The following is a 45,345-nucleotide window of genomic DNA, read 5'->3' on the forward strand; positions in this document are numbered from 1 at the left end:
CTTAATACACGTAATACAATAGGCAAAAAAACGGCAGATCGGGTTGCGCCCGAATCTGCCGTTCTTTATAGGGATGCGATTGTAAAGCTTCTGCAACGTTTAGAGCCAGAATGGGCTTACGGAATCCTTCAGATTGCGCACGAAGTCCCGAAGCTGCTCCTCGCCGGACGGGCCGGACCAGCAGCCGGCCGCCGCGGCAGCTCGATAGCCGAACACGAACGGACAGCCGGCCGGTAGGCGCGCTTCAATTCGTTCCGGCCGCGTTCCCATCTTCCGGCCAAGGGCCGGAGTAGACCGATTGCGGCCGGTAGATTCGGTTGTTCGCCGACTGCTCCAGCGCATGGGCGGTCCAGCCGACGATCCGCGCCGCCGAGAAGGTGGGCGTGAACAGCTCCGGCGGCATTCGCACGGCCCGCAGCACGGCGGCCGCGTAAAATTCCACGTTCGTGTAAAGCTTCCGGCCCGGCTTATATTGCTCCAGCAGCCGAATCGCCGTCCGCTCCGCGTGCTGCGCCAGATCGAGCCAGGGATCGTCTCCGGCCAGCCCGGCTGTCACCTCGCGGAGCGCGTCGGCTCTCGGGTCGCGCGTTTTGTATACGCGGTGGCCGAAGCCCATCAGCCGCTCGCCGCGTTCCAGCAAACCCCGCATAACCTCTTCCGCCCGTTCCTTGCTTCCGATGTCCTCCAGCAGCCGGATGACGCCGGACGGCGCCCCGCCGTGCAGCGGCCCTTTCATCGCGCCGATGGCGGCGGCCACGGCCGAACACAAGTCCGATTCGGTCGAAGCGACGACGCGGGCGGCGAACGTCGACGCGTTCAGCCCGTGCTCCATCGTCAGAATCATGTACGCGCTCATCGCCCGGACGTGGGCCGGTTCCGGAGGACGGCCGAACAAAAGATGAAGGTAATGGGCGACGTGGTCCCGTTCGTCCGCTTCCTCCGGCCAAGGCAGGCCGTTCGCCCGGCGGTGCCGATAGGCGATGACGACCGGCAGCAGGCCGGTCAGCCGGATCGCCTGATCGATTGTCGGCGGCCAGGCCGGATCGTCCTTCGCAATGGCCGCCACCGCGGCCGCCATTGCGTTCATCGGCGGCGTCCCCGCCGGAATCGCATCGAGCAGCCGCCGCAATTCCGGCGTCAACGTGCGCGCGGCCGCAAGCTTGCGGCTGAACGTCTCCAGCTGCCGAGCGTCCGGAAGCGATCCGTGCCACAGCAGATAGGCCGCTTCCTCGAACGACCGGCTCACGGCCAAGTCCCTCGCCCAATGTCCTCGATAAACGAGCTTGCCCTTTTCTCCGTCCACATGCCCGATGGCCGTCTCGGCCGCCACAATGCCTTCCAATCCGGTTGCTTTTGCCATTTTCCCTCGCCTGCCTCGCTTTATGGAAATGTTCCCCTCTCAGGTAAGGTTAGAATAGCAGATTACGACGATAATAAAAATCTTTATATTTCTATCAATGCGATTAATATAATTTATCCAACACTTCCTTATCGCATCCCGTTCCGCCGGGAAGAGCCTTCGCGACCCGGTTCGGCAAAGAGAAAACGTCTTCATCAATGTCGCAATATTATAGATGGATTGGCATCATTTTTTATTCATTCCGGCGTTTGATTTGTGCTATGTTTTGGTTGTGTCGTTATTTTGAAGTCGGGAGCGGATCCAATGATACGAATAGGGATGATAAGCTATTGGCATGTGCACGCGGAAGATTATACCCGTCAGGTGCTCAACAATCCGGATACGGAGATTGCGGCAATCTGGGACGAGGAGCCGGAGCGGGGGCGGGAAAAGGCGGCGAAATACGGCGTGCCGTTCGTCGACTCGCTGGATGAGCTGCTGTCGCGGTCCGACATCGACGCGGTCGTCGTGGACGCGCCGACCGATACGCACCGGGACGTGATGGTCAAGGCGGCGCGGGCGGGCAAGCACATTTTCACGGAGAAAGTGTTGGCCCCTACGTTGAAAGAAGCGAACGAGATCACGTCGGAGGTTCGCCGGGCGGGCGTCAAGCTGGCCGTCTCGCTTCCCCGTCTTTACGATTCGTATACGCAAGCCATTCTGAAGGTGATCGAAGAGGGAACGCTCGGCAAGCTGACACTCGTGCGCGTCCGGCTGTCGCATAACGGAGCGACTGCAGGCTGGCTGCCCAGCCATTTCTATTCGCTGAAGCAATGCGGGGGCGGCGCGTTGATCGATCTGGGCTGCCATCCCGTCTATCTGGTGCGGCTGTTCCTCGGGCTTCCCGAAGACGTCAGCGCCCGGTTCGGCTACGTAACCGGACGCGAAGTCGAGGACAACGCCGCCGCGGTGTTCGCTTACCCGAACGGCGCGCTCGGCATCGCGGAAGCGGGATTCGTCAACAGCCATTCCCCGTTCTCCATCGAGCTGCACGGCACCGACGGCACGTTGCTGTACGGCTTCCCGAAGGAGCAAATTCTCGTTCGCAGCCAGCGGCTCGGCGACGATTGGCAAGAAGTGCCGATCGGCGATCGGCTGCCTTACGCCTTCGACCAGTGGGTGGAGCATATCAAGAACGGCACGGAAGCGAGCGACAATGTGGAGCTGGCCGTCGATCTGACGAAGCTGATGGAGGCGGCGAACCGTTCGGTGGCCGAGAGCAGGCCCGTCCGGATCGCGGAGCTCGAAGGGTAACGCGGGAGCAGACGCTAGACGTGATGACCGCGGGATGAACGATAAGCGAAGGAGGAATCGGCATGCATTCGGCGAACGGCCGGGAAGGACCGGCGGACAAAAAGACGGGAGCGGCTCCGGCCGCCCCGTTCCCCTTCGCGAGAATGGAGCGGAAGCGGGACGCGCTGGATAGGCTCGAGTTGAAGTTCCGATGGGGCCGCTACGGCATTCGGGTGCTCCGCTGCCACCTGGCCTCCTTCGCTCCGGGGCAGACGATCGCGCCGCACAAGCATTCGGAATTCGAGTTCCACTTCATCCCGAAGGGCAAAGGAACCGTCGCGATCGGAGGCACGGAATACGGCCTGCAGGAAGGCCTGTTCTACCTGACCGGCCCGGACGTCGTGCACGAACAGCGGTCCGATCCGTCCGATCCGATGTACGAGCTGTGCCTTCATTGCGAGATCGTGCCGCTCCGGACGGAAGCGGAGGCGGAGGCGGATGCCGGATGGGGCGATTCGCTGGAAAATAGCGATGCGGAAGCGTGCGTCCGCCTGCTTCGGGCGATGCCCGCGGTTCCGGCGTTCGACCGCTACCATGCGATGGGGTGCTTCCTGGAAGCCTATCGCGCGTGGGAGGAACAGCCCGCAGGCTTCTATACGACGATGAAGCAGACGATCGTGCAGATTTTGCTGCGCTCGGCCCGCGTCTACGCTTCCCGGGAGACGATCGGCCATATCCCGGAGCGGGACATGAAGGACCACCGGTTCCGGCTGGCGACGCAATTTATCGAAGACAACGAAGCGCGGCCCATCTCGCTCGAGGAAGTGGCCGAACGGGTGCAGGTGAGTCCCCGGCAGCTGCAGCGCATTTTCCAAAGCGAGGGCAAGACGACGTTCAGCGAATGGGTCGAGCATGTGCGGCTGCAAAAAATCGGCATGGAGCTGCTGCAGACGGAGCGGACGATCGAAGAGATCGCGCTGGATCACGGATACGTCAATCCGAACTACTTGTACCCGGTGTTCAAGCAGAAATTCGGCATGACGCCCTCGGCCTATCGGCGGCTTCATGCAGCGCGTTAGGCGGCGGACGAGCGCGAGCGGCTCGGCCGGGAGTGTTCCGAAGCTTAAGGCGAAAATCAAGCGATAGCCTTACTGATCAATAGGAGGACAACAACGATGCGTTCAACGGTTAAAATCGGAATTATCGGAACGGGCGGCATCGCCCGCGCCCACGTGTCGGCATACCGCAAGCTGCCGTTCGTGGAGATCGTCGCGGTGGCCGACGTCATTCCCGGCAAAGCGCGCCAATTTGCCGAGCAGCAAGGGCTGACGGAAGCCGCGGCTTACGACAGTCATACGGAGCTGCTCGCGTCGAATGTCGACGCCGTGAGCATCTGCACGCCGAACGTCTCGCATCACCGGACGGCGGTCGATTCGCTTCGCGCGGGCAAGCAAGTGCTGCTCGAGAAGCCGATGTCGGTCACGCTGGCGGAAGCGCTCGACATGGTGCAGGCCGCGCGGGAGTCGGGAAGCATGCTGTCCATCGGCTTCCAGCCCCGCTACGATCCGAACATGAAGAAGCTTCAGGACATCGTCCAATCGGGACGTCTGGGCAAGGTATACTACGTCGAGACGGGAGGCGGCCGCCGCCGCGGCATGCCCGGCGGCACGTTCATCAGCAAGCGGCTGGCCGGCGCGGGGGCGATGGCGGACATCGGCTGCTACTCGCTCGACATGGCGCTCAACACGCTCGGCTACCCGCGTCCGGTGTCCGTATCGGCTTTCACGTCCAACCACTTCGGCACGAACCCGCTCTATCATCCGGAAGCGGACAAATTCGAAGTCGAAGATTTCGGCGTCGCCATGGTTCGCTTCGAGAACGAGCTGGTGCTGCAGTTCAAAATCTCCTGGGCGATGCATATGGACACGCTCGGAGCGACGATGTTCCTCGGCACGGACGCCGGCCTCAAGGTGACGCCGGCCGGTTCGGGCCCCTGGTCGGGCGTCTGGGACGGATCGATCGGTTCGATGACGATGTTCCATGACGATTTCGGCGGCCATACGTCGACTCCCGTGCCGCTCATCGGCCATTCGCTCAACCTGTTCGACGAGAAGGTGCGCGATTTCGCGGAAGCGGTCCGGGACGGACGTCCCGCGCCGATCCCCGGCGAGCAAATTCTGATCCAGCAGGCGATCATCGACGGCGTTCTCCGCTCCGCCGACTTAAAGCGGGAAGTCTCGGTAGAGCTGCCGGAATAAAAGGCAACAACCGGAACGTTGCGTACGCAGAAAAAGGCGCCCCGCGCACAAGCGCGGGGCGCCTTTCGAATGGGCGGCTGATCGTACGGATCGATTCGCTGAGCGCCAGCGAGCGCTGCAGCCTCCTACTTTTTCTCCGCTTTAATCTGCTCGATCAACTTATCCAGCGTTGCTTGCAGCTGATCGACCGGAATATCGATAACGAAGCTGGCGCCGTTCGAATCCTTCTTGACCGTCTCGATGACATCGGGTTCTTGATAAAGCTTGGCGATCGTCCGGTACGTCTCGTTGTCCTTGTCCTCGGCCCGAACCGCAAAGACGTTAATGTAGGGCCGGGTCGATTCCGCCTTGGGATCGTCGTGGAAAATGGCGTCTTCCAGCTTTAAGCCCGCTTGTCCGGCGATACCGCCGTTGATGATCGAGGCGGCGACGTCCGGAAGCACGCGCGGCGTCTGTTGGGCGACGACCGGAACGATGTTCAATTTGTGCGGATTGTCCACGATGTCGTCGGGCGTTCCGTATAGACCTACGTCGTCTTTCAGCTTCAGCAGACCCGCTTGCTGAAGCACGAGCAAGCCGCGGCCTTGGTTGGCCGGATCATTCGGGATGGCGATTTTGGACCCGTCCGGAATTTCGTCGACGGACTTGTACTTCTTCGAGTACAGTCCGAGCGGAGCGACGACCGTGGAACCGATCGGCACGATATTCAGATTGTGTTCCACGTTGAATTGGCTAAGGAAAGCAAGATGCTGGAAGGCGTTGATGTCCACTTCCTTGTTCGCGAGCGCCAGGTTGGGAAGCGTGTAATCGGAGAATTCGACCAGTTCGATATCGATGTTTTTCTCCTTGGCTTTTTTCTTCAACAGAGGCCACGTTTCTCCATCGGAGCCGGTAACGCCGATTTTCACCTTCACGGGCTCTTTAGGTTCTTCCGAAGGCGAAGGGCTTGGCGAATCCGACGAAGCCGTCGACGCGGAAGCGGACGAAGCCGGGCCGGCAGCCGCCGGTTCGCTCGAATTTCCGTTTTTGGAGCCGCAGGCCGCGAGAACCCCCATTACGACGATCATGGTCAACCCCATCAACAGTTTCTTCTTCATTTTTACAACTCTCCTTTATCCTGAAATTGGTTTGCCTAGCGGCGCAGAAACAGGCGCGACAAGCGATTGCCGATGTATTGGGCGATCTGCACAAGGACGATCAGAATGACGATGGTGACCAGCATGACCGAGCCGTCGAAGCGCTGGTAGCCGTAAGTCATCGACAGGTCCCCGAGACCTCCGCCGCCGACCGTGCCGGCCATGGCCGAGAAGTCGATCAGGCCGACCGTCATGAACGTTAGCCCGAGAATGAGCGGGCCGAGCGCTTCGGGAATCAACACGCCGAAAATAATTTGCAGCGGATTGGCGCCCATCGCCTTGGCCGCTTCGATGATGCCGGGATCGATCGAGACGAGATTGTTCTCCACGACACGCGCAATGACGAACGAGGCGACGATGGTCATCGGGAAGATGGCGGCCGCCGTTCCGATCGTCGTCCCGATGACAAGCCGGGTGAAGGGACTTATGGTGACCAGGAAAATGATGAACGGAATCGGCCGAATGATGTTGATGGCCAGATTCAGCACGATGAAGACGAAGCGGTTCTCGAGAATGTTCCCCTTTCGGGTTACGAAGAGGAGCAATCCGATGAGAAGGCCCAGAATGCTGGAGAAAATCAAGGTGAAAAACACCATCGTGAGTGTCTGGCCCGTCGCTTCGACGATCCGAACCCAGAACGTGCTCCAATCAACTTTCATGATCGACGACCTCCCAAAGCTCGACCGTTCGCTCCAACTCCCGGACGACATTTGCGATTTCGGCATCGCTGCCGGTAAATTCCACGATCAGGCTGCCGAACAATTGGCCCTGCAGTTCGTTGATGCTGCCGTATACGACGTTGAAGTCGATGTCGTATTTTTTGGCCGCTTGCGACAGCACCGGCTCGCCGGTCGTTCCGCCTTTGAAGATGATGCGATAGAGCCGCCCGGAATGGTGCTGCTTGAGAATGTCCAACAATTTGGGCGACAGCTTGTCGTTCTGAACCGAGCTGATGAAGTTTTTGGTCGCCTGTTGCTTCGGATGGGCGAAAATATCGAATACGGTACCTTCCTCGATAACAGCCCCGTTTTCCATGACCGCAACCCGATCGCAAATGCTCCGAATCACGTGCATCTCGTGGGTGATGAGGAGGATCGTAATGTTGTACTCCTCGTTGACCTTCTTCAGCAGCTTCAGAATCTCTCCCGTCGTCTCGGGGTCGAGCGCCGAAGTCGCTTCGTCGCAGATCAGGATGTCCGGGGAGGTGGCCAGCGCTCTGGCGATGCCCACCCGCTGCTTCTGGCCACCGGACAGCTGTTCGGGATATTGCTCGGCTTTGTCCTCCAGGCCGACAAACCGCAGCAGTTCCGTTACCCGCTCTCGGATCTGCGCTCTCGGAACTCTGGCGAGCTTCAATGGGTACGCTACATTGCCGTAAACCGTACGAGAGTTAAACAGGTTAAAGGTTTGGAAAATCATCCCGATCCGCCTTCGCAGCTTGCGAAGATCTCTGGCCGAAATGGAGGTAACATCCTGATCGTTGACAATCACCTTGCCGCCGGTCGGCCTTTCGAGCAAGTTTACGAGCCGGAGGAGGGTGCTCTTGCCCGCGCCGCTGAACCCGATAACCCCGTAGATTTCGCCTCTGCCGACGTTCAACGTGACATTTTCGACCGCGCGTATTTCTTTGTTTTTGGAGTTGAAAATTTTGCTGACTCCTTGAAACTGGATCAACCTTGTTCACTCCTTCGGCATTTCTGGCAGCTAGAAATGAAATAAAGTTTATATAAATACTTGGTTTTAGATCGGCATGTCCCCTTTGTCTGCATACGTTTGGCCCAATCAAAAAGCCTCTTCCGCCGGTCACGGAAGAGGCTTGGCGAACCGGTCGGAACGGCCTCTTCCCTCCCCGCGCGGGCGGCAAGCTCGCGTGAGGACGGCGGTATGGGGCACAGCTCTGATGGTTCAGTCACCGCTATTTAGGATCGGCTCTTACTTTAAACCGTCGTTGTTGGAAATGTCAATAGGCTTCTTCAAAAATATTTCGTTTCCATCCCCGGCTTGACACTCGGAATCTTGCGGTGATAGCATAGCCTCAACTCAAGATACTTAGTTTGTCAATGGGAATTGTGTGAAATAAAAACGAATGGAAGGTGCTAGATTTGGCCAAACAGATTCGATTGAACGCCTTCGAGATGACCAGCGCCATGCTGAATTCCCACGGTCTATGGAAGCATCCGGACAACGTCAGGACGCGGCGCTACAAGGACCTGGACTATTATACGGAACTGGCTCGGCTTCTTGAGAGAGGGAAGTTCGACGCGATCTTCTTCGCGGACGTTATCGGGGTCTACGATGTCTACAAGGGGAGCCGGGATCCGGCCATCCGGGAAGGGGTGCAGGTCCCCTTGAACGATCCCGCGTTCGCGATTCCGATCATGGCTCAGGCGACGAAGCATCTGTCCTTCGCCCTGACGGTCAGCACGACTTATGAACACCCGTACGCCCATGCGAGACGGATGTCGACGCTGGACCATCTGACCAAGGGCAGACTGGCTTGGAACGTCGTTACGTCCTACCTGCCGAGCGCCGCGCGCAACTTCGGTCTGGAAGAGATGATCAAGCACGACGACCGTTACGAGTTGGCCGACGAATTTATGGAAGTGGCCTACAAGCTCTGGGAAGCCAGCTGGGAGAAGGACGCGATCGTGAACGACGTGTCTAGGAATATGTTCGCCGATCCTTCCAAAGTTCACGAAATCAACCATGAAGGCAAGTTTTTCAAAGTCCCCGGCCCCCACTTGAGCGAGCCTTCTCCGCAGCGGACTCCGGTCATTTATCAGGCGGGCTCTTCGCCGAGAGGGCGCGATTTTGCGGCCAAGCACGCGGAATGTCTGTTCGTGGGGGGACCGACCCCGGAGGCGACGAAGGCTTCGATCGAGGATATCAAAAACCGCGCCGAACGCTTCGGCCGCGACCCGGCGGAGATCAAGGCGTTCACGTTCCTGAACGTGGTCGTGGCGGAAACGACGGAAGAAGCGGAGCGCAAATTTGCCGAATATTCGCGCTTGTGGAGCGGCGAAGCCGCCAAAGCCCAATACGGCGGCTCCAGCGGCTACGATCTGTCCCAGTATAAAGACCTCGACGCGATTTTCGAGTATAAACATACGGAACACGGGCAATCAAGGGCCGCTTCGCTGACCAAGGACGCTCCCACCAAGCTGACGGTCCGCGAAGTGCTAAGCAAATTCGACAACTTGAGCCGCAAATTCGCGATCGTCGGCAACCCGCAAGAGGTGGCGGACGGGATTCAAAGCTATTTCGAAGCCACCGGCGTGGACGGATTTAACCTTGCCCACTTTGTCACGCCGGGAAGCCTGGTCGACTTCGTCGATCTGGTCGTGCCGGAGCTTCAAAGACGGGGAGTTTACAAAACCGAGTATGCGGAGGGAACGTACCGGGAGAAGCTGTTCGGCCCGGGCAAGCGTCTTCTCCCCGATCACCATCCCGGCGCCAAGGTCCGTACGTTTCCGGTTTGATCCGGACGCCGGAAGAGAGCCCTTTATTCGATGGGAGGAATGGACAAGTGGTAACTTATCGCACGGTCGGCAGAACGGGAATTCAAGTATCGAACTTATGCTTCGGCACGATGTCGTTCGGAGGAATCGCGGACAAGGAAGCTTCCAGAGCCCTATACCTTCGCAGCCGGGAGAAGGGAATCAACTTTTTCGATACGGCGGACATCTACAACGAGGGGCGCGCCGAGGAAATTCTCGGCGAGTTGATTCAAGGGGAGCGGAACGAGCTGGTGCTGACGTCCAAAGCCGGGTTTCCGACCGGACGGGATCCGAACGCGCGAGGCGCTTCGCGCCGGCATCTGCTGTCGTCGGTAGAGGGCAGCTTGCGGAGGCTGAGAACGGACCGGCTTGAATTTTATTTCATTCATCGCTTCGATCCGCTGACGCCGATCGAGGAGACGCTGCGGACGTTGGACGACCTTCAGCGGCAAGGCAAAATTTTGTATCCTGCGGTCAGCAACTGGGCGGCGTGGCAAATTGCGAAGGCGCTCGGCATCTCGGCGAGAGAAGGCTTGGCCCGGTTCGAACTGGTCCAACCGATGTACAATTTGGTCAAGCGTCAAGCGGAAGTCGAGATTTTGCCGCTTGTCCAGTCGGAGCAGCTCGGCGCGATCAGTTACAGTCCGCTGGGCGGCGGTTTGCTAACCGGCAAGTACGGAGTCGGAAAGCGACCGCCGAGCGGAAGGCTCGTCGAACAGCCGAACTATACGAAGCGTTACGCGGACGAGACGAATTACATCGTCGCCGACCGGTTTGCCGCGTACGCCGAGGAGCGCGGCTATCATCCCGCCACCTTGGCGGTCGCCTGGGTGCTCGGCCATCCGGGCATTACCGCGCCGATTGTCGGGGCACGGAACGTGGAGCAGTTGGAGCCGTCGTTGGCCGCTCTGGACGTCGAGCTGACGGACGAATGGCGCCGCGAAATTACGGCGTTGTCGATCGATCCGCCGCCGGCGACGGATCGCAGCGAGGAAGTCTAGGGGGAATGGGCGTGTCCGTTCGTCATCAAACCGTTACCGCATTCTGCGCTCCGATTCCGACAGCCGTCGGTTTGGCATTCCGGCTGGGAGAGCTGCCGGTCGACTTCCGAAGAAGGGGCCACTCGGCGTCCATCGCGCCGGAGCTTAACGCATTGACGCTCCGCATCGGCGGGGAGACGTATTCGATCCAATGGGGCGGCCCGCATTCGGCGCTGCCGTTGCTCTCTCAGGGACGCATCGCGATCGGCCTGTCCTTGCAGCACCTGAAGGAGTTCATCCTCGTTCCCCCGGATTCGAGGCTGCGCTCGGCAGAAGATTTGGCCGGAGCGAGAATCGGCATCCCTGCCGAAGACGAGTCCGCAAGGGCGGAAGCGGCGAACGGCTTCGCAGAGGCGCTGCGATCCGCCGGCTCGGACCTGTCCCGCGCGACTCCGGCCGACTTGCCGATCGAACCGTCCTCCGCCGATGCGGGCAGCGCGCTGGCCCGAAAGCTTGCGCAAGCTCTCCTGCTTGGCGAGGCGGATGCCGTTTACGCGAACGGATCTCTTGCTCTAGGCTTGCAAGAGATCGTCGGAGCGAGACCGATCTGGTCGCGGCAAGCATCGTATCCTCTCGTCTTCTGGGCGGACGAGAAGCTCGTGCGGCTGCATCCCGAATCGGTCGATCGCGTCTTGGCGCATGTTCTGGCGGCGTCTTCGTGGGCGAAGACGCATCGGGAGGCGGCTCATCGCCTGCTCGCCAAGGAGATCGGCCTGTCCGAGCCGGCGCTCGAAGTGGTTTACGGCGAGAGCTTGCATGCCGAACTCGATTTGGGAACTTCCGCGGATCGCATCGAAGCGTTCAATCGGCATGCGAACGAACGGATGCCCGGCGGCTTCCTGCGCGGAACGTTCGATATCGCCGGCCGTCTCGACCCGACAAGGCTCCGCTGCGCGCTTGAACTCGTCACTCAAGGACTTGTCGAGCCGCCTTCCGGGGAAGGGGTATCGCCTTACGCGTTGGCTCCGGTTCCCGACAGCTTCTTCCTGGAGCGGAAGGCGGCTCATGTGATCGGCTCGGACGAAGAAGCGATCGCCGTGGCGCGGCAAATCGCGGCGCAAATTAAAGAAGGAGCGTCCGAACGTGATCGCGATCGAAGGCTCCCGTTCGACGAGCTGAAGCTGCTGGGCGAGAGCGGATTGCTCGGTCTTATGGTGCCGAAGGCGTACGGAGGGCCCGGCGTGTCGGTACGAACGCTGACGGAAATTTTCAAGATTATTTCCGCCGCGGACGGAGCCATCGGACAAATCCCGCAAAATCACCATTTCTTCGTCCGATCGGTCGAATTGGTCGGCACCGAGGAGCAGAAGGCATTCTTCTTCGCAGAGGTGCTAAGAGGCGCCCAATTCGGCAACGCGCTGGCTGAAAGAGGCATCAAGGGCTTCAAAGAGATGACGACCCGCTTGAAAAGGGCGAACGGCGGCGGCTATCGTCTGTCGGGGAGCAAATATTATGCGACAGGCGCGCTGTTCTCCCATTGGATTCCGGTAACCGCGCTGGATGAGGAAGAGAAGAGAGTCACCGCCTTCGTGCCTCGCGATGCGGAGGGTGTCGCCGTCATCGACGATTGGAGCGGAATCGGACAACGGACCACGGCGAGCGGAAGCGTCGTTTTCCACGATGTGGCCGTGCCGGCCGATCGCGTTCTGCCGCATTGGCGGATATTCGAGAAGCCCCAAACCTTCGGGGCGTTCGGGCAAATTATGCATGCGGCCATCGACGTCGGCATCGCCCAAGCCGCCCTGGAGGATGCCGCCTGGTTCGTGAGGGAGAAAGCCCGTCCGCTGTTCAGAAGCGGATATACGCGCGCCTCTGAAGAGCCGGATCTCATCCGCCGGTTCGGGGAGCTGGGCATTCGGCTGCAGGCGGCGGATGCGCTGTTGGAGCGGGCCGCAGCCGCGATCGACCGCGCGGAGCAAGACCTCAACGAGACGACGGCGGGACAAGCGACTTTAGCTGTCGATACCGCCAAATATTTCGCCGCGGAGGCGTCCGTCGAGATTGCGAACGCGCTCTTCGAGGTTTCGGGCACCTCGTCGATGGACCGCAAGTACAATTTCGACCGCCATTGGCGCAACGTGCGGATTCATACGCTCCACGATCCGGCCAGACTTAAGCTTCATAACGTAGGCAATTGGTATTTGAACGGAGTTTATCACGAGTATAAAATCTAGCGACCGAACATACGAAGCCCCTCTCGCGTTCCGGCGTTTGCCGGACGGGGAGGGGCTTCCCGTTTTGCCGCCTGTATTCGTTAATTTCCGTTCTTCTTCCGCTCGGCGATTCGTTCCGCCAGTTCGCTCAGCTCCGTCCAACGTTCCAGCAGTCCGTTCAGCTTCTCTTCGAGCTTGCTTTGCTCCTCCATCAACTCTTGCAGCCGGGCGGAGTCGCTTCCTGCGGCGTCCATTTGCGCGGCCACCGCCCGAAGCTGTTCCTCCGTCTCGGAAATCCAATTCTCGATGTTCTCGTAATCCTTCTGATCCTTGAAGGACATCTTAAGCGGGCGTTCCCGCTCGGTTGCGGCGGGTGCGGGCTTCGGCTTGGACGCTTCGCCGCCCCCGGCTGCCGCTTGTTTCGCTTGCTCTTCATAATCGGAATAACGGCCGGTATGCTTGCGGATGACGCCGTCGCCTTCAAAGGCGAAGATCCGGTCAACGGTCCGGTCGAGGAAATAACGATCGTGGGACACGACGAATACGACGCCGGGGAAGTCGTCGAGATAATCCTCCAGCACGGTCAGCGTCGCAATGTCCAGATCGTTGGTCGGTTCGTCCAGCAGCAGGACGTTCGGAGCCTCCATCAGGACGCGCAGCAGCTGCAGGCGCCGCTTCTCGCCTCCGGACAGCTTGGCGATCGGGGTCCACTGCATGGCCGGCGGGAAAAGAAACCGCTCCAGCATCTGCGAGGCGGAGACCGATTCGCCTTCGGCCGTGCGAACCTGCTCCGCGCCTTCCCGGATATATTCGATGACGCGCTGATTGCCGTCCATCTCCTCGTGCTCCTGGGAGAACCAGCCGATCTTCACTGTCGGCCCCAGCGTCACCGTTCCTTCGTCGGGCTGCAGACGTCCCGCGATCAGCTTCAGCAGCGTCGATTTGCCGCTGCCGTTGCGCCCGACGATGCCGACGCGATCCTCCGGCACGGCGATATAGCTGAAATCGCGGATCAGCGTGCGGTCTCCGTATCGCTTCGAGACGGAATCCAGCTCCACGATCTTCTTCCCCAGGCGGGTCGAAGCGACGGACACCTCCAGCTTGCCGGCCGCTTCCTTCGGAGCTTGCGCCTTCAGCGCTTCGTAACGGTCGATCCGCGCCTTCTGCTTCGTCGACCGGGCCTGGGCGCCGCGCCGAATCCAAGCCAGCTCATTGCGCAGCAGGTTCTGGCGCTTCGCTTCGGAAGCGGCTTCCCGTTCCTCCCGCTCGAGCTTAAGCTCCAAAAACCGGCTGTAATTCGCTTCATAGAAGTATGCGCGTCCCCGATCCAGCTCGATGACGCGGTTGCTCACCCGGTCGAGGAAGTAGCGGTCGTGCGTAATCATCAGCAGCGCGCCCCGGCGCTTCTGGAGCATCCCTTCGAGCCAGGCGACCGATTCGTTGTCGATATGGTTCGTCGGCTCGTCCAGAATGAGCACTTCGGAAGGCTGCAGCAGAGCGGCCGCCATGGCGACCCGCTTGCGCTGTCCGCCGGACAGCGTGTCCACCGGCGCCTCGACGTCGGCGATGCCGAGCTTGCCGAGCGCGGCTTTGGCTTCGCTCTCCATCTGCCAGGCGTCCAGCTCGTCCATACGCTGGTTTGCGGCGATCAGCCGCTGCTGCAGAGCGGCATCTTCGGGACGCCGTTCCAGCTCCGCGAGCGCGGCCGCGTATTCGCGCACGGCCCGCAGCTGCGGCGAATCGCCGCCCAGCACATGCTCCAGCGCGGTTTCGCCCGGCGCGAACGCCGGATCCTGCGCCAGCATGCGGATTCGCACCCGGCTGCCGACGATGACCGTGCCCGAGTCGGGCGGCTCCAATCCGGCGATCACCTTCAGCAAAGTTGATTTGCCCGTGCCGTTGACGCCGATAATGCCGATCCGGTCGCCTTCTTCGACGCCGAATGTCACGTCTTCGAACAGCAGCTTCTCGCCGTGGGTCTTCGATATATGTTCAATGGACATCAAATGCATGAGGTCAACCTACTTTGCGCAAGATTAGGGAGTATTGGCTTTAGTATCATAACATAATTTGATTGTTTTGCGCGGCGCGGCCCGGCTTGAAGGCGGTTTGTCAAGCCGGTCTGCGGTCCAGTCCGTTCTCTGCCTCGAGGCGGTTTCGGCCTGCGGACGCCTTCCGATACAATGAGGTTAGGGAAAAATCGGGGAGGAAAGCCGTCATGACAGGATTTCCGGATTGGCCGGACGAATGGTTGTCATTGGGTCTGGCGGTCGTGTGGAGCGCAGCGGCATTCAGTGCGGGCCGAATCGGCTACGCTTCAAGCTACCGGCGCTTGCGCAGCCGGGCGTTAAGCGCGCTTGCGGTTGTGGCGGCTGGCGGATTGCTGACGGTTGGAAAATGGGCGGCGGACATCGCCGAATGGCTGCCCGGCGATCGGGATTGGCAAGCTGCGGCGCTGCTGCAGTTGCTGCTGCTCGCCGCGCCGGTTGCGGCCGTAGCGTCCGGTACGTTCCCGCGCCTGTTGAAGGCCGCCCGTCTGCCAAGACCGGATGCGGAGGCGATGCCGGACGGAGCGGCGAGAAGGAAGGTCGCCGATCCTGCGGTCGTCGTACCGGTTCAGGCGGCGGCCATCGGCTCCTGCTTGGCCTTCTATCTGGACGTCTACTCGGACGTTCCGATCGGCTGGGCCGATTTGCTCGTTCCGCTGCCGCTGCTGGGCGTGACGACGCTGCTGCTCTGGAAGCGGCAGCGGACAAGGCGGAGAAGGATGGGCAGGGTACACTGGACGCTGCCCGGCCTCGCCGTGCGTGCGGCCCGCGGCTCGCTCGCCGTTCTCGTCGTCGCGGCGGCGCTCGTCGTGTGGCTTCGCGGACCGGGCGCAGGCAAGGTGCCCGAATTGGCGGGCAAGACGGGCGTCTTCAGCCTATGGAAGCCGGCGACGACAACCGGTAAATAGCTTCCAGAAAAAACATAGATAAAAAACAGAAAATCAACTTGCGCGTCAGTCGCCGATATGATATATTATCTCATGTTCTTTGCAGGCCCTTAGCTCAGTTGGTAGAGCAGTTGACTCTTAATCAATTGGTCGTGGGTTCGAGTCCCACAGGGCCTACCATCACTAGAACATGAACAAGCAACCTCCTTCAATGGGCGGTTGTTTTTTTCGTTTTATATGGCGATAAACGCTTCGAGATGCTCGAAAAATCGAGCACACAGATGGTTCACCTTCCTATGTCTCAACGGGTCTTAAGCCCTTGCATTCCTTCGTTCTACCTGTCCAGGGTGGCGCAGATGGCGCCTGGCGCCGCCATTTACTACGGGCATCTGGTCATTTTCACCGCTACCGACGTCGGGCTGCCGATCGGAGAGTGTGGTACTAAGCGACGGAATTCAAAATCCATGTAACGGAAACCACCATCCGGGTTGTGTCCATTGCGATGGACATAACCGGAGGCTACGGATACAAGAAAGGCGACATCGAGCGTCTGTACGCGACGTACGCGCCGGGCTCGTGCTAGGCCGTCTAACCATCCGGCCCGCGACATCGTCGGGAAAGAGCTGGTCGGCTTGCCGCCGGAGCTCTTCTGGAGAAACGTTCGGACCCATACGCTGCACAATCCGGCTTTCACGAAGGGCAGCTCCCCGCCGCACAAGAAGCACGGTTCGGAGAGCCCGCCGGCGCCGGTCAGATGAACTGCCTGACGTCGTTGTTGCGGCTGAAACGGTAAATGGCGACCAGCGTGAACGCTGTGGCGAAGGCGATCAGAACGACCAGGTTGAGCGCGAGGCTGCCGAACGATTGGCCGTCCTGCAGCTTGGCGATCGTATCGAGCATCCACCGCTGCGGAAGGAAGTTTGCGATTTTGCGGACGGTGTCCGGCATAATCTCGGCCGGGAAGAAGCAGCCCGCCAGCAGGCAGGTCGGAGTAATGACCAGGTTCTGGAGCGCGCCCGCGTTTTTGCTGTTTTTCGCGAAGGCGGTCAGCAGCAGCGAGAGGCCGATGGACGTCAGCGAGAACAGCAAGAGCGTGCCGAGCATTTCACCGAACGGAATGCCGGAGTCGATGTGGAAGACGTTCTTCATCAGAAGCAGCGTCACGACAATCTGCAGCAGTTGGATAACCAAGGTGCAGAGCACATTGGCGAACACGTAAGCGCGCGCCGACACCGGCGAAGACAACAGCCGGAGGAACGTGCGATCCTCTCTCTCTTTAATAATCAGTTCGGTCATATTGACGGCCGAGAACAACAGGAACATGAGCAGGAAGCCGATCGTCTGATTCGTCATGTCCTTCACTTTCGATGTGTCCTCAAGCGATCGGGCGTCCAGTTTGAAGCCCGCTTGCTTGTAATCCGCATAGATCGACTCGAACGCTTGCGGATCGTCCTTCGTTGCCAGGCCGATGGAGGCCACGTTGCCGATGTAGCTGTCCAGCATCGATTTTACATAAGAAGTGACTTCCGCGCCCTTGGCGGAGACGAGGTTCAGATGCGCCGGGTGTCCCTCGCGAACGCTGTCCGCGAATCCCGGCTCGAACACGAGGCCGCTGTCGAGCTTGCCCGATGCGATGTCTTTCTTCAATGAAGCTTCGTCCGTCATCGTCACCTTCACGTTGTTCAATCCTTCGACGAACCGAATCGCATCTTGCGTCAGCGCCCGGTCGCCGTCTTGGTTGATAACGCCGATCTTCAGGTCGCCGCCGCTTGAACTGCCGTAGACCAGCATGGAGAGCAGAATGCCCGCAACCGGCAACCCGAAGTAAACGATCCAGCTTGATTTCTTGCGGAAGGTCGCGCGGAGCGACCTGCGAACGATCCAGAGCACGTTGTTCATCTTAGAAAGCCTCCCGTTTGCGCAAAGTGACCGCTACGAATGCGAGGAACGCCGCGGCGATCGCCGCGTTGAGCCCGATGACCGGGAACGCCGCCTTCAGGTCGCCGTTGTAGATCATATTCATGAGCGCGTTGTTCGCCCAGCGCATCGGCGACAGGTTCGTCAACCGGTCGAAAAAGCCGCTTGCATCTTCGATCGGGAAGTAAGCGCCGCCCAGAAGGGAAGCGATCTGAACGAAGATCAGCATGACGGAGTTCGCGGCTTCCCCCTTGAAAATATAGGTCAGACCGAGACCGAAGCTCACGGCGAGCAGCACGACGGTGAAGAGCAGGAGGAAGACGATGCCCAGGTGGTCGCCCCAATTGGCGTTGAAGGCGTACTTGCTGAACAGGACGACGGCCACAATGCACAGGAAGTTGGTGAAGGTGCAGCCGATCACTTTGCCGGCGAAAATCTCCAGCTTGCTGACTGGAGCAGCGGCCAGCCGAAGCGCGGTCTTCCGCCTGACTTCCGCGCGAATGAGGTTGCTTGCCGACATGCAAGCGTAGAAGGCGATCATCGTCGACTCCGCAATCGCGTAATAATCGATGGAGCCCGGCTTGCGGTCCGGATCGAGCGAGGTCTCCCGAATGAAGGAACCACCGGCAACCGCGTTGACGACGATGGCTTGCGCCGCTTCCGGGCTGATCTTGGCGGCGGCTGCGGCCAGGTTGTATTTGTCGGCGAACGCCGTCAGCATCCCCTGAATCACGTTGCTCTCGATCGTCTCCCGGCCGCTTCCGTAGAAGCGGATGCCGGAATCGTCGATTTCCGCGTAGGCGGTATAGCGGTTGTCCTTGACCGCCTCCCGGCCGTCGGTTCCGGGCGAAGCCGGCGTCAGCTCCACGCCTTGCCCGGCGATCGCATTCGCGAAGCCGTTCCAATAGGTTTGCAGCTGCGGGTTGCTCGCCGAATTTTGGTACAGCAGCTTCATGTCCCCGACGGAAATTCCGTTATGGAAGGCGTTCGTCAGCGCCGTTCCGAGAATGAGGATCAGGACGATCGGGAAAGCGAGCATAAAGACGAAGGTGCGTTTATCCCGGAAGTGGCCTTTGATCTCGAAAATCGCGATGCTCAGTACGTTCACTTAAGCTTCCTCCTTAGTCGCGCAGGTTCCGGCCGGTCAAGGTCAGGAACACCGTCTCCAGATTGGGCGCTTGCTCTTCCACCGAGCTGATCTCGACCTGGTCCTTGATCAATTGCTGAATGATCCAGTTCAGGTTGTTGATCTCGGCCTTGGATACGATCTTGATCGTCTGCTCCTCCAGCCGGACGGAGATGATGCCGGATATCCGCTTGAGCGCCTCGAGGTCGAGGGCGTCTTCCTTCTTCACGCCGATCCAGATCTCCTTCGTGTCGGTAATGATCGACTTGAGCTGCTCCTTCGTGCCCTCCGCGATGATTTTGCCGTGGTCGACGATGGCGATCCGCGTGCAGATCTCTTCGACTTCTTCCATATAGTGGCTCGTATAAATGATGGAGCATCCCATCCGGTTCAGCATCCGGACCGAGTTCAGAATGTAGTTGCGGGACTGCGGATCGATGCCGACGGTCGGTTCGTCCATAATGATCAGCTTCGGGCGATGGGCGATGGCGCAGGCGATGTTCAACCGCCGCTTCATGCCGCCGGAGAAGCTCTTGGGCAGCGCCTTGTGCTTGTCGCCAAGCCCTACGAAGTCGAGCGCTTCGACCGTGCGCTCCTTCAGGAGCGAGCCGCGAAGACCGTACAGTCCGGCGAAAAAGCTTACGTTCTCGTAGGCGCTCATCTCCTCGTAGATGGCCAGATCCTGCGGCACGATGCCGATGTTCATCTTCGCGAACTTGCTCTCCTTCACGATGTTGCGGCCGAGCAGCTCGATCTCGCCTTTCGTAATGCGCAGCAGCGAGGAGATCATATTGATCGTCGTGCTTTTGCCGGCGCCGTTCGCACCGAGGAAGCCGAAAATTTCGCCCTCCCGCACGCTGAGGTTCATGTTGTCGACGGCGATGAAATCGCCGAATTTTTTGGTCAGGTTGCGGATTTCAAGCACGTTCATCCGAATCACTCCGTGTTCTTCATTGGATTATGGCTTTATTCTAAAGAAAAAGGATGACCCTATGTCAGTGCATAAGTTCATCCTTTGCATATGAGAAAGTTCATGTTCCGCTCCGTGAGGAAGTTCATTCTCCCTTGCCGTAGGGCAGGAGCGTCGTCACGCGGAAGCCCTTCGTTCCGTCCACGATGACCGTGCCGCCAGCGCCGGCGGCTCTCTCCTCCATGCCGACGATGCCGAGCCCTTTGACGATTTTCGGCGCCCCCTTGCCGTTGTCCGCCACAACCGCGCGGATCATCCGATTCAGCACCCGGACCTCCATCTCGATCGCGGTCGGGCTGCCGTATTTGAGCGAATTGGTGACGGCTTCCTTCGCGTTCTCGTGAATGATTTGCCATTGGATCGGGGTGATGACGCCGAGGTCTCCGGCATGCACGACGGTCGCGGCGATGCCGTGCCTCGCGGACAGCTCGTCCGCGAACAAGCGGAGCCGGTGGATGCCGAGCTCCTCCGACCGCGGCTTCATGTCCTTGAGCGTCAGGCGAATCCGCTCCAGCCCTTCCTTGGAGATGGCGATCGCGTTGCCGAGCAGTTCGGCGGCCTTGTCCCGATTGGAGGCGAGCAGCGTCCGGGACGCTTCCATCTGGATGAGGGCGCCCGCCATGGCATGGCCGACCTCGTCGTGGATTTGCTGGGACAGCCGGTTGCGCTCCTCCAGCTTGATCGTATATTCGGACTGCCGAATATATTCCATGTTCATGCTGAGCGACTGGGTCAGGTTTTGCAAATCCGCGCGCAGATTTTCCCGTTCGTCTTCCATTCGCTCCAGCTTCTCCGTATGGACGCGCAAGCTCGCATAGAGCAGAAAGCTGAGCGACGTCGACAGAATGTACACCGGAAGCTCGGACTTCGGGATGAGGAACAACGGAACTAAGCCGAGCAGCAGGGCGAACCGCCTGCGGCCTTCCGACAGCAGCACAAGCTCGTAGAGGTTGACCGGCAGCAGCAATAAAAACAGCATGTTTAATTGGTAGGCGAAAAAGACGACGACGGCGCAGGAGACGGCCGAGAGCAGCAGTTGAGGCTTCCGGCGCTTGAAAATGGGTATGGCGACGTTCACGCAAATGTAGATTAAATAAGCGAGAATTTCCCACGACGTCGCCTTCTGCGTCAGAAAAGAGGTGGCGATGACGACGTAAAGGAGCAGCGCCGTTTTGTTACCCATCATCCATAAATCCATTCGTCCGGCTCCTATTCGTCCGCCAGCCTGACTTCGCCGGTCAAATAGTAGATCGCGATCTGCGTGCGGTGCTCGAGCCCCGTCTTGTTCAGAATCGACGTGATGTAATTGGCGGTCGTGCCTTCGGAGATGAACAGCTTTTTCGAGATTTCCTTGTTGGAGAGCCCCTTCGCGATCAGCGCCATAATCTCGAGCTCCCGCTCCGTAAACAGGCTGCGGTCGATCCGGCCGTGACCGGCAAAGCCGGCCGAGCCGGAAGCGGCGGACGCGGCTTTGGCGTCCGGAGACGGCGCTGCGGCGAAAGCGGGAGCGCCGGACAAATTCGAGCGGATTTTGTCCAGCACGACGTCCTGCAGCACGTGATGATCGTTGTACACGCTTTTGATGGCGTCGCGAATCCGTTCGGGATCGTTGTTCTTGAGCAGATAACCCCGCGCGCCCGCTCGGACCGCTTCGAGAATGTATTCGTCGTCGTCGAACGTCGTCAGAATGAGCGGCTTCACCTTCGTCTCCGCGGCGAGCAGGCGGGTCGCTTCGACCCCGTTCATATTGGGCATGCGCACGTCCAGCAGCGCGACGTCGGCTTCGTTGCGGCGGCAATACTCGACCGCCTGCTCGCCGTCCTCGACTGCGGCGACGACGTCGAACTCGTCGAAGCTGGAGAGGATGATCTTCATCCCTTCGCGGATGAACGAATTGTCGTCGGCGATCAATACTTTTATTTTCAACAGGAACAGGCCTCCCGGATCGGCTCGATATAGCCTTGCTGTTACAAGAATATACCAAGGAGCCTATTCCGACAATCGGCAACCATCGATACCGCCGATCGCTTCCATCGAAGACGTTCGATAACGGCCTTGCTTCGAATATTGTTATTCTTATTGGCAACACCGTCTATGGAGGGATTGCCCGATGATGAACGCAAGCGATTTGAAAGGAATTATCGTGCCGGTCGTGACGCCGTTTCGGCCGGACGGCGAACTGGATCTGGATTCGTTCCGGAATTACGTGGATGCGCTTCTGGAGCGGGACATTCAGGGGATTGTCGTCAACGGGACGACCGGCGAAAGCCCGACGACGTCGTGGGAGGAAGTCGTTCTGCTCGCGCAGGTGGCGCGCGAACGGATGAAGAGGAGGCGGCGGGTCCCCCTGATTGTCGGCACGGGGACGAACGATACGCGTTACGCGGCGAGAAGAACGATGCTGGCGGGGGCGGCGGGAGCGGATGCGGCGCTGGTCGTCGTTCCCTACTACAGTCGGCCGTCGCAGGAAGGCATATACGAGCATTTCCGGGCTGTCTCCTCGGTCGGCGTGCCCGTTATCGTGTACGAGATTCCGGCCCGTACCGGCGTTCGCCTGGAGGTTGATACGGCGAGATCGATTCTGGCGCTGGACGGGGTGATCGGCATGAAGGACAGCAGCGGCGGGACGGAACTGTTGAAGAAGCTGGGGCCAAGTCCGGCCAGGCCCGTTCTGTGCGGGGAGGACGCGAACTTCTGGGCGATGCTGCGCGCGGGCGCCGCCGGCGGCATTCTGGCGTCGGCCAACGTCCGGACAAGCGAGTTCGCGGACGTCTGGCGGCTGCGGACGGAAGGCAGGGACGCGGAGGCGGAGAAGGCGTTCGCGCGGTTGCTGCCGACGATCCGGCTGCTGTTCCGCGAGCCTAATCCGGCGCCGCTCAAATGGCTGCTCGCCCGTGAGTCCCTGATTGCGTCGGATACGCTGCGGCTGCCCCTCGTTCCGATAACGCCCGCTTTAAGGGCGGATTTGGAACGCGAACGGACGCGGACGTAAAATCCGCGCCTTGTTCGTGAACCCGGCGGACTGGTAAAATCAGGTGCAGAAGCTACTTTACCAGCCGAAGTCCAGCGTTTTCCCCGTCTCCGCATACGTTTTGACGTTGCTGAGAATCATCGGCCAGCTGTTCTTCGTCGACTCGTAGGAGGGATGCCCGTCCGGCCATTCGTCGTTCACAAGCGTCAGCTTCGTGCAGTTGCCGACGGGCTCCAGCGTCATCGTCAATCTCGTCTCCCAGTCGGCGTGATCTTCGCGATAGGACGGACCGGCATGTTCGGTGTAGCTCATGAGCCGGTACGGCTCGAAGGCGAGCACCCGGCCGTACACGTGCACGGTCTCTTCGCCGTCGTTGCCGGGGCCGACGTATTCGTAAGGCGCGCCGACCTCGAAGGTCGTCCGCAGCTCGCAGCCGAAGAAGATCGCTTTGACGCCTTCGGCGGTCGTGAAGACGTTCCATACCTCTTCGGGCGAAGCTCCGACATACAGGACGTAAGTTAAAGGTTCCATCGTTTGTCCTCCATTCGTCTGCGGGGGGATCACCCCCGTCCGTTGTTCCGATTGTAAACCGGACGAACCGGCCCGTATTGTAAAAACGCGACATCCGAAAAGGAGGAAAAGTGATGAACCCGTCCCCAAGCCCGACGGACCGAGGCATTCTGCAAGCCAAGGAGGGCATGAAGAGATTTGCGCTGGAGCGATACGAGCCTTCCGAGGATCTGGCTTGCTTCGTCGAGAGGTATTGGACCGTCCGGTGGGATCTGCGGGGGCAGGATCCTTATCGCCAGACGATTCTGTCTTATCCGAGCGTGAACCTCTCCTTCGAGAAAACGTGCGACGGCACGTTCGCCGGCGTGTACGGCGTCCCTCAAAAAACGTTCACCCGCCACTTGCATGAAGACGGCTTCGTGCTCGGCGTCAAATTCCGGCCCGGCGGCTTCTATCCGTTCTGGCAGAAGCCCGTCTCCCAACTGACGGGCCGGACCGTCGCCTTCGCGGACTTGTTCGGCTCCGAAGCTTCGGAGGCGGAGGGGCTTATTTTCGCCGGGGCCGACGAGGCGGAGATGATTCGCGTCCTGGAAAGCTTCCTTCGCGGCCGGTCTCCGGAGAGGGACGAGAACGTGGAGCGCGTCCAGCGCATCGTGCAGGCCGTCGTCGACGACCGGGAGATGACCCGCGTGGACGACCTGGCGAGCCGCTTCGGACTCGGCAAACGAACGCTGCAGCGCCTGTTCGACCGGTATGTCGGCGTCAGCCCGAAATGGATCATTCAGCGTTACCGTCTGCAGGAGGCGGCGGAGCGGATGGAAGCGGGGGAGCGCCCCGATTGGGGGCAGCTGGCGCAGATCTTGGGCTACTTTGACCAAGCCCACTTTATCAAGGATTTCAAAGCGCTCATCGGCAAATCTCCGGAAGCCTATCGCTCGGACGCCGGTTCGGCGGATTCGTCCGGTGCGACGAATGCCTAGGCAGGGGCTGTCCCAGAAGGGCTTGGAAAGCCTGGCGGGAAAAGCGAAAGCGCTGTAAGCTCGAAAATCAATCTTAGAGACGGGTTCGCGGCTCGATTGCGCGGTCTTGAGGTCGGATGGCTGTCGCTTGCAGGCTATCGAAATCAAAAATGGCGACGCGGGGATGGGCTCCCTAACGTCGCCACTTTTTCATTTTCATGCGTGCGGTTTCTCGTCGGTCGGGCTTACGTCGAGGAGATCCAGAAGGAACATGAAGATCGGGATGCCGATGATGAGCCCCCAGATGCCGAAGAAATGCTGGGAGAAGACGAGCACTACGAAAGTGTAGAACATGGGCAACTTCGTCTTGGAAGCCATCAGGCGGGGATTCAGCAAATACGTCTCCAGCGCGTGAATGAGAATGATCATGACGATCGTCCAGATGACGAGCGTCAATCCGCCGGTCTGATAGCCGATGAGCCCGATCGGAATAAATGAGACGATGACGCCGGCGACCGGAATGAGACTGAGCAGCAGCACCATGACGCCCAGCGCGAACAGATAGGGGAAGCCGAGAATCCAGAGCCCAAGCATCGTAAACACGGTGTTGAACACCGCGATGATGAGCTGCACCTCGATCACTTTGCCGAAGGAAGCCATGAATTTCTTGCTGAAGTATTCCAATTCGTCGTAGATCCAGCCGATCTTGCTCGTCTTGAATTTGCGGGTGAAGTTGGCGACTTTCGTTTTCTGAAGCAGGAAGAACAAGCTTAGAATGATGACGATCAGAACGATTTCGAGCCATTTCCCCAATTTGGCGATATAAAATTTCGCTTGGTCCAGGTAGGTGTTGTAGTCGATTTTGTTCAGCATTTCGGCCAGTTTGTCCGCGACGGGATCGCCCTGGTTGGAATTGAGGAACTTGACAATGGTGTTGAACATCTCGACGATTTGCGCGGCGATTTGGGGGACGTACTTGGAAATGCCGATCACCATGGCCGAGACGATAATCAAGTACAATAGAATGGACACCACGTTCGGATGAATCGGGAACAGTCTGCTTATTCGTCTGGTCAGGTAACCCTGGAACCGGTCCATGACGTATGTGACCAGGAACAACAGCAAAATCATATTCAGCATCGAGCGGATGCTGAACAGAAGCACGACGAGCAAGAGCAAAACGACGACTCTTCGTACCATCGGCAAGGCAAAAAAATCGCGAATCATTCCCATAGACTTCCCTCGTTTGCGAATTCTTTTCCGTTCAAGAGTAGTACGCTCGACCCGAAGGATGGTTTCTTTTCTCGGTCGAATATCCTCGATGCCCGATTGTATGCCGTTAGTCGCCATTCCGTCTCGGCATATTCGTACCGTCCGCCCTGCGGCATTCGCTTCCCGTGCCGCCGCCGGTTCACGATATGAGCGGCGAACGAATCGAGACGATTGTAGGCGATCATTTTAGCCCTTTCCATCATCCTCCTTTATTTTCACCCATAAACGTTAAAACTCAATCTCATTTGCCCGTTCCGGGTTCAAGCCCGAGCTCGTCAATCTAGTCCGCATAATCGGTCAAGTCCCCTCATAGACATGAACCATGGATTAACCATTGTGCAGAGGGGTGGATCTCATGCGTCGTCGGATCCCATGGATCGTGTCCGCCGTCGTGCTTCTCGCCGTCATCCTGTCCGGGTGCGGAAGCAAGAACGCGGATTCGGTCGTGAAGGATTTGAACAAGGTGGCAGGCAAGCTGGAAAGTTATCAAGGCAGCGGGGAGATGATCCTCCATACCGGTCAGAAGCCGCTGACTTACAAAGTGGAAGTCTGGTACCAGAAGCCTTCGTATTACCGCATCGCCCTGACCAACGAAAGCCGCGATATTACGCAGATCGTGCTTCGCAACGACCAAGGCGTGTTCGTGCTGACGCCGCGCCTGAACAAGAGCTATCGCTTCCAAAGCGACTGGCCCGAGAATCAGGGACAGGTTTACTTGTACCAGACGCTGCTGCAGAGCATCATGGTCGATAACTCCCGCCAGTTCACGACCGACAAGGACGCCTACGTGTTCGACGTCATGGCGGGCAACTACCAGAACGGCTCGTTCGCGCGGCAAAAAATTTGGCTGGCCAAATCGGACTACGCTCCGCGCCAGGTCCAGGTGACCGATACGAACGCCAACCTGATGGTGGAGGTCAAGTTCACGAACTTCGAGTTCGGCAAAAAATTCGACAAGTCGGCATTCGATATGCAGCAAAATATGTCGGGCGCTCCGAACGCCGGGCAATCGAGCGACGACAATTCGACATCCGGAGACAACGGCAGCTCGACATCCGGAGACAACGGCAGCACGGGAACGGGCGACACCGCTGGCACGAGCGGCACGAGCGGCACGAACGGCGCCAGCACGACGGGGACGGGCGACAACGCCGGTACGACGGACGGTTCGGCAGATGCGACCGGCGCGGACGCCGCAGGAGCCGAAGGCGGAGACAAGGCGGCGAGCGCAAGCGAAAATTTCGCGGCTGTCGAGCCCGATCCGGACGCGCTGCCCGAGGGCGTCAAGCTGCTGGATTCGAGCGACATCCAGCTTGCGGAATCGCCGGGGGTCATGCTTCGCTACTCGGGCACGTATGATTTCACGATCGTCGAATCCGCGCCCAAAGACGTGGCGATGTCCATGAACGAAGGCATCATGCTCGATCTCGGATTCACGCTCGGGCTGCTGTCGTCCGGCGACGAGACCCAATCGCTCACCTGGACCTACGACGGCATCGTTTACCGGCTGACGACGAACAATCTTCCGCAGGAAGAAATGGTGAAGGTCGCCCAGTCGATGGTCGACTCTTCGGGCAAATGACAACGTTCCGCCGCTAGTAAATAGAAACGCGAGGATGCCGGCCGCTCAGGACCGGCTCCTTTGCGGATTCTGGAAAAGGTTGGCTGCCGCCGTTTCGTTGACAGTCCAGCGGACACCCGGTAACATTACTTTATTGGGTTTAAAGATGGGTTCAACAGAATAAAGTGGGTGACGGGTTTTGGACAGTTATTACAGGCCGACGGTGGCGGAAATTTCCTTGGACGCGATCGAACGCAACGTGCTGGCGTTCCGGGACCGGCTGCCGTCAGGCACCCGGCTTTTGGCTTCCGTGAAGGCGAACGCTTACGGCCATGGAGCCGTTGAGACGGCCCGGTGCGCCGTCAGCGCGGGGGCGGATTACCTTGGCGTAGCGTTCCTCGACGAGGCGCTTCAGTTGCGGCAAGCCGGGATCGAGGCTCCCATTCTCGTCCTCGGCTATACGCCTCCGGAGGGCTTCGAGCCGGCCAGGCAACACGGCATTACGCTGACTTTGTACCGCCACGAACAACTGGACGCCGTCGAACGGTTGGCGGCGAACGGTCCCAAGCTGAAGGCGCACGTCAAGATCGACACCGGCATGGGACGGCTTGGCGTGCTTCCGGGTCCGGAAGCGGAGCGGTTCCTGGAGCGGGGATGCGCGATCTCTACGCTTGAAGTGGAAGGCATGTTTACGCATTACTCCAAAGCGGACGAAACCGACAAGAGCCATACGCTCATGCAGGCGGAGCGCTTCGCTTCGGTCGTCGATTACGTGAGGCGCCATTCGCTGCCGCTGTCCATCATTCACGCGGGCAACAGCGCGGCGGGGATCGATCTGCCGGAACACGCGGGCGAAATGCTCCGCCTCGGAATCGGCATGTACGGCTTGTACCCGAGCGATGAGGTCCGGAAGGACCGAATCCGGTTGGAACCGGCGCTAACGCTCAAAACGCGGGTCGTCCACGCGAAGACCGTTCAGGCCGGGGAAAGCATCAGCTACGGAGGGCGGTACGTCACCCGGCGCGCCGAATCGATCGGCACGATTCCGGTCGGTTACGCCGACGGCTTCAGCCGGATGCTGTCGGGCAAGGCGGAGGTGCTGGTGCGCGGCCGCCGCGTTCCCGTGCTCGGCTCGATCTGCATGGACCAGTGCATGATCGGACTGGACGGCGTGGAGGACGGGGGCGCGAACCGCGTCGAAGTGGGCGAAGAAGTGGTGCTCATCGGCCGGCAAGCGGGCGAGACCATAACGGCGGAGGAAGTCGCGGCGAAGCTCGGTACGATCAATTACGAGGTCACTTGCATGGTGGCGGCGCGCGTGCCGCGGGTCTACGTCCGGAACGGCCAAACGGTCGCCGTCCGGAATCCATTAATTACCGGGTAAGAGATCGAACATTTTTTTTGCCCCGTTTAGCAGGAAAGTGCGGCCGGAAGAGCGAATCGTTTACGCAAGTGCCGTATATTTCTTCTTGGGTACGGCATACTGGGAATTAGGTTATGGGTTGGTAAATACTTGGAGGTGCTTGTTCGGTGGCCAATGTTCACAATACGAAGCGGATTATGATCAGTTTGCCGGATCACCTGCTGCGCGAGGTCGACTTCGTCGTCGCCAAGGAGAACACGAATCGAAGCGAAATTATTCGCCAGGCGATGAAGCAGTATCTCGTGGAGCGGAAAAAACGGCTGATTCGCGATTCCATGCAGCGCGGCTACTTGGAAATGGCCAAAATCAACCTGAATATGGCATCGGAAGCGTTTCAAGCGGAAGAAGATGCCGAAAGCACTCTCGGACGCCTTGTAAGCGGGGTGTAATCCATTGATCGTCAAACGCGGGGATGTTTTCTATGCGGATCTGTCGCCGGTGGTCGGTTCGGAGCAGGGCGGCGTGCGCCCCGTGCTGGTGATCCAGAACGATATCGGCAACCGATTCAGTCCGACGGTCATCGTGGCGGCTATTACCGCTCAAATTCAGAAAGCGAAACTCCCGACGCATGTCGAGATCGAAGCGAAGGCTCACGGCTTGGACCGCGATTCGGTCGTGCTGCTGGAGCAAATTCGGACGATCGACAAGCAGCGGTTGACGGACAAGATTACCCACCTGGAAGAGGAAATGATGCGCAAGGTCGATGACGCGCTGCTGATCAGCGTCGGACTCATCGATTTTTGACATATTCAAATGGCAACAACGGGCTGTTCCGGAAGGTCGAGACGACCGGCCGGAACAGCCCTTCGTATTTTCGCCAAACGTCCGCCGCAACGGTTCTAAAATCGACCTGATGGCATTATGATTGCAGGCTCCCGCCGATCCCGGCGAGGAACGCCTTAAGCTCCCGGCGCACGTCCTGCGGCGTGTCCATATCCAGGACCCGTTCGGCGAGCGCCGAACACGCCTCGGCGTTCAGCCGTGAGATCGCTTCCTTGATCTTCGGCACGGACGGCGCGGCCATGCTCCATTCGTGCAGGCCGAGACCGACGAGCAGCGGCGCCGCCATCGGATCGCCCGCCATCGAGCCGCACATGCCGGTCCACTTGCCATGGCGGTTGGAAGCGTCGATCACCTGCTTGATGAGGCGCAGCACGGCAGGGTGGAAATAATCGTACAGATCGGCTACCCGCTCGTTCATCCGATCGACGGCCAACGTGTACTGAACCAGGTCGTTGGTGCCGATGCTGAAGAAGTCGACTTCCCGGGCGAATCGGTCCGCTTGCAGAGCGGCCGAAGGAATCTCCACCATCATGCCGACTTCCACTTTGTCGGCATGCGGCACGTTTTCCCGCCGGAGCGCCTCCCGCGCTTCCTCGCAGATCGCCTTCGCTTGTCTCCATTCCTGAAGCCCCGATATCATCGGGAACATGATTTTGACGTTGCCGTAGGCGCTGGCGCGAAGGATGGCACGGAGCTGGGTCGCGAGCAGCTCTTGCTGCCCCAGGCAGAGCCGAATCGCCCTGTAACCGAGGAAGGGATTGGCTTCGGGCTCCGCATCGAGGTACGGAAGCTCCTTATCGCCTCCGATGTCCAGCGTGCGGATGACGACGGGGCGCCCCTGCATCGCTTCCGCCGCCGATCGGTAGGCCCGGAATTGCGTGTCTTCGTCCGGCATCGAGCTGCGGCTCATGAAGAGGAACTCCGTGCGGTACAGCCCGATTCCTTCGGCCCCGATGCCGATCAACCCTTCGGCTTCCTGCGGCGTTCCGATGTTCGCCCCGATCTCGGCGCGGAACCCGTCGACGGTAACGGCTTCGCGGTTCGCGAAAGCCTCCTGACGGCGCTTCGCCTCTTCCTGCCGCGCCATCTTGTCGCCGTACTCGCGCATCGTCCCGGCGTCCGGATGAACGACGACATCGCCCGTTCCTCCGTCGACAGCCAGCGTGTCGCCGGAATGGATCGCGTCGATTCCGGAGCCGGCGCCCAGCACGGCGGGGATGCCCAGCGATCCGGCCAGAATCGCGGTGTGGGACGTTTTGCCGCCGATGCGGGTAACGATGCCGAGTACCCGCCGCTTGTCGAGTTGCACGGTATCCGAAGGAGACAGGTCGTCGGCGACGAGGATCGCTTCCTCGCGGATATCCGACAGCCGGGCGCCCTCTCGGGCCCTTAGATGAAGCAGGAGCCTGCTTCCCAGATCGCGGACGTCCGAAGCCCTCTCGCGCATATACTCGCTGGCCATGCTCTCGAACAGGCCCGCGGTTTGGATGACGATCCGCCGTACGGCCGTCTCCGCGGACCATCCTTCCGACTCGATGAGCTGCTCCATCGGAGGATAGAGGGACGGATCGTTCAGCATGCTCATTTGACCTTTGAGAATGACCGCTTTATCTTCTCCGAGCGTCGCTGCGGTGTGCGCAACCAGCTCTTCGAGGTCCTTCAGGCAGCGTTCCTTCGCTTCCCGCAGCCGCAGCGCTTCGCCGGCGGGATCGTCGGTTCGCCGTTCTTCCGCATCTTCCACGCGAATCGGACGGTAGACGAACGCACGGCCGATCCGAACGCCTTCGGAGACTCCCAGACCTGTTATTTTCGTTTCCTTCATAGTGCCATTCGCCTTCCTTCAAATACAGTCCTGTTCACGCCTCTCCGAAGCCGCTTTGCACCAGCTCGGCAAGCGCGTCAATCGCTTCTTGTTCGTCCGCTCCTTCCGCGGAGATGACGATTTCGCTTCCTTTGGCCAAACCGAGCGTCATCAGACCGAGAATGCTTTTGCCGTCTGCGACCGTATTCGTTCCCTTGACGGCGATCGATATTTTCGACGTAAATTTGGCGGCTTGTTCCGTGAACAGCTGGGCGGGCCGGATATGGAAGCCCGATTCGTTTACGATGACCGCTTCTCTCGTTAGCATGGCGGGTCCTCCGTGTCAGATGGTTTCGAGCAAGTCCGTCAATTGCTCGGCATTCTGCACTTGCAGCAATTGCTCCCGGAACTCCTCGTGAATGAGCTTGCGGGACAGTGCGATCAAAATTTGCAAATGTTCGTTCCCTGCGGCCTCCGCAGGAACGGCGATCATAAACGCCGCCTGGACGGGATTGCCGTCGAGCGAATCCCAGTCGACCGGCCGGGCGAACTTGGCGAAGGCGAGCGCCGCTCGCGAGACGCCGGCCGATTTGCCGTGCGGAATCGCGAAGCCGAACCCGATGCCGGTGGAACCGGTTTGCTCCCGGGCGAGGATGGCTTGAAGATAGGCGTCTCTATCGGTTACGCTCCCGCCGGCGGCGAGGGCGTCGACCATCGCTTCGATGCTCGTTTGCTTGTCGGCCGTATTCAGCGGAATGAGAACCGCTTGTTCTTGAAGCAGAGATGAGATTTGCATCGTTAACCTCCTGTTGGTAGGGAATCGTTAAGCGTTCACATTTTTCTTGAACATTTTCAACAGCAGCGCGGTAACGACCGTTCCGGCCGCGATCGAGAGGGCGTACAAGCCCAGATGCCCGACCACATGCGGAATCGGAAGGACGAAGATGCCTCCGTGCGGAGCTTGAAGCGTCGCGCCGAACAGCATGGACAGGGCGCCCGTAACGGCCGAACCGGCGACGATCGACGGAATGACGCGAAGCGGGTCGCTAGCGGCGAACGGGATGGCTCCTTCCGTAATGAAGGAAATGCCGAGCACGGCCGCCGATTTGCCGGCTTCCCGCTCCTCCGCCGTAAATTTGTTGCGCGCGATCAAAGTCGCGAGCCACAGACCGAGCGGAGGCGTCATGCCCGCCGCCATTACGGCGGCCATCGGTCCGTAGACATGGCTGGCCAGCAAGCCCACCGAGAACGTATAAGCGGCTTTGTTGATCGGACCGCCCATGTCGAACGCCATCATCGCCCCGAGGAGCAGGCCGAGCAGAGCCGCGTTGGCGGAACCGAGCGTTTGCAGCCATTGCGTCAGCGCGTCCATCAGCCACTTGACCGGCTCTCCGATGACGTAAATCATCGCAAGTCCGACAATGCCGGAAGCGAGCAGCGGAAGAATGAGAATCGGCTTGAGCCCTTCGAAGTTTTTCGGCAGCTTGATATACGTTTTCAGCCATTTCGTCACGTAGCCGGCGAGGAAGCCGGCCGCGATGCCGCCCAGGAAGCCGGCGCCGTTCTGGGAGGCCAGCATGCCTCCGATCAATCCGGGCGCGAGACCGGGCTTCTCGGCGATCGAGAAGGCGATGAAGCCGGAGAGAACGGGAACCATCAAGGCGAAGGCGGCGCCGCTGCCGATGCTCATGAAGGCGGCCGGCAACGTTCCTTGCTGCTCGAAAGCGTGAATGCCGAACATGAAGGAGATTGCGATCAGCAGGCCGCCTGCGACGACGAGGGGCAGCATATGGGAAACCCCTGTCATCAGATGCTTGTAAGGACCGGAACGGGCTTTGCCGCGCTCCGCTTTCGTTTGCTCGACCTGCTTGATATAATCGGATTCCTCGGCGGCCTTCATGCTTAGAGCTTCCTCCAGGAGCCCGGCCGGATTTTTGATCGCCTGAGCGACGGGTACGCGGACGACGGGTTTGCCCGCGAACCGCGATTCCAGCACGTCGGTATCGGCGGCGACGATGACCGCATGGGCTTCGGCGATGTCCTGCTCGGTCAGCTCGTTCTCGACGCCGACCGCGCCCCGCGTCTCGACTTTGATCTCGATCCGCTTCTCCTTCGCCGTCTTAAGAAGCGATTCCGCGGCCAGGTACGTATGGGCGACTCCGGTCGGACAAGCCGTTACGGCAATAATTTTTTTCATGGAAGATTTCCTCCTGACGGAATGAAATTAGGTCAAGCGTTCAACCTGAACGAACGGCAGCTTCTCCACGACCTCCTGCAGGGTGCAGACGTCCGTTCCCGGCTTGGAAGCGGTTATCGTTCCGGCCGCAGTCGCCCACCGGGCCGTTTGTTCCAATGAAATGCCCTGCAGGATGCAGAAGGCCATCGCCGCTACCATGGAATCGCCGGCGCCGACCGTGCTCTGGGGCTCGATCGGGAACGGCGCCGCCCGGATTCGTTCCTCCTTGCTCAGCAGCAGCGAACCTCTTCCGCCCATGGAGACGACGACGTAACGGATTCCCTTCGCGAGCAGCGGGTCTGCCGCCCGGATGACGTCTTCGTCGGAAGACAGCGTCCGGCCGCACAGCTTCTCCAATTCGTGGATGTTCGGCTTGATCGCATAGGGGACTGCCTCGATGCCATGGGCGAGAGCGTCACCGTCCGCATCGAGAATGACTTTGACTCCGCGCCTGCCGGCGATCTCGATCAAACGGCCGTAATAATCGGGCGGGACCCCCGGCGGGAGACTCCCGGCCAGGACGACAAGCGAAGCTTGCGGAAGCTCCCGGTCGAAGCGATCTTCGAATTGCTTCAGCACTTCAGGGGTGATCGTAGGCCCGGGCTCGTTCAGCTCGGTCGTCTCGCGGGTGGATTCGTCCACCACTTTGAGATTCGTTCGGGTCTGCCCCTCGGCCTCGAGGAAGAAGGAGGGGATGCCCAACTCGTTCAGCTTCTGGCTCAAGAAGCGCCCAGCATAGCCTGCGGTCAACCCCCATGCGGCCACCTCCGCGGAAAACCGCTTCAACACTTTGGCCACGTTGATCCCCTTGCCCCCCGCGTCCATTCGCACGCTATGGATGCGATTCAAGCGGGACGGAATCAGCCGGTCCACACGGACCGTTTTATCGATGGACGGATTCAAGGTGACCGTCAAAATCATAAGCGTTCATTCCTTTGCAAGCGTGACTTGGATGCCTTCCGATTCCAGCTCCGCCGCGGCGTCGGCGGGCAATCCTTCGTCGATGACGCAGTGATGGATTTCCGTCAGATCGGCGAATTTCGCGAACGCCACCTTGCCGAATTTGCTGTGGTCGCAGAGCAGGATGACCTTCTCGGCCGCCTGGATCATGCAGCGCTTCGTCGCGGCTTCGATCAAATTCGGAGTGGTCAGGCCGCCTGCGGGATCGATCCCGTTCGTGGCCAGAAACAGTTTGTCTACATGAATGGAAGCGATGGTTCTGTCGGCTATGGGACCGACCATGGCTTGGGTCTGATGACGGAGCGTTCCTCCGGTCATGAGAAGCTCGATTTGCGGCAGGTTTCGGAGTTCCTCGAGAACCATCGTCGAGTTGGTCACGACCGTCAATCGGCCGAACGATTTGAGAAGCTTGGCAAGCTCGTAGGTCGTCGTGCCGGAGTCGAGAAAGATCGTGTCGTTCTCTTCCACCAAACCGAGAGCCGCTCTGGCGATCCGTTCCTTCTGCCGCCTGTACCGGTCTTCTTTTTCTATAAAGGAGGGCTCGACGTTATCCGCGATTTGCAGGGCGACGGCTCCTCCGTGCGTCCGGCGAAGCTGCTTCGCTTCTTCCAGATCGCGGAGGTCCCTGCGGATCGTCGATTCCGACACCTGCAGCAAGGACGCCAATTCGGGAACGGAGGCCCGGTTTTTCTGTTGAACGTATTCGGCGATTTTCCGCTTGCGTTCTTCTTCGAACAACATGGGGAGAGCTCCTTTCTCCATGGATGGGAGAGTGCGTGCAGATAAGTTGATTGAGTTTGCTCATTTGTTCTTGTTTTTGATTATATATGACTGAAATTTATTTGTAAAGCGGTTACATTAATGGATTTCGGTCAAAAATGAGCAAGAAAAAACTCGCGTGTCGAGCATTGCTTCATTGTCTACAGCGTTCTGCGGCCTGCCTCCGAGCTCCTATAAAGAACGGATTGCGCATAGGCGATAAATATGATGAAATGATCCCGGATAACGAGGAAGCGCTGCGGAAGCTGAACGATCGGGAGCTCCAGATGGTCATCCGGATTCCATCCACGTTCTCGGCGGATGCGGCCGATTCGGGGAAAACGGCTTCGATCGAATATACGCTCAACGAATCCAACCCGGCCACGATCAAAAGCATGATGACCTCGGTCGCCGCCCAGGTGACCGCCACCGTCAACAAGACGGCGATCGGCCAAGGGGTGACGCAGTTGCTGGCGAAGGCGAACGTCCCCGCGGAGCAGGCTTCGGCGGCCGCCGCATCGCTGTCCGAGCGGGTCGTGTCCGACGTGAAGTCGATCAACCGGGTCGACGGGTTGAAACACCAGATGGTGCCGATGATGATGGTGCTCGCCTCGTTCGTCGGGGCGATGATTATGGGAATGAATATGGAGCAGTCGTCGATGACGGTCGCGGCCGCGCACGGCAAGTGGCAAAGGTTCGGTGCGCGCGCCGTGATCAATCTGGCGGCCGCCGTCGTCGTATCGCTGGTCGGGACGTCGCTCGTCATGGCGCTTGGCGGTCAAGCGAATCAGCCAAATGTTCCTTCTTCTGTTCGGCATGGGCGGCATGCTGTTCAACATCCTGCTGCTGTCGGCCCAGCTGGCGTCATCGGGCGCGATGGTGCTGCGGGAGCTGCTGCCGGAATTCTACATTCATCTGGGCCGAGCGCTGCCGGCGACGTATGCGGTTCAAGGCCTTATGGACGTCCTGTTCGGAGGCGGCGGACTGGGGGAAGCGGTTGGGACGATGCTGATCATCGCCGCGGCCGCGATTGCGGTTGGAGCGCTGGCCGTTGCTCTGAAGCCGCAGCGGCTGACTCGCGCCGCCGCTTCGGCCGCCCATGGCAGAGGGTGAACGCTTGCTTCGGGCGCAGGGCTTGTTCATAATAGAACATAGCCCGATGGACGATGGCCGCGAAGAAGCTGTTCTCCCGTCAAGGCTTCGACGGGACGACGATACGGCAAATTTGCGAGGAGGCTAACGCCAACGTCGCGCTCTCCTTCCCGGACCCCGATCATTCGCGAGTACTTGCTGCCGTTCTGGGACATGGCGAGGAGATTGCTCGAAGCGGGCCGCCGCCAAGGCGTTTTCCGGTTCCGTTCGCTGGACAGCACGTTTCTGTATATATGGGGGGGCTGCTGTTCCCCCGGGATTTCGAGCTGTTTACGCCGGTGCTGAGCGAGCCTCCGCTGACGACGGAGCAGAAAATCGAAGACGTGACCCGTTTCGCGCTTGGGGCGCTTGGTTATCGGGGCGGAGCGGGCGTGCCAACAAAGCTGTGAAAAAAGGGGCGCTTCCCCCGATCATTCAGAATAGATAAGTTCCTGTCTGAATGGTCTTACGCAAAGCGCCTTCGGCGTCCGAAGACGCCGAAGGCGCTTTTGCTTGGGGGAGCGTCCTTTGGCGGTTTCGCCGGCCGGTGCCGGTCGGCGATTCCGGCGATACGACGAGGAGGAGTCGGGGACATGAGCGAAGCTGTACAGACGGAAGCAGCCGCGCAGGAAGCCGCGGAACGAATGATCAGGCAAATCGCCGGAGAGCTGGGGCTGTCGCCCGGACAGGTTCGGACGGTGGCGGGGCTGCTCGACGAGGGGAACACGATTCCTTTCATCGCGCGCTACCGCAAGGAGATGACCGGCGAGCTCGACGAGAACCAGCTGAGGGCGATCGAGGAGCGCCGCGGTTATTTGAAGCAGTTGGAGGACCGCAAGGGCGAGGTGCTGCGGCTCATCGGCGAGCAGGGCAAGCTGACGCCCGAGCTGGAGAGCGCGATCGCGGCGGCGGTCAAGCTGCAGGAGGTCGAGGACCTGTACCGGCCGTACCGCCAGAAGCGCAAAACGCGGGCGAGCGTCGCCAAGGAGCGGGGGCTCGAGCCGCTCGCGCAATGGCTGCTGTCGCAGCCGCGCCAGGGCGATCCGCTGGCGGAGGCGGCGCGTTACATAGACGAAGCGAAGGGCGTCGAGACGGCGGAGGAAGCGCTGCAGGGCGCGATGGACATCGTGGCGGAAGGGCTCGCCGACGATGCGAACGCGCGCAGGCAGGTGCGCCGGTTCACGTGGGACCACGGCGTGCTGCGGAGCAAAGCGAAGGACGCCGAGGCCGAATCGGTGTACGAAATGTACTATAACTATTCCGAGCCGGTGAAGCGGCTGCCCCCGCACCGCGTGCTCGCGATCAATCGCGGGGAGCGCGAGGAGGTGCTCAGCGTCGGCATCGAAGTGCCCGCCGAACGAATCGTGGACGAGCTGCAGCGCCGGCTGATCCGCGGACCTTCGGTTGCGCGGGAGCTGCTCGCCGCCGCGGCCGAAGACGCGTACAAGCGGCTGATCGCGCCGTCCATCGAGCGGGAGCTGCGCGCCGAGCTGACGGAGAAGGCGGAGGAACATGCGATCGGCATTTTCTCCGAAAATTTGCGCAATCTGCTGCTCCAGCCGCCGGTGAAGGGGCGCGTCGTGCTCGGCGTCGATCCCGCTTACCGGACGGGCTGCAAGCTTGCGGTCGTGGACGAAACGGGCAAGCTGCTCGAGGTGGCGGTGTCTTACCCGACGCCGCCGCACAACAAGAAGGCGGAAGCCGAGGCGCTATTCCGGCGCCTCATCGAGCAGTACGGCGTGACGCTGATCGTCATCGGCAACGGCACCGCCTCGCGCGAGACGGAACAGTTCGTCGCCGGCGTCATCAAAGGCATGCCGGAGCGCGGCTTGCAATATTTGATCGTCAGCGAGGCGGGAGCCAGCGTCTATTCGGCGTCGAAGCTGGCGCAGGAGGAGTTCCCCGACCTCGACGTCGCCGAACGCAGCGCCGTCTCCATCGCGCGCAGGCTGCAGGATCCGCTCGCCGAGCTTGTCAAGATCGAGCCGAAGGCGATCGGCGTCGGCCAGTACCAGCACGACGTGTCGCAGAAGCGGCTGGACGAGAGCCTGGCAGGCGTCGTCGAATCCGCGGTCAACCACGTCGGCGTGGACGTGAACACCGCGTCGCCTTCGCTGCTCTCGTACGTGTCCGGCATCAACGCGACGATCGCCAGAAACATCGTGAAGTTCCGCGAAGAGAACGGAGCGTTCACGGACCGCGCCCAGCTGCAGAAGGTGCCCCGTCTCGGCGCGAAGACGTTCGAGCAGTGCGTCGGCTTCCTGCGCATTCCGGAAGGCCGCAACCCGCTCGACAAAACGCCGATCCATCCGGAATCGTATCCGGTGGTCGACCGATTGTTCCGCGAGCTGAAGCTCGACTTGTCGGCGATCGGCACCGAAGAGCTGAAGGCGAAGCTGGCCGCCGTCGAAGTCGAGGCAATGGCCGCGAAGCTGGCCGTCGGGGCGCCGACGCTGCGCGACATTATCGACAGCCTGCAGCGTCCCGGGCGCGATCCGCGGGACGAGCTGCCGCCGCCGATTTTCCATACCGACGTGCTGGACATCGAGGATTTGAAGCCGGGCATGGAGCTTCAGGGGACGGTCCGGAACGTTGTCGATTTCGGCGCGTTCGTCGACATCGGGATCAAGAACGACGGCTTGGTGCACATCTCGCAGCTCAGCGACAAGTTCGTCAAGCATCCGACCGAGGTCGTCGCCGTGGGCGATACGGTCAAGGTTTGGGTGATCGGAGTGGATTTGAAAAAGGGACGCGTCAGCCTGACGATGAAGGGAAGAGCGGAAGCGCAAGGGCAATAGGAAAGGGGGGGCGCCGGCAGCCGACGGATCGGACTCGGACTGCAGAATGGGCGCCTCTCGTTTCGTTATATCCGGAGTATCGGTTGCCTCTCGTTCTCATCCGGGGGATTGTACGGCCGCACTGCCGATCTTTTCGTTTTCCCAATCGGCGTATCTTTAATGATGGGTTAGGCGTTGGGGCTCCGCCCATGACCTCGTGGGGGCCGGGTGCTCGTTCATACGGCTAACGAACCCGGTAAGCGGTATTCGATCGCAAAAACGTGCTTTGAAATTGTAACGAACTCCAGAATCGCTATTGGCGGCTATGGACGGCATTTTCTTCGTTTTTCCCTTCATTAACGCCGCTGAAGTTCGTTAGATTCGCAACCCCCCCATTTTTGACGCGCATAAGAATTATACGATTCGTTAGGCAAGGCAACGCAACGCATGGGAGTTAAGGCGGCAGCTCCTTACGCGGCACGAGATGCCGGAATACGGTGTCGACGATGATATCCCGTCTCGGCTTTGCAGCCGTCCGCCGCTTGCCCGATCTCTCAACGCCTCCCGGCGCAAGTCAAAGGCCGCCATCCTTCCGCAAGGGCATCATGCGAAGGAGGCGGCCTTTATTGTTAACCGGCGGTGCGGCGCGTTTGCCGGCCTTATCGCGACGGCTGGGTATTCGGCACCGTGGACGATGAACCCTCCGGGGACTGTCGCTGATAGAAGAACCAGCAGTCGTTCAGCATTTTGATCTGCCGGCGATCCTTCTTGAGATACGCCCTCATGAGCTGGTTGCACAGCCATTGCGGCATTGCTGTCGCCCTCCTCCCGTATCGTGCTGCTTTACTAGCATATGGAAGCGGGCTTATGACCGTGCAGGTCCCTCGTCGACGGCGCCCGAATTAAAGGGACCCTTCTTCCTCTTCCTCGTACCACTGCTCGAGCTGCGCCTGAAGGGCGCGAATTTCGGTCAAGAGCGAGACGAGCGGATAGGCGGTCTCCCGAATGGAGGCGAAGGAACGCTCCAGCTCGTCGATATACCGAAGCCCGCTTACCGGCGCGTCGTTCTCGTCCAACAGTTCCACTCCCGCGCATTCCGCAACGGCTCTCGGCAGCTCGGGAACGTTGTCGGCGGTCAGCTTGGACAGTTCTTTATGAAGCCTCAAATTCAGGGCGCTCAGCTGGTAAGCGTGCGTTGCGGGCATCTCGACGAAAAACAGGCTTCCGTCTCGGCGCTGCATCAGGACATAAGCCTTGTTGGACATGGCGGCGTGTTCTCCCCTCGGTCGACAAATTCTACTTGACAGTGTAGCCCAACCGGAGTCTACAATTCAAGTAGACAAGCGAGGAGGCGTCATGATTGAACGACGGCGAACTGCAAAGCTGGGTGGAAGCCGTGTCGCTGTCGGCGTTCGGTCTTCCGTTCCGGCATAAAGCCACGTTTAACGGACGGCTGCGGACAACCGGCGGCCGCTATTTTCTGAAGAGCCACCATATCGAGATCAGCCCGCACCAGCTCGCCGTTTACGGCCGGGAAGAGACGGAGCGGATCATCAAGCACGAGCTTTGCCATTATCATTTGCATTTGGCGGGGCGGGGATACCGTCACCGCGACGCGGATTTCAAGCGGCTGCTGAAGCAGGTCGGCGCAACGCTGCACTGCAAGTCGCTGCCCGGGGCGAGGCGCAGCCTGCCGGTCAAATATTTGCTCGTCTGCCGCGATTGCGGGATGTCGTATCCGCGCAAGCGCAAGGCCGATCCGCGCAAGTACGCGTGCGGGAAATGCCGCGGCCGGCTCAAGCTGGTCGAGGCGCCGCAAGCCGATTCCGCGAGCCGTTAAGGCTCGGTTCGGCCCCTTTTGTCGCCCATAAAAAAATATTGTCCAAACGCTTGACTTCACAATTGAACCATGCTAAATTAATACATGTCGCTTTTGAGAAACGACGTTCCCTGATAGCTCAGTTGGTAGAGCACTCGACTGTTAATCGAGTTGTCACAGGTTCGAGTCCTGTTCGGGGAGCCATTTTGGAGAGGTACCCAAGAGGCCGAAGGGGGCGCTTTGCTAAAGCGTTAGGGTGTAACAGCCGCGAGGGTTCGAATCCCTCTCTCTCCGCCAGCAAAGGCGATGTTTGAAGAGCCTGTTCCGGGCAGCCGGACAGGCTCTTTTGGATTTTTACAGCCATTTCTTCCGTTTGTAGTACCGCCACAGGCCGACGGCCACCAACACCATGACGAGCCACAAGGCCGGATAGCCGTATGTCCAGTTTAGCTCGGGCATGACGCGGAAATTCATGCCGTAAACGCCGACGAGGAACGTCAGCGGCAGGAAAATCGAGCTGATGATCGTCAGCGTCTTCATAATCTCGTTCATCCGGTCGGACTTCATGTTGAGCTGCAGCTCCAGCAGGCCGGTCATCGATTCCCGGAACGAGTCGATCGAATCGAGCACCCGCGAGATATGGTCGTAAATATCGATGAAATAGACGTCGGCTTCCTGGCGGCTGTAGGGGAATTGCTGGTGGCTGAGCTGCCCCAGGGCCACTTTCTCGTCGGCGAAAATGCGCCGCAGCGTGTGGAGTCTGCGCTTGAGCCGGAACACCTCGCCCGCGATCCGCACGTGAGGGTTGCGGAAAACGGCTCGCTCGTGTCCGTCGAGAATGTTGTCCACCTTGTCGACGACGTCCGCGTAACCATCCACGCAGCGGTCCAGCAGGCGGTACAGGACGCCTCCCGAGAACTCCATGTATCGGGCGGAGCGCCGGAAGTCTTCGGAAGCCGTCCGGAGCGGCTCGATCTCCTGCGGACAGACGGTGATGACATAGTTCGGTCCGATGACGTGCTCGATCTCGACAGTGGACAAATCTTCTTGAACGTGGAAAAAAGTGAGCAGCAGATGCTTGTCGTATTTGTCGAGCTTAGGGCGTTGGTTGAGCTTGATGCAATCTTCGACGATCAAGGGATGGCAGCGGAAGACGTCCGCCAGGAGGCGCTCGATCTCCTCGGGGGGAGCGCCGATGAGCGGAATCCAGGCGATTTCGCCGTCGTCCGGCACGCGGATGCCGGTCTCCCGCACGGTCTGCGAACGGGTATCGTATAGGATCATTTCGGGCATGATTTTCCCTCCTCGGAATGCTTTTAGGATAGCACATTTTGTAAATAAAAAAACTTTCGAAAAGGGCTTGCCTTTCTCGAAAGTTTCGGGTATACTCATTTTTGTCGTTTGAACGAGGCCTGATTGAGCGGGCTGCAAACAGAACAAATGTGGCCCGTTGGTCAAGGGGTTAAGACACCTCCCTTTCACGGAGGTAACAGGGGTTCGAATCCCCTACGGGTCACCAATCATCAAGAGCCATTAGCTCAGTTGGTAGAGCACCTGACTTTTAATCAGGGTGTCGAAGGTTCGAGTCCTTCATGGCTCACCAGTCAGCGTTCCGGCAGCCAACCGGAATAGCGGATACAGGATATGCGGTCGTGGCGGAATGGCAGACGCACCAGCTTGAGGGGCTGGCGGTAGCAATACCGTGGAGGTTCGAGTCCTCTCGACCGCACCATAATTTAAGAACTGAAATCCCTTGCGTAGCAAGGGATTTTTTGATTTTCGCAGATGTTGGTCATTGTTTAATTGACTTATGATTTTTGAGCTGATTTGCTTATGGGGACATTTTGGGGACATACATCAATAGCGGGGGACGGACTGTTTAAATTGGCAAGAGGATCTCGATGAATACCAACGTTTAACGATGGTGAAACCAAAGGACCGATCTAACAGACAATAGGTTAGATTGGCCCTGCAGAGTTTTAATGGGTGATCTATTTTAAGTGCCCTGACGGCTTCTGAAAAGGTCGTTATATGCGTTTGGATAGTTCGGGAGGGAAAATCTCTGGCTTAAGTGTTGTTAGCGATTAGGGGGTCATTTAGGCCCATTGGGATCATGGGATTGAATTCTGGAATTGTGAGCACCATCATTTTTTGAAAAGCGAATTCATTTTGTCCGCTGCCGACTTATCAGCGCTTTGCAATACATGACCATAAATGTTCATCGTTGTTGTGATGTTCGCGTGACCTAGACGGCTGCTAATTACTTTGGCATGGACTCCTTGATTGATGAGTAGCGTGGCAGAGGTGTGCCGTAAATCGTGAAATCGAATGTAGCGAATGCCATCACGGACAGTGAAGTTTCTCCACCATTGCGATGCGTACGAATAATAAACTGCCTTTCCATTGGTTGCGGAAAATACAAAAGAGTGGTCACCGCCAAGCCATTGGTCGCCCAATAAAGCCCGCTCGGCAATCATTTTTTCACGAAGCTTGATCAGATCCGGAATTAGGCTGCTCGGTATGGATATGCGACGAATAGAGCTCTTTGTTTTCGGGGCCTTGATCAATGGATTTCCCTTCTGAGTAAGTGAGAATGACTGTTTGACGTCTAAATACGCATTCTACAGGTCAACCTGCGGCCACTCCAGTGCAAGCAGCTCCCGCGGCGCATACCCATTGTAAGAGCCAACGTAATCAGCAGTCGCCACTCTAAGGGCTCTGACTTCAAAGCTTTAAAGACGGCTGCCACTTCTTCTTCGTTGTAGACGGAAACTTCTTTTGGAGTAACTTTTGGCTTTTTGACATCGGCGACGGGATTGTGATTAATAATTCGCCATTCAACAGCAATGTTGAAGATATTTCGTAATACTCTGTAGATGTATTGAATCGTACTGCTGGATAAGGCTTTTTCCTGACCATCTTTTCTTGCTGAGGGAGAGGAGAGGGCAGTAAGGAACGAAACGATGTGTAGCGTTTTTACTTGATCCAGCCTCATATGGCCGAAATAGGGTAGGATGTGGTTTTTGATATGAAACATGTAGTTGCGATACGTGAGCGTCTCCAAATGCTTTTGAGCGTATTTAAGCCTCCATTCCTCGACAAAATTCGTAAAGGTCAATTTCTCCGGTTCAAAGTAGGTACCCGATTTGACTTCAGTGATAAACTTTGCCAGTTCCACTTCGGCTTCTTTTTTCGTAAATCCAGAAACCGTCTTTCGATGACGGATCCGTTTTCCCTCACCATCAAAGCCGAGTTCAACTGTAAATCGCCATGTGTCAAGATCGGGCGAAAATTCCCCAAAAAAATCGCTCGAAAATTCCCCAGTTTCATCGGTCGGCTTCTCTCTCGTCAGAATGTTCGGGACGAAAGAAGCCGGCTTTTTTCTTCTCCTTGATGCGGTAGCTTTCACCTTTGATGTTTACCGTACTGGAGTGATGCAGGAGGCGATCGAGGATCGCTGTGGCCAGCACAGTGTCTCCGAAGATGTCTCCCCAAGCACCAAACGATTTGTTAGACGTAAGAAGGATAGAACCGCGTTCGTATCGCTCTGAGACGATTTGAAAGAAGAAGTGAGCGGCGGTCTCGTCCATCTTTCGGTAGCCGATCTCGTCAATGATGAGCAGATCCGGCTTAATGAACATCTTCATCTTCTGCTTAATCGCATTGGTCATGTGTGCAGTGAGCAGCGTTTGCACCAGATCGTGCGCCGTGATGAAATAGACCGTATAGCGCTGCTTTATCGCTTCGAGACCAAGCGCGACGGCAAGATGCGTCTTGCCCACACCAGGCGGCCCAAGGAAAACAAGATTCTCCTGATGCTCCATAAATCGAAGCGTCGCCAAGTCGCGGATGCGACGCTCGTCAATGGACGGCTGAAAAGCAAAGTCGAATTGGTCCAACGTCTTTCGGAAAGGCAGATGCGCTAGACGCGTCCGCGTTTGGATAAACCGGTCATGCTTGGCGAGCAGTTCTTCCGCCAAAAGATTGTCCAGAAACTCCAAATACGGTATATTTCGTTTAGACGCTTCTTCGGCGTGCTGATGTAGGATTTCGGGTATGCGAACCCATCCAAAGTGGCGCATCGCAGTCTCCAGTCTCTGTTGCAGAATCACTGGAGCACCACCTCCTCCATGAGTGTATCATAGGCCGACAGCGGGCGTTCCAACACTTCTGGTGCGGTATTTGGTACAAAACGTGGCGTAGGCTCTCCAACCGGACGACTCGTTCCTGTACGAATCCCCTCGAAGTGTTTTTTATTGCTTATAATTTTGTCTATCGTAAAATAAAATTACCCTAAATGATCAAATCGAACTACCCCAAAAAATCGTGTAATATTACCCCTCTTGATCGTCTCGGGTAAAACGAACGCAGATAGAGATTCCGATACCCTTTGTAACGAATTAGCGAAGGGTGCGGGGACGGGAGATGCTGAAGATGAGTCAGATCGAGACGATCAAAGATTTGCAGGCGATGGGGCTGGGGCCCGTCGCAATCGCCGAGCGGTTGAACATCACACGGAAGACGGTTAGCAAATACATGGCGGTCGACGCGTTTGAGGCGAAGCCGAAAAAAAGCGGAGCGGAGCAACCCTCGAAGCTCGATCCGTTTAAGCCGCTGATTCAAGAATGGCTTGAAGAGGATCGCAAAAATCGGTACAAGCAGCGTCACACGGCGATGCGTATCCATAAGCGCCTGCTCGCCGAATGCGAAGATTACGAT

The 45,345-nt window shown here is 58.9% G+C and carries 41 protein-coding genes, 6 tRNA genes and 4 pseudogenes; 26 read left to right on the forward strand and 25 right to left on the reverse strand.

What is annotated here, in order from left to right; genetic code table 11:
* Positions 1 to 244: 244 nt before the first annotated feature.
* Positions 245 to 1,360, reverse strand: coding sequence for a citrate synthase/methylcitrate synthase (locus G485_RS0119395; protein ID WP_027093891.1), 1,116 nt, complete (start codon positions 1,358 to 1,360; stop codon positions 245 to 247).
* A 303-nt stretch (positions 1,361 to 1,663) separates the two neighbouring features.
* Here G485_RS0119395 and G485_RS0119400 point away from each other — a divergent pair, with 303 nt between their 5' ends.
* The 3 genes from G485_RS0119400 (at position 1,664) to G485_RS0119410 (ending at position 4,890) form a co-directional block, all read left to right on the forward strand.
* The gene (locus G485_RS0119400; protein ID WP_027093892.1) at positions 1,664 to 2,653 is read left to right on the forward strand and encodes a Gfo/Idh/MocA family protein; all 990 of its coding nucleotides are present in this window, start codon (positions 1,664 to 1,666) and stop codon (positions 2,651 to 2,653) included.
* Positions 2,654 to 2,715: 62 nt separating this feature from the next.
* Entirely contained in the window at positions 2,716 to 3,711 is a 996-nt protein-coding gene (locus tag G485_RS0119405) for an AraC family transcriptional regulator (RefSeq protein WP_027093893.1), read from the forward strand.
* Positions 3,712 to 3,807: 96 nt separating this feature from the next.
* Complete coding sequence (locus G485_RS0119410) at positions 3,808 to 4,890, forward strand: Gfo/Idh/MocA family protein (RefSeq protein ID WP_027093894.1); 1,083 nt, start codon at positions 3,808 to 3,810, stop codon at positions 4,888 to 4,890.
* Between the two features lie 125 nt (positions 4,891 to 5,015).
* Here G485_RS0119410 and G485_RS0119415 read toward each other — a convergent pair whose 3' ends face one another.
* The 3 genes from G485_RS0119415 to G485_RS0119425 are packed head-to-tail and all read right to left on the reverse strand — an operon-like array spanning position 5,016 to position 7,700.
* On the reverse strand, positions 5,016 to 5,987 hold the full coding sequence (locus tag G485_RS0119415; protein WP_027093895.1) for a MetQ/NlpA family ABC transporter substrate-binding protein: 972 nt from the start codon (positions 5,985 to 5,987) through the stop codon (positions 5,016 to 5,018).
* Positions 5,988 to 6,022: 35 nt separating this feature from the next.
* On the reverse strand, positions 6,023 to 6,685 hold the full coding sequence (locus tag G485_RS0119420) for a methionine ABC transporter permease (RefSeq protein WP_027093896.1): 663 nt from the start codon (positions 6,683 to 6,685) through the stop codon (positions 6,023 to 6,025).
* Entirely contained in the window at positions 6,675 to 7,700 is a 1,026-nt protein-coding gene (locus tag G485_RS0119425; protein WP_027093897.1) for a methionine ABC transporter ATP-binding protein, read from the reverse strand. Before G485_RS0119425 ends, G485_RS0119420 begins: the two co-directional genes overlap by 11 nt.
* Before the next feature lie 428 nt (positions 7,701 to 8,128).
* Between G485_RS0119425 and G485_RS0119430 the strand changes: the two genes are divergently transcribed.
* Genes G485_RS0119430 through G485_RS30700 form a run of 3 tightly spaced genes read left to right on the forward strand, consistent with a single transcriptional unit; the run spans position 8,129 to position 12,737 of the window.
* Positions 8,129 to 9,505 (forward strand): LLM class flavin-dependent oxidoreductase, encoded by a 1,377-nt coding sequence (locus G485_RS0119430; protein WP_027093898.1) that lies wholly within the window; start codon positions 8,129 to 8,131, stop codon positions 9,503 to 9,505.
* 47 nt (positions 9,506 to 9,552) lie between these two features.
* Positions 9,553 to 10,524: an aldo/keto reductase gene (locus G485_RS0119435; RefSeq protein ID WP_027093899.1), complete on the forward strand. Its 972-nt coding sequence runs from the start codon at positions 9,553 to 9,555 to the stop codon at positions 10,522 to 10,524.
* 11 nt (positions 10,525 to 10,535) lie between these two features.
* Entirely contained in the window at positions 10,536 to 12,737 is a 2,202-nt protein-coding gene (locus tag G485_RS30700) for an SfnB family sulfur acquisition oxidoreductase (RefSeq protein WP_205620171.1), read from the forward strand.
* Between the two features lie 80 nt (positions 12,738 to 12,817).
* Here the strand turns inward: G485_RS30700 and G485_RS0119445 are convergent, their stop codons facing one another.
* The gene (locus tag G485_RS0119445) at positions 12,818 to 14,728 is read right to left on the reverse strand and encodes an ABC-F family ATP-binding cassette domain-containing protein (protein ID WP_027093901.1); all 1,911 of its coding nucleotides are present in this window, start codon (positions 14,726 to 14,728) and stop codon (positions 12,818 to 12,820) included.
* Positions 14,729 to 14,934: 206 nt separating this feature from the next.
* On the opposite strand from G485_RS0119445, the gene G485_RS0119450 reads away from it, so the two are divergent.
* The 3 genes from G485_RS0119450 (at position 14,935) to G485_RS30145 (ending at position 16,121) form a co-directional block, all read left to right on the forward strand.
* A complete protein-coding gene (locus G485_RS0119450) occupies positions 14,935 to 15,672 on the forward strand; it encodes a hypothetical protein (RefSeq protein WP_027093902.1) in 738 nt (245 codons plus the stop codon).
* An 83-nt stretch (positions 15,673 to 15,755) separates the two neighbouring features.
* Positions 15,756 to 15,831 (forward strand) — tRNA-Lys (locus tag G485_RS0119455).
* Positions 15,832 to 15,947: 116 nt separating this feature from the next.
* On the forward strand, positions 15,948 to 16,121 hold the full coding sequence (locus tag G485_RS30145; protein ID WP_156922504.1) for a hypothetical protein: 174 nt from the start codon (positions 15,948 to 15,950) through the stop codon (positions 16,119 to 16,121).
* Between the two features lie 280 nt (positions 16,122 to 16,401).
* Here the strand turns inward: G485_RS30145 and G485_RS0119470 are convergent, their stop codons facing one another.
* From G485_RS0119470 to G485_RS31585, 6 genes and pseudogenes are all read right to left on the reverse strand, one after another.
* The gene (locus G485_RS0119470) at positions 16,402 to 17,550 is read right to left on the reverse strand and encodes an ABC transporter permease (RefSeq protein WP_027093903.1); all 1,149 of its coding nucleotides are present in this window, start codon (positions 17,548 to 17,550) and stop codon (positions 16,402 to 16,404) included.
* A gap of 1 nt (position 17,551) precedes the next feature.
* The gene (locus tag G485_RS0119475; protein WP_027093904.1) at positions 17,552 to 18,676 is read right to left on the reverse strand and encodes an ABC transporter permease; all 1,125 of its coding nucleotides are present in this window, start codon (positions 18,674 to 18,676) and stop codon (positions 17,552 to 17,554) included.
* Positions 18,677 to 18,689: 13 nt separating this feature from the next.
* A complete protein-coding gene (locus G485_RS0119480; RefSeq protein WP_027093905.1) occupies positions 18,690 to 19,625 on the reverse strand; it encodes an ABC transporter ATP-binding protein in 936 nt (311 codons plus the stop codon).
* A gap of 124 nt (positions 19,626 to 19,749) precedes the next feature.
* The gene (locus G485_RS0119485; RefSeq protein WP_027093906.1) at positions 19,750 to 20,862 is read right to left on the reverse strand and encodes a sensor histidine kinase; all 1,113 of its coding nucleotides are present in this window, start codon (positions 20,860 to 20,862) and stop codon (positions 19,750 to 19,752) included.
* An 11-nt stretch (positions 20,863 to 20,873) separates the two neighbouring features.
* A pseudogene (locus G485_RS31580) lies at positions 20,874 to 21,086 on the reverse strand (response regulator transcription factor); the annotation flags it as partial.
* Positions 21,087 to 21,176: 90 nt separating this feature from the next.
* Positions 21,177 to 21,590 (reverse strand): annotated as a pseudogene (locus G485_RS31585) (response regulator); the annotation flags it as partial.
* A 184-nt stretch (positions 21,591 to 21,774) separates the two neighbouring features.
* Here G485_RS31585 and dapA point away from each other — a divergent pair.
* Complete coding sequence (dapA, locus tag G485_RS0119495) at positions 21,775 to 22,656, forward strand: 4-hydroxy-tetrahydrodipicolinate synthase (RefSeq protein WP_027093908.1); 882 nt, start codon at positions 21,775 to 21,777, stop codon at positions 22,654 to 22,656.
* Between the two features lie 57 nt (positions 22,657 to 22,713).
* On the opposite strand, the gene G485_RS0119500 is transcribed toward dapA, so the two are convergent.
* Positions 22,714 to 23,166 carry an SRPBCC family protein gene (locus G485_RS0119500; RefSeq protein WP_027093909.1) on the reverse strand — a complete coding sequence of 151 codons (453 nt, stop codon included), beginning with the start codon at positions 23,164 to 23,166 and terminating at the stop codon, positions 22,714 to 22,716.
* A 113-nt stretch (positions 23,167 to 23,279) separates the two neighbouring features.
* Here G485_RS0119500 and G485_RS27385 point away from each other — a divergent pair, with 113 nt between their 5' ends.
* Positions 23,280 to 24,125 carry a helix-turn-helix domain-containing protein gene (locus G485_RS27385; protein ID WP_035157298.1) on the forward strand — a complete coding sequence of 282 codons (846 nt, stop codon included), beginning with the start codon at positions 23,280 to 23,282 and terminating at the stop codon, positions 24,123 to 24,125.
* A gap of 195 nt (positions 24,126 to 24,320) precedes the next feature.
* Here the strand turns inward: G485_RS27385 and G485_RS0119510 are convergent, their stop codons facing one another.
* Positions 24,321 to 25,337, reverse strand: a complete 1,017-nt coding sequence (locus G485_RS0119510; RefSeq protein ID WP_027093910.1) for an AI-2E family transporter — start codon at positions 25,335 to 25,337, stop codon at positions 24,321 to 24,323.
* 394 nt (positions 25,338 to 25,731) lie between these two features.
* Between G485_RS0119510 and G485_RS0119520 the strand changes: the two genes are divergently transcribed.
* The 4 genes from G485_RS0119520 to G485_RS0119535 all read left to right on the forward strand — a co-directional run bounded on the left by G485_RS0119520 (position 25,732) and on the right by G485_RS0119535 (position 29,104).
* Positions 25,732 to 26,958 carry an outer membrane lipoprotein-sorting protein gene (locus G485_RS0119520; RefSeq protein ID WP_027093912.1) on the forward strand — a complete coding sequence of 409 codons (1,227 nt, stop codon included), beginning with the start codon at positions 25,732 to 25,734 and terminating at the stop codon, positions 26,956 to 26,958.
* Between the two features lie 178 nt (positions 26,959 to 27,136).
* Entirely contained in the window at positions 27,137 to 28,321 is a 1,185-nt protein-coding gene (gene alr / locus G485_RS0119525) for an alanine racemase (RefSeq protein ID WP_027093913.1), read from the forward strand.
* A 146-nt stretch (positions 28,322 to 28,467) separates the two neighbouring features.
* Positions 28,468 to 28,749 (forward strand): CopG family ribbon-helix-helix protein, encoded by a 282-nt coding sequence (locus G485_RS0119530; RefSeq protein ID WP_027093914.1) that lies wholly within the window; start codon positions 28,468 to 28,470, stop codon positions 28,747 to 28,749.
* 4 nt (positions 28,750 to 28,753) lie between these two features.
* On the forward strand, positions 28,754 to 29,104 hold the full coding sequence (locus G485_RS0119535) for a type II toxin-antitoxin system PemK/MazF family toxin (RefSeq protein ID WP_027093915.1): 351 nt from the start codon (positions 28,754 to 28,756) through the stop codon (positions 29,102 to 29,104).
* Positions 29,105 to 29,219: 115 nt separating this feature from the next.
* Here the strand turns inward: G485_RS0119535 and ptsP are convergent, their stop codons facing one another.
* From ptsP to G485_RS0119565, 6 genes are read right to left on the reverse strand one after another with little or no spacing between them, the layout of a single operon-like run.
* A complete protein-coding gene (gene ptsP / locus G485_RS0119540) occupies positions 29,220 to 30,965 on the reverse strand; it encodes a phosphoenolpyruvate--protein phosphotransferase (protein WP_027093916.1) in 1,746 nt (581 codons plus the stop codon).
* 34 nt (positions 30,966 to 30,999) lie between these two features.
* Entirely contained in the window at positions 31,000 to 31,272 is a 273-nt protein-coding gene (locus G485_RS0119545) for an HPr family phosphocarrier protein (RefSeq protein WP_027093917.1), read from the reverse strand.
* Between the two features lie 15 nt (positions 31,273 to 31,287).
* Positions 31,288 to 31,740 carry a PTS sugar transporter subunit IIA gene (locus tag G485_RS0119550; protein WP_027093918.1) on the reverse strand — a complete coding sequence of 151 codons (453 nt, stop codon included), beginning with the start codon at positions 31,738 to 31,740 and terminating at the stop codon, positions 31,288 to 31,290.
* Positions 31,741 to 31,767: 27 nt separating this feature from the next.
* Positions 31,768 to 33,141, reverse strand: coding sequence for a PTS fructose transporter subunit IIC (locus G485_RS0119555; protein ID WP_027093919.1), 1,374 nt, complete (start codon positions 33,139 to 33,141; stop codon positions 31,768 to 31,770).
* A gap of 27 nt (positions 33,142 to 33,168) precedes the next feature.
* Positions 33,169 to 34,101 carry a 1-phosphofructokinase gene (gene pfkB, locus G485_RS0119560; RefSeq protein ID WP_027093920.1) on the reverse strand — a complete coding sequence of 311 codons (933 nt, stop codon included), beginning with the start codon at positions 34,099 to 34,101 and terminating at the stop codon, positions 33,169 to 33,171.
* Between the two features lie 6 nt (positions 34,102 to 34,107).
* Positions 34,108 to 34,881: a DeoR/GlpR family DNA-binding transcription regulator gene (locus tag G485_RS0119565; RefSeq protein WP_027093921.1), complete on the reverse strand. Its 774-nt coding sequence runs from the start codon at positions 34,879 to 34,881 to the stop codon at positions 34,108 to 34,110.
* Between the two features lie 305 nt (positions 34,882 to 35,186).
* On the opposite strand from G485_RS0119565, the pseudogene G485_RS31590 reads away from it, so the two are divergent.
* The 4 genes and pseudogenes from G485_RS31590 to G485_RS27395 form a co-directional block, all read left to right on the forward strand.
* Positions 35,187 to 35,588 (forward strand): annotated as a pseudogene (locus G485_RS31590) (YhgE/Pip domain-containing protein); the annotation flags it as partial.
* A gap of 106 nt (positions 35,589 to 35,694) precedes the next feature.
* A complete protein-coding gene (locus G485_RS31075) occupies positions 35,695 to 36,012 on the forward strand; it encodes an ABC-2 transporter permease (RefSeq protein WP_051318423.1) in 318 nt (105 codons plus the stop codon).
* 53 nt (positions 36,013 to 36,065) lie between these two features.
* The gene (locus G485_RS30155; RefSeq protein WP_027093923.1) at positions 36,066 to 36,440 is read left to right on the forward strand and encodes a TetR family transcriptional regulator; all 375 of its coding nucleotides are present in this window, start codon (positions 36,066 to 36,068) and stop codon (positions 36,438 to 36,440) included.
* A gap of 183 nt (positions 36,441 to 36,623) precedes the next feature.
* Positions 36,624 to 38,828, forward strand: coding sequence for a Tex family protein (locus G485_RS27395; RefSeq protein WP_035157305.1), 2,205 nt, complete (start codon positions 36,624 to 36,626; stop codon positions 38,826 to 38,828).
* A gap of 638 nt (positions 38,829 to 39,466) precedes the next feature.
* On the opposite strand, the gene cmpA is transcribed toward G485_RS27395, so the two are convergent.
* Together cmpA and G485_RS0119595 are read right to left on the reverse strand one after the other, a co-directional pair.
* Positions 39,467 to 39,619, reverse strand: coding sequence for a cortex morphogenetic protein CmpA (gene cmpA / locus G485_RS30160; RefSeq protein ID WP_156922506.1), 153 nt, complete (start codon positions 39,617 to 39,619; stop codon positions 39,467 to 39,469).
* Positions 39,620 to 39,709: 90 nt separating this feature from the next.
* A complete protein-coding gene (locus G485_RS0119595; RefSeq protein ID WP_027093924.1) occupies positions 39,710 to 40,072 on the reverse strand; it encodes a hypothetical protein in 363 nt (120 codons plus the stop codon).
* A gap of 95 nt (positions 40,073 to 40,167) precedes the next feature.
* Here G485_RS0119595 and G485_RS0119600 point away from each other — a divergent pair, with 95 nt between their 5' ends.
* The 3 genes from G485_RS0119600 to G485_RS0119610 all read left to right on the forward strand — a co-directional run bounded on the left by G485_RS0119600 (position 40,168) and on the right by G485_RS0119610 (position 40,923).
* Positions 40,168 to 40,647, forward strand: a complete 480-nt coding sequence (locus G485_RS0119600) for a SprT family protein (RefSeq protein ID WP_027093925.1) — start codon at positions 40,168 to 40,170, stop codon at positions 40,645 to 40,647.
* Between the two features lie 107 nt (positions 40,648 to 40,754).
* A tRNA-Asn gene (locus G485_RS0119605) sits at positions 40,755 to 40,830 on the forward strand.
* 4 nt (positions 40,831 to 40,834) lie between these two features.
* Positions 40,835 to 40,923, forward strand: a tRNA-Ser gene (locus G485_RS0119610).
* 57 nt (positions 40,924 to 40,980) lie between these two features.
* On the opposite strand, the gene corA is transcribed toward G485_RS0119610, so the two are convergent.
* Entirely contained in the window at positions 40,981 to 41,919 is a 939-nt protein-coding gene (corA, locus tag G485_RS0119615) for a magnesium/cobalt transporter CorA (protein WP_051318424.1), read from the reverse strand.
* 151 nt (positions 41,920 to 42,070) lie between these two features.
* On the opposite strand from corA, the gene G485_RS0119620 reads away from it, so the two are divergent.
* The 3 genes from G485_RS0119620 to G485_RS0119630 all read left to right on the forward strand — a co-directional run bounded on the left by G485_RS0119620 (position 42,071) and on the right by G485_RS0119630 (position 42,358).
* Positions 42,071 to 42,145 (forward strand) — tRNA-Glu (locus G485_RS0119620).
* Positions 42,146 to 42,153: 8 nt separating this feature from the next.
* Positions 42,154 to 42,229: transfer RNA gene (locus G485_RS0119625), tRNA-Lys, on the forward strand.
* Positions 42,230 to 42,272: 43 nt separating this feature from the next.
* Positions 42,273 to 42,358 (forward strand) — tRNA-Leu (locus G485_RS0119630).
* Positions 42,359 to 42,770: 412 nt separating this feature from the next.
* On the opposite strand, the gene G485_RS31080 is transcribed toward G485_RS0119630, so the two are convergent.
* Genes G485_RS31080 through istB form a run of 3 tightly spaced genes read right to left on the reverse strand, consistent with a single transcriptional unit; the run spans position 42,771 to position 44,738 of the window.
* Positions 42,771 to 43,193, reverse strand: coding sequence for a site-specific integrase (locus G485_RS31080; RefSeq protein ID WP_240489212.1), 423 nt, complete (start codon positions 43,191 to 43,193; stop codon positions 42,771 to 42,773).
* Positions 43,194 to 43,234: 41 nt separating this feature from the next.
* Positions 43,235 to 44,035: a tyrosine-type recombinase/integrase gene (locus G485_RS31085; protein WP_240489213.1), complete on the reverse strand. Its 801-nt coding sequence runs from the start codon at positions 44,033 to 44,035 to the stop codon at positions 43,235 to 43,237.
* Positions 43,953 to 44,738, reverse strand: a complete 786-nt coding sequence (gene istB, locus G485_RS0119640; protein ID WP_027093927.1) for an IS21-like element helper ATPase IstB — start codon at positions 44,736 to 44,738, stop codon at positions 43,953 to 43,955. Before istB ends, G485_RS31085 begins: the two co-directional genes overlap by 83 nt.
* Positions 44,739 to 45,060: 322 nt before the next feature.
* Between istB and G485_RS0119645 the strand changes: the two are divergent.
* A pseudogene (locus tag G485_RS0119645) lies at positions 45,061 to 45,345 on the forward strand (IS21 family transposase); the annotation flags it as partial.

Origin of the sequence: Cohnella thermotolerans DSM 17683, from assembly GCF_000429825.1 — a bacterium.
GTDB lineage: Bacteria > Bacillota > Bacilli > Paenibacillales > Paenibacillaceae > Cohnella > Cohnella thermotolerans.

Bases quoted from the DNA above. Each gene is read 5' to 3' on its own strand.
- G485_RS0119395 (WP_027093891.1), bottom strand. From the start codon at position 1,360: ATGGCAAAAGCAACCGGATTGGAAGGCATTGTGGCGGCCGAGACGGCC.
- G485_RS0119400 (WP_027093892.1), top strand. From the start codon at position 1,664: ATGATACGAATAGGGATGATAAGCTATTGGCATGTGCACGCGGAAGAT.
- G485_RS0119405 (WP_027093893.1), top strand. From the start codon at position 2,716: ATGCATTCGGCGAACGGCCGGGAAGGACCGGCGGACAAAAAGACGGGA.
- G485_RS0119410 (WP_027093894.1), top strand. From the start codon at position 3,808: ATGCGTTCAACGGTTAAAATCGGAATTATCGGAACGGGCGGCATCGCC.
- G485_RS0119415 (WP_027093895.1), bottom strand. From the start codon at position 5,987: ATGAAGAAGAAACTGTTGATGGGGTTGACCATGATCGTCGTAATGGGG.
- G485_RS0119420 (WP_027093896.1), bottom strand. From the start codon at position 6,685: ATGAAAGTTGATTGGAGCACGTTCTGGGTTCGGATCGTCGAAGCGACG.
- G485_RS0119445 (WP_027093901.1), bottom strand. From the start codon at position 14,728: ATGCATTTGATGTCCATTGAACATATATCGAAGACCCACGGCGAGAAG.
- G485_RS0119450 (WP_027093902.1), top strand. From the start codon at position 14,935: ATGACAGGATTTCCGGATTGGCCGGACGAATGGTTGTCATTGGGTCTG.
- G485_RS30145 (WP_156922504.1), top strand. From the start codon at position 15,948: ATGTCTCAACGGGTCTTAAGCCCTTGCATTCCTTCGTTCTACCTGTCC.
- G485_RS0119470 (WP_027093903.1), bottom strand. From the start codon at position 17,550: ATGAACAACGTGCTCTGGATCGTTCGCAGGTCGCTCCGCGCGACCTTC.
- G485_RS0119480 (WP_027093905.1), bottom strand. From the start codon at position 19,625: ATGAACGTGCTTGAAATCCGCAACCTGACCAAAAAATTCGGCGATTTC.
- G485_RS0119485 (WP_027093906.1), bottom strand. From the start codon at position 20,862: ATGGATTTATGGATGATGGGTAACAAAACGGCGCTGCTCCTTTACGTC.
- dapA (WP_027093908.1), top strand. From the start codon at position 21,775: ATGATGAACGCAAGCGATTTGAAAGGAATTATCGTGCCGGTCGTGACG.
- G485_RS0119500 (WP_027093909.1), bottom strand. From the start codon at position 23,166: ATGGAACCTTTAACTTACGTCCTGTATGTCGGAGCTTCGCCCGAAGAG.
- G485_RS27385 (WP_035157298.1), top strand. From the start codon at position 23,280: ATGAACCCGTCCCCAAGCCCGACGGACCGAGGCATTCTGCAAGCCAAG.
- G485_RS0119510 (WP_027093910.1), bottom strand. From the start codon at position 25,337: ATGGGAATGATTCGCGATTTTTTTGCCTTGCCGATGGTACGAAGAGTC.
- G485_RS0119520 (WP_027093912.1), top strand. From the start codon at position 25,732: ATGCGTCGTCGGATCCCATGGATCGTGTCCGCCGTCGTGCTTCTCGCC.
- ptsP (WP_027093916.1), bottom strand. From the start codon at position 30,965: ATGAAGGAAACGAAAATAACAGGTCTGGGAGTCTCCGAAGGCGTTCGG.
- G485_RS0119545 (WP_027093917.1), bottom strand. From the start codon at position 31,272: ATGCTAACGAGAGAAGCGGTCATCGTAAACGAATCGGGCTTCCATATC.
- G485_RS0119550 (WP_027093918.1), bottom strand. From the start codon at position 31,740: ATGCAAATCTCATCTCTGCTTCAAGAACAAGCGGTTCTCATTCCGCTG.
- G485_RS0119555 (WP_027093919.1), bottom strand. From the start codon at position 33,141: ATGAAAAAAATTATTGCCGTAACGGCTTGTCCGACCGGAGTCGCCCAT.
- pfkB (WP_027093920.1), bottom strand. From the start codon at position 34,101: ATGATTTTGACGGTCACCTTGAATCCGTCCATCGATAAAACGGTCCGT.
- G485_RS0119565 (WP_027093921.1), bottom strand. From the start codon at position 34,881: ATGTTGTTCGAAGAAGAACGCAAGCGGAAAATCGCCGAATACGTTCAA.
- G485_RS31075 (WP_051318423.1), top strand. From the start codon at position 35,695: ATGTTCCTTCTTCTGTTCGGCATGGGCGGCATGCTGTTCAACATCCTG.
- G485_RS30155 (WP_027093923.1), top strand. From the start codon at position 36,066: ATGGCCGCGAAGAAGCTGTTCTCCCGTCAAGGCTTCGACGGGACGACG.
- G485_RS27395 (WP_035157305.1), top strand. From the start codon at position 36,624: ATGAGCGAAGCTGTACAGACGGAAGCAGCCGCGCAGGAAGCCGCGGAA.
- cmpA (WP_156922506.1), bottom strand. From the start codon at position 39,619: ATGCCGCAATGGCTGTGCAACCAGCTCATGAGGGCGTATCTCAAGAAG.
- G485_RS0119595 (WP_027093924.1), bottom strand. From the start codon at position 40,072: ATGTCCAACAAGGCTTATGTCCTGATGCAGCGCCGAGACGGAAGCCTG.
- corA (WP_051318424.1), bottom strand. From the start codon at position 41,919: ATGCCCGAAATGATCCTATACGATACCCGTTCGCAGACCGTGCGGGAG.